The organism is Peptostreptococcaceae bacterium, from assembly GCA_016649995.1.
In the GTDB taxonomy this organism is placed as follows: domain Bacteria; phylum Bacillota; class Clostridia; order Peptostreptococcales; family BM714; genus BM714.
This window is the reverse complement of sequence record JAENWJ010000007.1, coordinates 1-56677: the sequence shown is the minus strand read 5'-3', so window position 1 is coordinate 56677 and position 56677 is coordinate 1. Positions and strand designations below refer to the sequence as shown.

Annotated in this window: 61 protein-coding genes, 3 pseudogenes and 1 riboswitch; of the genes and pseudogenes, 15 read left to right on the top strand and 49 right to left on the bottom strand. The window is 39.4% G+C overall.

The annotated features are described in order from the left end of the window. Positions 1-355: 355 nt before the first annotated feature. From JJE29_02805 to JJE29_02755, 11 genes are all read right to left on the bottom strand, one after another. Positions 356-1327, bottom strand: coding sequence for an NrtA/SsuA/CpmA family ABC transporter substrate-binding protein (locus JJE29_02805; protein MBK5251559.1), 972 nt, complete (start codon positions 1325-1327; stop codon positions 356-358). A 73-nt stretch (positions 1328-1400) separates the two neighbouring features. Next, the gene (locus JJE29_02800; protein MBK5251558.1) at positions 1401-2165 is read right to left on the bottom strand and encodes an ABC transporter ATP-binding protein; all 765 of its coding nucleotides are present in this window, start codon (positions 2163-2165) and stop codon (positions 1401-1403) included. Beyond that, positions 2119-2910 (bottom strand): ABC transporter permease, encoded by a 792-nt coding sequence (locus JJE29_02795; GenBank protein ID MBK5251557.1) that lies wholly within the window; start codon positions 2908-2910, stop codon positions 2119-2121. The genes JJE29_02800 and JJE29_02795 overlap by 47 nt, the downstream gene beginning before the upstream one ends. 576 nt (positions 2911-3486) lie before the next feature. Further along, positions 3487-5133: a hydroxylamine reductase gene (gene hcp / locus JJE29_02790; protein MBK5251556.1), complete on the bottom strand. Its 1647-nt coding sequence runs from the start codon at positions 5131-5133 to the stop codon at positions 3487-3489. Between the two features lie 94 nt (positions 5134-5227). Further along, entirely contained in the window at positions 5228-5470 is a 243-nt protein-coding gene (locus JJE29_02785) for a hypothetical protein (protein MBK5251555.1), read from the bottom strand. After that, a complete protein-coding gene (locus JJE29_02780) occupies positions 5463-6476 on the bottom strand; it encodes an ATP-binding cassette domain-containing protein (GenBank protein ID MBK5251554.1) in 1014 nt (337 codons plus the stop codon). The genes JJE29_02785 and JJE29_02780 overlap by 8 nt, the downstream gene beginning before the upstream one ends. 19 nt (positions 6477-6495) lie before the next feature. Next, positions 6496-7197 carry a hypothetical protein gene (locus JJE29_02775; protein MBK5251553.1) on the bottom strand — a complete coding sequence of 234 codons (702 nt, stop codon included), beginning with the start codon at positions 7195-7197 and terminating at the stop codon, positions 6496-6498. Continuing rightward, positions 7194-8441, bottom strand: a complete 1248-nt coding sequence (locus JJE29_02770; protein MBK5251552.1) for an ABC transporter substrate-binding protein — start codon at positions 8439-8441, stop codon at positions 7194-7196. Before JJE29_02770 ends, JJE29_02775 begins: the two co-directional genes overlap by 4 nt. A gap of 165 nt (positions 8442-8606) precedes the next feature. Continuing rightward, entirely contained in the window at positions 8607-9296 is a 690-nt protein-coding gene (locus JJE29_02765; GenBank protein MBK5251551.1) for a Crp/Fnr family transcriptional regulator, read from the bottom strand. Between the two features lie 118 nt (positions 9297-9414). Further along, positions 9415-9609 (bottom strand): YwbE family protein, encoded by a 195-nt coding sequence (locus JJE29_02760; GenBank protein MBK5251550.1) that lies wholly within the window; start codon positions 9607-9609, stop codon positions 9415-9417. Positions 9610-9644: 35 nt separating this feature from the next. Next, entirely contained in the window at positions 9645-10136 is a 492-nt protein-coding gene (locus tag JJE29_02755; GenBank protein MBK5251549.1) for a M48 family metallopeptidase, read from the bottom strand. A gap of 319 nt (positions 10137-10455) precedes the next feature. Between JJE29_02755 and JJE29_02750 the strand changes: the two genes are divergently transcribed. From JJE29_02750 to JJE29_02740, 3 genes are read left to right on the top strand one after another with little or no spacing between them, the layout of a single operon-like run. After that, positions 10456-10776, top strand: a complete 321-nt coding sequence (locus JJE29_02750) for a helix-turn-helix transcriptional regulator (protein MBK5251548.1) — start codon at positions 10456-10458, stop codon at positions 10774-10776. Then, a complete protein-coding gene (locus JJE29_02745; GenBank protein ID MBK5251547.1) occupies positions 10773-11042 on the top strand; it encodes a DUF2812 domain-containing protein in 270 nt (89 codons plus the stop codon). The genes JJE29_02750 and JJE29_02745 overlap by 4 nt, the downstream gene beginning before the upstream one ends. Continuing rightward, entirely contained in the window at positions 11024-11179 is a 156-nt protein-coding gene (locus JJE29_02740) for a hypothetical protein (protein ID MBK5251546.1), read from the top strand. Before JJE29_02745 ends, JJE29_02740 begins: the two co-directional genes overlap by 19 nt. 40 nt (positions 11180-11219) lie before the next feature. Here the strand turns inward: JJE29_02740 and JJE29_02735 are convergent, their stop codons facing one another. The 7 genes from JJE29_02735 to JJE29_02705 form a co-directional block, all read right to left on the bottom strand. Next, positions 11220-13136, bottom strand: coding sequence for an ABC-F family ATP-binding cassette domain-containing protein (locus tag JJE29_02735; protein ID MBK5251545.1), 1917 nt, complete (start codon positions 13134-13136; stop codon positions 11220-11222). 244 nt (positions 13137-13380) lie between these two features. After that, on the bottom strand, positions 13381-14154 hold the full coding sequence (locus JJE29_02730) for a tryptophan-rich sensory protein (GenBank protein ID MBK5251544.1): 774 nt from the start codon (positions 14152-14154) through the stop codon (positions 13381-13383). 50 nt (positions 14155-14204) lie between these two features. Then, positions 14205-14852: a GntR family transcriptional regulator gene (locus JJE29_02725; protein MBK5251543.1), complete on the bottom strand. Its 648-nt coding sequence runs from the start codon at positions 14850-14852 to the stop codon at positions 14205-14207. Between the two features lie 19 nt (positions 14853-14871). Next, complete coding sequence (locus tag JJE29_02720; GenBank protein MBK5251542.1) at positions 14872-15765, bottom strand: pyruvate synthase subunit beta; 894 nt, start codon at positions 15763-15765, stop codon at positions 14872-14874. Continuing rightward, positions 15765-16952 (bottom strand): pyruvate ferredoxin oxidoreductase, encoded by a 1188-nt coding sequence (gene porA, locus JJE29_02715; protein MBK5251541.1) that lies wholly within the window; start codon positions 16950-16952, stop codon positions 15765-15767. The genes JJE29_02720 and porA (JJE29_02715) overlap by 1 nt, the downstream gene beginning before the upstream one ends. Before the next feature lies 1 nt (position 16953). After that, complete coding sequence (locus JJE29_02710) at positions 16954-17253, bottom strand: 4Fe-4S binding protein (protein ID MBK5251540.1); 300 nt, start codon at positions 17251-17253, stop codon at positions 16954-16956. Continuing rightward, on the bottom strand, positions 17253-17795 hold the full coding sequence (locus JJE29_02705; GenBank protein MBK5251539.1) for a 2-oxoacid:acceptor oxidoreductase family protein: 543 nt from the start codon (positions 17793-17795) through the stop codon (positions 17253-17255). Before JJE29_02705 ends, JJE29_02710 begins: the two co-directional genes overlap by 1 nt. Positions 17796-18009: 214 nt before the next feature. Here JJE29_02705 and JJE29_02700 point away from each other — a divergent pair, with 214 nt between their 5' ends. After that, positions 18010-18669: a hypothetical protein gene (locus JJE29_02700; GenBank protein ID MBK5251538.1), complete on the top strand. Its 660-nt coding sequence runs from the start codon at positions 18010-18012 to the stop codon at positions 18667-18669. A gap of 80 nt (positions 18670-18749) precedes the next feature. On the opposite strand, the gene JJE29_02695 is transcribed toward JJE29_02700, so the two are convergent. Together JJE29_02695 and JJE29_02690 are read right to left on the bottom strand one after the other, a co-directional pair. Continuing rightward, positions 18750-18968 carry a hypothetical protein gene (locus JJE29_02695; GenBank protein MBK5251537.1) on the bottom strand — a complete coding sequence of 73 codons (219 nt, stop codon included), beginning with the start codon at positions 18966-18968 and terminating at the stop codon, positions 18750-18752. Further along, complete coding sequence (locus JJE29_02690; GenBank protein MBK5251536.1) at positions 18969-19124, bottom strand: hypothetical protein; 156 nt, start codon at positions 19122-19124, stop codon at positions 18969-18971. A 437-nt stretch (positions 19125-19561) separates the two neighbouring features. On the opposite strand from JJE29_02690, the gene JJE29_02685 reads away from it, so the two are divergent. Further along, positions 19562-20227, top strand: coding sequence for a hypothetical protein (locus JJE29_02685; GenBank protein ID MBK5251535.1), 666 nt, complete (start codon positions 19562-19564; stop codon positions 20225-20227). 138 nt (positions 20228-20365) lie between these two features. Further along, complete coding sequence (locus tag JJE29_02680; GenBank protein ID MBK5251534.1) at positions 20366-21886, top strand: FMN-binding glutamate synthase family protein; 1521 nt, start codon at positions 20366-20368, stop codon at positions 21884-21886. 91 nt (positions 21887-21977) lie between these two features. On the opposite strand, the gene JJE29_02675 is transcribed toward JJE29_02680, so the two are convergent. Together JJE29_02675 and JJE29_02670 are read right to left on the bottom strand one after the other, a co-directional pair. Continuing rightward, positions 21978-23192, bottom strand: coding sequence for a PLP-dependent aminotransferase family protein (locus tag JJE29_02675; GenBank protein ID MBK5251533.1), 1215 nt, complete (start codon positions 23190-23192; stop codon positions 21978-21980). Between the two features lie 85 nt (positions 23193-23277). Continuing rightward, positions 23278-24684 carry a sigma 54-interacting transcriptional regulator gene (locus JJE29_02670; protein MBK5251532.1) on the bottom strand — a complete coding sequence of 469 codons (1407 nt, stop codon included), beginning with the start codon at positions 24682-24684 and terminating at the stop codon, positions 23278-23280. A gap of 155 nt (positions 24685-24839) precedes the next feature. On the opposite strand from JJE29_02670, the gene JJE29_02665 reads away from it, so the two are divergent. The 4 genes from JJE29_02665 to JJE29_02650 are packed head-to-tail and all read left to right on the top strand — an operon-like array spanning position 24840 to position 27862. Continuing rightward, positions 24840-25415, top strand: a complete 576-nt coding sequence (locus tag JJE29_02665; protein MBK5251531.1) for a 2-oxoacid:acceptor oxidoreductase family protein — start codon at positions 24840-24842, stop codon at positions 25413-25415. After that, positions 25415-25732 (top strand): 4Fe-4S binding protein, encoded by a 318-nt coding sequence (locus JJE29_02660; GenBank protein MBK5251530.1) that lies wholly within the window; start codon positions 25415-25417, stop codon positions 25730-25732. The genes JJE29_02665 and JJE29_02660 overlap by 1 nt, the downstream gene beginning before the upstream one ends. Position 25733: 1 nt before the next feature. After that, positions 25734-26915, top strand: a complete 1182-nt coding sequence (gene porA / locus JJE29_02655; protein ID MBK5251529.1) for a pyruvate ferredoxin oxidoreductase — start codon at positions 25734-25736, stop codon at positions 26913-26915. An 11-nt stretch (positions 26916-26926) separates the two neighbouring features. Then, positions 26927-27862, top strand: a complete 936-nt coding sequence (locus tag JJE29_02650) for a pyruvate ferredoxin oxidoreductase (protein MBK5251528.1) — start codon at positions 26927-26929, stop codon at positions 27860-27862. An 86-nt stretch (positions 27863-27948) separates the two neighbouring features. Here JJE29_02650 and JJE29_02645 read toward each other — a convergent pair whose 3' ends face one another. Together JJE29_02645 and JJE29_02640 are read right to left on the bottom strand one after the other, a co-directional pair. Beyond that, the gene (locus tag JJE29_02645) at positions 27949-28173 is read right to left on the bottom strand and encodes a hypothetical protein (protein ID MBK5251527.1); all 225 of its coding nucleotides are present in this window, start codon (positions 28171-28173) and stop codon (positions 27949-27951) included. After that, a complete protein-coding gene (locus JJE29_02640) occupies positions 28173-29363 on the bottom strand; it encodes an SAM-dependent methyltransferase (protein ID MBK5251526.1) in 1191 nt (396 codons plus the stop codon). Before JJE29_02640 ends, JJE29_02645 begins: the two co-directional genes overlap by 1 nt. 213 nt (positions 29364-29576) lie before the next feature. Between JJE29_02640 and JJE29_02635 the strand changes: the two genes are divergently transcribed. Next, the gene (locus tag JJE29_02635) at positions 29577-31133 is read left to right on the top strand and encodes an ABC-F family ATP-binding cassette domain-containing protein (GenBank protein ID MBK5251525.1); all 1557 of its coding nucleotides are present in this window, start codon (positions 29577-29579) and stop codon (positions 31131-31133) included. 118 nt (positions 31134-31251) lie between these two features. Here JJE29_02635 and JJE29_02630 read toward each other — a convergent pair whose 3' ends face one another. After that, positions 31252-31602: a metallopeptidase family protein gene (locus JJE29_02630; GenBank protein MBK5251524.1), complete on the bottom strand. Its 351-nt coding sequence runs from the start codon at positions 31600-31602 to the stop codon at positions 31252-31254. Positions 31603-31658: 56 nt separating this feature from the next. Beyond that, complete coding sequence (locus JJE29_02625; GenBank protein MBK5251523.1) at positions 31659-33518, bottom strand: DUF4153 domain-containing protein; 1860 nt, start codon at positions 33516-33518, stop codon at positions 31659-31661. A 426-nt stretch (positions 33519-33944) separates the two neighbouring features. Here JJE29_02625 and JJE29_02620 point away from each other — a divergent pair, with 426 nt between their 5' ends. After that, on the top strand, positions 33945-34964 hold the full coding sequence (locus JJE29_02620) for an alpha-hydroxy-acid oxidizing protein (GenBank protein MBK5251522.1): 1020 nt from the start codon (positions 33945-33947) through the stop codon (positions 34962-34964). A 62-nt stretch (positions 34965-35026) separates the two neighbouring features. On the opposite strand, the gene JJE29_02615 is transcribed toward JJE29_02620, so the two are convergent. The 9 genes and pseudogenes from JJE29_02615 to JJE29_02575 all read right to left on the bottom strand — a co-directional run bounded on the left by JJE29_02615 (position 35027) and on the right by JJE29_02575 (position 41855). Next, entirely contained in the window at positions 35027-35527 is a 501-nt protein-coding gene (locus JJE29_02615) for a DNA-deoxyinosine glycosylase (protein MBK5251521.1), read from the bottom strand. 54 nt (positions 35528-35581) lie between these two features. Continuing rightward, the gene (gene uvsE / locus JJE29_02610; GenBank protein ID MBK5251520.1) at positions 35582-36841 is read right to left on the bottom strand and encodes a UV DNA damage repair endonuclease UvsE; all 1260 of its coding nucleotides are present in this window, start codon (positions 36839-36841) and stop codon (positions 35582-35584) included. Between the two features lie 165 nt (positions 36842-37006). Beyond that, positions 37007-37870, bottom strand: coding sequence for a metallophosphoesterase (locus JJE29_02605; protein ID MBK5251519.1), 864 nt, complete (start codon positions 37868-37870; stop codon positions 37007-37009). An 82-nt stretch (positions 37871-37952) separates the two neighbouring features. Continuing rightward, complete coding sequence (locus tag JJE29_02600) at positions 37953-39671, bottom strand: M56 family metallopeptidase (protein ID MBK5251518.1); 1719 nt, start codon at positions 39669-39671, stop codon at positions 37953-37955. Then, positions 39668-40036: a BlaI/MecI/CopY family transcriptional regulator gene (locus JJE29_02595; protein ID MBK5251517.1), complete on the bottom strand. Its 369-nt coding sequence runs from the start codon at positions 40034-40036 to the stop codon at positions 39668-39670. Before JJE29_02595 ends, JJE29_02600 begins: the two co-directional genes overlap by 4 nt. 155 nt (positions 40037-40191) lie before the next feature. Next, entirely contained in the window at positions 40192-40563 is a 372-nt protein-coding gene (locus JJE29_02590; protein ID MBK5251516.1) for an extracellular solute-binding protein, read from the bottom strand. Beyond that, positions 40555-40911, bottom strand: a pseudogene (locus tag JJE29_02585) (ATP-binding cassette domain-containing protein). The gene JJE29_02590 and the pseudogene JJE29_02585 overlap by 9 nt, the downstream one beginning before the upstream one ends. A gap of 11 nt (positions 40912-40922) precedes the next feature. After that, positions 40923-41462, bottom strand: a complete 540-nt coding sequence (locus JJE29_02580) for a helix-turn-helix transcriptional regulator (protein ID MBK5251515.1) — start codon at positions 41460-41462, stop codon at positions 40923-40925. 213 nt (positions 41463-41675) lie between these two features. Next, positions 41676-41855, bottom strand: coding sequence for a hypothetical protein (locus JJE29_02575; GenBank protein ID MBK5251514.1), 180 nt, complete (start codon positions 41853-41855; stop codon positions 41676-41678). Positions 41856-42007: 152 nt separating this feature from the next. Here JJE29_02575 and JJE29_02570 point away from each other — a divergent pair, with 152 nt between their 5' ends. Next, positions 42008-43051, top strand: a complete 1044-nt coding sequence (locus tag JJE29_02570; protein MBK5251513.1) for a type 2 isopentenyl-diphosphate Delta-isomerase — start codon at positions 42008-42010, stop codon at positions 43049-43051. 129 nt (positions 43052-43180) lie between these two features. Here JJE29_02570 and rsmH read toward each other — a convergent pair whose 3' ends face one another. Next, positions 43181-44233 carry a 16S rRNA (cytosine(1402)-N(4))-methyltransferase RsmH gene (gene rsmH, locus JJE29_02565; GenBank protein MBK5251512.1) on the bottom strand — a complete coding sequence of 351 codons (1053 nt, stop codon included), beginning with the start codon at positions 44231-44233 and terminating at the stop codon, positions 43181-43183. Positions 44234-44279: 46 nt separating this feature from the next. On the opposite strand from rsmH, the gene JJE29_02560 reads away from it, so the two are divergent. Further along, a complete protein-coding gene (locus tag JJE29_02560; protein MBK5251511.1) occupies positions 44280-44447 on the top strand; it encodes a transposase in 168 nt (55 codons plus the stop codon). A gap of 128 nt (positions 44448-44575) precedes the next feature. On the opposite strand, the gene JJE29_02555 is transcribed toward JJE29_02560, so the two are convergent. The 13 genes and pseudogenes from JJE29_02555 to JJE29_02495 form a co-directional block, all read right to left on the bottom strand. Beyond that, the gene (locus JJE29_02555) at positions 44576-45952 is read right to left on the bottom strand and encodes a pyridoxal-phosphate dependent enzyme (protein ID MBK5251510.1); all 1377 of its coding nucleotides are present in this window, start codon (positions 45950-45952) and stop codon (positions 44576-44578) included. A 542-nt stretch (positions 45953-46494) separates the two neighbouring features. Further along, complete coding sequence (thiE, locus tag JJE29_02550) at positions 46495-47121, bottom strand: thiamine phosphate synthase (GenBank protein ID MBK5251509.1); 627 nt, start codon at positions 47119-47121, stop codon at positions 46495-46497. Continuing rightward, positions 47111-47941 (bottom strand): hydroxyethylthiazole kinase, encoded by an 831-nt coding sequence (gene thiM / locus JJE29_02545; protein MBK5251508.1) that lies wholly within the window; start codon positions 47939-47941, stop codon positions 47111-47113. Before thiM ends, thiE begins: the two co-directional genes overlap by 11 nt. Then, on the bottom strand, positions 47881-49119 hold the full coding sequence (gene cytX / locus JJE29_02540; protein MBK5251507.1) for a putative hydroxymethylpyrimidine transporter CytX: 1239 nt from the start codon (positions 49117-49119) through the stop codon (positions 47881-47883). The genes thiM and cytX overlap by 61 nt, the downstream gene beginning before the upstream one ends. After that, positions 49112-49918, bottom strand: a complete 807-nt coding sequence (thiD, locus tag JJE29_02535; protein MBK5251506.1) for a bifunctional hydroxymethylpyrimidine kinase/phosphomethylpyrimidine kinase — start codon at positions 49916-49918, stop codon at positions 49112-49114. The genes cytX and thiD overlap by 8 nt, the downstream gene beginning before the upstream one ends. Before the next feature lie 4 nt (positions 49919-49922). Then, positions 49923-50420: an energy coupling factor transporter S component ThiW gene (thiW, locus tag JJE29_02530; protein ID MBK5251505.1), complete on the bottom strand. Its 498-nt coding sequence runs from the start codon at positions 50418-50420 to the stop codon at positions 49923-49925. Positions 50421-50508: 88 nt separating this feature from the next. Next, a riboswitch (TPP riboswitch) is annotated at positions 50509-50618 on the bottom strand. A 198-nt stretch (positions 50619-50816) separates the two neighbouring features. After that, positions 50817-51257 carry a type II toxin-antitoxin system death-on-curing family toxin gene (locus JJE29_02525; protein ID MBK5251504.1) on the bottom strand — a complete coding sequence of 147 codons (441 nt, stop codon included), beginning with the start codon at positions 51255-51257 and terminating at the stop codon, positions 50817-50819. Between the two features lies 1 nt (position 51258). Next, on the bottom strand, positions 51259-52278 hold the full coding sequence (locus JJE29_02520; GenBank protein ID MBK5251503.1) for a DNA-binding protein: 1020 nt from the start codon (positions 52276-52278) through the stop codon (positions 51259-51261). 480 nt (positions 52279-52758) lie between these two features. Further along, positions 52759-54351 (bottom strand): DUF3494 domain-containing protein, encoded by a 1593-nt coding sequence (locus tag JJE29_02515; protein MBK5251502.1) that lies wholly within the window; start codon positions 54349-54351, stop codon positions 52759-52761. Between the two features lie 264 nt (positions 54352-54615). After that, the gene (locus JJE29_02510; protein MBK5251501.1) at positions 54616-54750 is read right to left on the bottom strand and encodes a lmo0937 family membrane protein; all 135 of its coding nucleotides are present in this window, start codon (positions 54748-54750) and stop codon (positions 54616-54618) included. 18 nt (positions 54751-54768) lie between these two features. Further along, positions 54769-55110: a YggT family protein gene (locus tag JJE29_02505; protein MBK5251500.1), complete on the bottom strand. Its 342-nt coding sequence runs from the start codon at positions 55108-55110 to the stop codon at positions 54769-54771. A gap of 294 nt (positions 55111-55404) precedes the next feature. After that, positions 55405-55635 (bottom strand): annotated as a pseudogene (locus JJE29_02500) (hypothetical protein). A 34-nt stretch (positions 55636-55669) separates the two neighbouring features. Next, positions 55670-55987, bottom strand: a pseudogene (locus JJE29_02495) (transposase). A 257-nt stretch (positions 55988-56244) separates the two neighbouring features. Between JJE29_02495 and JJE29_02490 the strand changes: the two are divergent. Further along, on the top strand, positions 56245-56677 hold a 433-nt coding region (locus JJE29_02490; GenBank protein MBK5251499.1), incomplete at its 3' end, for a sodium:proton antiporter.

Below are 56677 nucleotides of genomic sequence, written 5' to 3'. Positions count from 1 at the left end.
TCTTTCTTAATAGATTTTAAAAATACGACTAAAAAAGCTATGAAAGTAGATATTTCAAGTCAAGTATTACAATGGATTGATGCTCAACCCAGTTATATCAAAGTATTGCTGGGTGAATTTAAGTGCGAAAGTTGAGTAATTGATTGTTTAAGTAAACAAACGAGTCAGCAATAGCTGACTCGTTCTTTTTTATATAAACTCACAAAACACGTTTTGCTTAAATACCGAATTTAAAAGCATCTATTAATGCTAATTATGCAATTGACATATAAAAAACCCATGGCTGGACAGGGGAGATATCGTCCAGCCATGGGTTGTGTTTCCAATATATAATCTTTATAAAACTTTTTATTCTTTATTTAACGAACGTGTCTACGATAATGTCATTTATATCAATTTCATTTTCAAGCATCCCGTTTTCAATAAGAAATTCCTGTGTTTTTATTAGGTCATCTATATCCTTATCGCTGATTTGCGGATTGAAATCATACCATGCATACATCGTTTTTACAGCCTCGACATCTATGTTTGTTTCTTCAGCTGTAATGGCGAATGTATCCTCAGGATTGTTTTTCATATATTCAAGACTTTTACTATGCACATCCATATATGTATCCACAATTTCCGGATAATTTTCAATCATATTACCACTTGTCGCTATGACAATTGTAGCATCTAGCAGACCTTCTCCGGTTTCTATTACCCTGTTACCGTCTTCAATGGCTATTGTGACTGCAGGACCTGCGACTAGTACTGCATCCGCGTTTCCTGAAGAAAGCGCCGCCATTCCATCACCTATCCCCATGTTTATAAATTCAACATCGTCCATAGTCATACCATTTTCAACCAAAGCAGCTAAAAGCAACTGGTGAAGTATGGTTCCCTTTGGTCCTACTATTTTCTTGCCTCTTAAATCATTTATTCCGACAATCGAATCGTCCTTGGCCATGATAGTAAAAGCTTTTGGCGCCCTGCTATAAATGCCGATAATTTTCACATCAACACCATTTGCCGCCGCTAATATCGCAGAGGTTCCTCCGAGAGCGTTACAGAAGTCTAATGAACCCGACGCGAGTGCTTCGGTCATCTTGGAACCTTGAGTGATTTCCGGGAAAGCCACTTCGATATTCTTTCCGACAAAGGTATCTTCAAAAAGCATTTTATTCTTTTCAATGATTGATGGAACATTAAGCGGCAATTTCACATAGGAAATATTCACTTTTTCCTTTTGCGGCACTTCTGCAACATCTCCCGCTCCGCTTGCGCAGCCCGACATAACAGTCATAACCATAATCAGCAATGCAATAAATAATGATATTTTTTTCATAACACCCTCCATTTTCCCCTGATAATTTCAATTTACACCGATTTTGTCCCTACTGTCCCCCTTTTCACATTTTTTATAGAGCAACTGCAATGCTATCTTTCGAGGCCATGATGGAATTCATTGTTTTTTCTCTAAGCCTCGCAAACTTTGCAGAATATATGTCACGGGGATAGTTTTCCCCAATCACAATCACGTCAAGTATTTTACCCTTGTCTATTACAACAAGTCTTTGACCCATATAGAGAGCTTCGTCGATGTCATGGGTTACGAATACGATTGTTTTTTTACATGTCTTGAAAATATGTATCAGTTCATCTTGCAGAATTCTTCTATTGTATGCGTCAAGGGCCCCCAAAGGCTCATCCATCAGTATTACATCCGGTTCATAGCAAAGGGTTCTACCCAACGCCGTTCTTTGTGCCATTCCGCCTGATATTTGGCTTGGATATGCATCTTGAAACTCCTCCAAATCCAATATCTTAAGATATCGGTTTACTATTTCTTCTACCTTTATCTTGTCTTTTTCACATTCCAACGAGAATGCCATATTCTGCTTAACCGTCAGCCACGGCATAAGACGCGGTTCCTGAAAAACTATAGATATTTTAAGACACTTGTCGCTTTTGCTCCCATTTTCCATATAGGAAACTTCCCCGCCAGTTTTTTCTTCAAGACCGCATAGAATTCTCAGCAACGTTGTCTTTCCGCATCCACTTTTTCCAATGATGGTAGTAAAACTTTCCTTTTCAATATTCAAGTCAATACCTTCAAATACAGGTATTGCTCTATTTCTAAGCATAAAAGTCTTTGATAAGTTCCTTATTTTTATCCCTGTCATGGTTTATGTCCTCCCATTTTAAAAATCTGTCTGTAGCCTTGAAGAAAATGTAATCGATACCGTAGCCCAATGCTCCAATTACTATTATTCCAACAAAAATGATATCGATCCGAGACAATTGCTCTGCTTCTATTATCATATAGCCAATACCCGAAGAAGCCGCAATAAGTTCAGCTCCCATTAGTGACCTCCAGCTGTATCCAAGCCCCAGCTGCATGCCTGATAAAATAGAAGGAAGCGCCTGTGGAAGAATTATTTTTACGAGCGTTTGCCACTTCGTGAATCCGTAGGTTTTTCCCACTTCAACAAGTCCATTGTCACATCCGGCAATTCCACTTACTGTGTTTATGAAAATGGGGAAGAATGTCGCCAATATAATTACCGCAATCTTAGAGATTTCTCCTATTCCAAACCATAGTATGAGTAGCGGTATCATTGCTATCGGGGGAATATGCCTTACAAATTCCAAAGATGGCGATAGATATTCGTATGTTTTTTTGTTCAAGCCAACCAATATGGCCAAAGGAAATGCGATTGAAAATGTTAAAACAAAACCCGCAAGAACCCTAAAAAGACTTATGCCCAGATGCTTTGCGAGTATCCCTTTTTTTGTAAGCGAAATTCCCGTTTCAAGTACCCTCATCGGGTGCGGTACTATGTATGAATTGAACCACCCTAGTTCGGAGCCTACCGCCCACAATAGTATTAGGGCAAGTGGAAAAACAAAGCCTCTATATTTTTTCATCGTTTCTTTCCCCTTCTGCCTGTAATAAAAACACAAATATAAAAGCCTCCCAAAAGGAAGGCTGCATGGTCGATTGACACATAGGCATTTTTTTCTGCCTTATGCGAAACGATATGTCCTACTCCCTTTCCGAATCAGAATTTTCTTTTTCGTAAGGTCATATTTTTATTTGTCCAAATCCACAAAGAAAAAACTCGGTGATTTTGGAACTTTCAACTTCGTTAACATATTATCAACTTTTAGGCAAAATGTCAACTCACCTTAACTCTGTTTTTTCATCCTCAATAATTATATAAGCTCCTATCATTTGTTCCTCAAAAGCCACGACTCAGGGCAACACTCGGCACCTTTTCCCTTTTAGGCCAATCCTTTTCAAAACAAATAATCGGGCTTAAATATGAGTTTTATCTGAATGATCCTTCACAAGTACCCGAAGAAAAACTCAAAACACGCATAATGATTTTGCTTGCATAGCCAATTCCAATAAAGTTTTGTTTACTGTTAAAAAAGGGACGATTCGAGAAAAATATTCTCGAATCGTCCCTTTTAAAATTACTTTACAATCCTTAACAATTATTATCCCAAGAACTGCTCCATGTCTTCATCTACACTGCCTATTCCGTTTATTCCAAAGGTCTCAACAAGCACTTTTGCAACATTCGGTGAAAGGAAAGCTGGAAGAGTCGGTCCAAGCTTGATATTCTTGACTCCAAGGGATAGAAGAGCAAGCAACACTATTACCGCCTTCTGCTCATACCATGCAATATTGTAGGCAATCGGCAATTCATTAATATCATTCAGTTCGAAGATTTCTTTAAGCTTAAGTGCGATTACAGCCAATGAGTAGGAGTCGTTGCACTGTCCTGCATCAAGAACTCTCGGAATTCCACCGATATCTCCAAGCTTCAATTTGTTGTAGCGGAATTTTGCGCAACCCGCAGTTAATATTATTGTGTCCTTCGGTAATTTCTCGGCGAAATCAGTGTAGTAGTCTCGCGACTTCATTCTGCCATCGCAACCGGCCATTACGAAAAACTTCTTGATTGCTCCGGACTTCACAGCTTCAACAACCTTGTCAGCCAATGCGAAGACTTGCGCATGCGCGAATCCGCCAACGATTGTTCCGTTTTCGATTTCGATTGGTGGATCCAATGTTTTTGCCTGCTCGATTATCTCGGAAAAATCTTTCATTCCGTTTTCGTCCGGCACAATGTGCGTGCATCCCGGATATCCGGCTGATCCAGTTGTATAAATTCTTTCTATTTGATCAGCTTTTGGTGGAACAATACAGTTCGTTGTGAACAAAATCGGTCCATTAAAGGTTGTAAATTCTTCCTTCTGCTTCCACCACGCATTTCCGTAGTTTCCAAAGAAATGGTCATACTTCTTGAATGCCGGATAGTAGTTGGCAGGCAACATTTCACCGTGAGTATACACATCTACTCCCGTACCTTTCGTCTGTTCCAAAAGTTGCTCCATGTCTTTCAAGTCATGGCCGGTGATAAGAATTCCCGGATTTTTTCCTACGCCTATGTTTACTTCTGTTATCTCAGGGTTGCCATATGCGCTCGTGTTGGCATCATCCAAAAGAGCCATTACATCTACGCCAAATTTGCCTGTTTCAAGTGTCAATGCAACCAATTCGTCAACACTCAATGTATCATCCAATGTTGATGTCAAAGCTTTCGTTATGAAAGAATAAACGTTTTTATCTTCCTTGCCCAGATTGGATGCATGCTCGGCATAAGCCGCAATTCCCTTAACCCCGTAAATTATTAATTCTCTGAGAGAACGAACATCTTCATTCTCAGTAGCCAAGACACCCACTTGAACCGAATCCGCCTTAGCCTGCATTGCAGATGCAGAATCAGCCGTCCACCTTGCGGCATCGTGCAAACCCTTGAGTTCGATACCCTTTGCGCTTATTTCTTTCTTCATTTCTTCTCTTAATGCAAGACCTGCTTTTATTTTTACTCTAAACATCTCATCATCAAAATTGGCATTCGTGATTGTCATGAAAAGCCCTTCCATCGTGAAATGGTCGGCAGCATGGAATTTAAGACCTGCTTTTTCCCCTTCTACCTTCACTAAAGCGATTCCTTTAAGTGTATAAATAAGTAAATCCTGAAAATTTGCAACATCTTCCGGTTTGCCACACATACCCTTTATTGTACAACCCGTTCCTTTTGCTGCTTCTTGACATTGATAACAAAACATGCTCATTTTAATTCCTCCTTTTTTTTATAAATGCTATTGATTATACATTCAGCATATCGCAACCTTGAAAGCATTTCAGTATCCTATGTTACAAATCGAACTAATAATCTTTTCCAGCCGCTTTTACATTTTCAGGATCGAAAGCATGACATGGCGTTACCCCATGCACCGATCCGCAATGTGAACACTTGCCCTCAAAAGTACTCATCTCAAATGTCTTATTGCACTCTCCGCATACTACATTAAGCGGCATTGGCATATATTGATTCGAAAAACCCATCATTCTCACTTTGTCTACAGTTTGCTTCCCATTTTCAAAACTCCCGCTACATCCATCATGCATTTTGCATAACCTCTTCCCATTCCATGTTTTCCAATATTTCGCCTTTTCTTAGACTCGTTCTGAGATCATTTACAATTTTATCCATTTTCTCCAACTCCACCAGCATCCCTCTTTCTTCCTTGCTGGTTTCGATGACATTTGAGATTCCTCCATTTTTAATTACTATCCTCTTTCCCGCCATCAAAGCAAGACTTGGATCATGTGTGGCCATTAGAACTATCTTTTCTTCGCTGACAAGAAGATTAAGAGCTTTTTTCCTGTCTATGCCGGCATTTTCTATTTCATCGATTAAAACAATCGGAGAAGTGCTCAGTATGGCAGTATCAGCAATCATAAGCGCTCTGGACTGACCTCCGCTTAAGCTCGTAATAGGCGTATCAAGATTAAAATGCTCGCCCGCCAAATAATTGGCCGCATCTATTATCCTTACAATGATTTCCTCTTCATTTTTAACCATCCTGCTTTGTGCGTGCAGCCCTATGAATTCTCTTACAGACAAATCCATTACAAAATTCATGTTTTGGGATAATTGCGCAACAAGCTTGTTTGAAGATGAAAATCTCCATTTGCTGTCGGGAATTTTTCCGTTGATGGTAATTTTTCTTTCCGTTGGCGTATCTTTGTTGGCAACCCATTCTATATCTGCCAGAAGGCGACTTTTCCCCGAGCCGGTGGCACCGACTATTGAAACTATTTCACTCTTGTTTATTGTAATCGTCTCGAAATTCTCTTTGTTTCCGTCTTTGTCTCTCCCTGCGGCAATTGTCAAAGAATCAACCTTCTCTTCGTCTGTTATACCCAAAAATTCAAGTGTTTCTTCAATATAGACCGTGAAATCCGTTTTTATTTTTTCGATGTCTATTGCCCAATCCTCAATTTCCTCCTCACTAAAGTGACCAAGATATTGCTCTAAAGTGCTGTCTTCATGTCCTTCGATATCCAAATTATTGTTTTCAAAAAACGAAACGGAAAACGGATATTTGTTTTCAATTTCACTTATTTTCATCTTTTCAATATACCTCATATTAGTCATCGCTATCACTCAACTTGATTTTTCTGATATTCCCCATCTGATAATCATCTCCAATTCTTTTTTCTCCAAGACAATACGAACAAAGTGCAGACGGCATCGAGAACCTCAGTTCTTTTCCCTTTACCGTTTCAATATCTTCCTTCTCATCGTAAAGCAATGTGCTGAGTTCAAACGCACCCTGACCTGTCAATCCGTTAATGTGCATCGTTATCGCCTTTGGATTTACCGAATGAACTTTTGAAGCAAACACTTCCCTTTCCGCCTGTGAAACTATGTCGCCCTTCGTTATCACAACAATATCCGCCGTCTTAAGCATTGGCCCGATTTTTTTCGGCGTATTTATACCGCTCAGATTATCTATTACGCATACGGCTTTGATGTCTTTTATATAGGGCGAACATCTGTTGCAAAGTCCCGCACTTTCTGTTATTAGCACATCCAGTTCTTCCTTTCTGCCCCATTGCACTACCTCTTCTATATTGCTCACAAAGTAATGGTCAGGACACAAAGACCCGGATAAGCCTTTCTTAACAGGAACTCCCGCATTTTTATAAAGTATGTCGTCGTCCGTATACAGGCAATCGAATTTGACTACGCCCACCTTCAAACTTCTTTGATGCAAGGCACGAATCGTCTTAAGCACTATCGATGTTTTTCCTGATGACGGAGGTCCCGATACGGTTATCAAATTCATGATTTCACCTCATTGACCGCTTCACTAAAAAGCCTCTCGCATTTTACAAGCATTCTCCCTATATCGTTGTTCTTGATGTACTCCCATCCCAACCACATGTATTTATTCTCATTTGAAATCATATTATCAACCTCCGGATTCACGCTTGGGAATCTTCCATTGTGCGACAATATATCCCCAACCTCTTTTGAAGAGAAAAAATCCACAAATGGTTGCAGTTTTTCTTTTTTATTTCTTTTGCTAAGCATGAATATCGGACTGATTATGGCGCCGTCTTTGGGCCATACGGCTTTCATCGGCCCCCCGTTTTTAGTCATCTTGGTAAAGAAGTAAGGCATTATTGTAACAATGGGCTTTTCCGATTTCTTTATGTGCGACTTTACCATCTCCGAAGGATGCATGCTTCTCAAAAGGCTTCTGCCCAGCTTTTTTACACCTTCTTCTCCGTATCTGTTATTTATATTCAGCAATATGGCATTAAACAAATCAAAATCCCCTATAGGCAGGCTAACCTTGTTTTCGAATTCCTCCCCCAATATTTCTTCCCAGCTTGAAGGCATTTTTCTGCCGCCCAGCTCTTCCGTGTTTATAAGAAATACAGCCGGCACTACCCCTATCATTGAATACTGTCTGTCAGGATCCTTCAAGCTTATACTTTCATTATTGAAATCCTTATTGTAATTCTCATTACCGGTAATGTCTTCAAATACATTTTCAGCCTTGTACTTGCCGATAAGGTCCTTATCGAAGAAAAGGTCAAAACCTGCCGATATGAAGATGTCTGCCAGCACATCGTCGGAATCGGCATTTTCCAAAGATTTCTTGAGCCAATCGACGCCCATTGAGGCGGCCTTCAATTCATATCCTACGGTGGCATTTATTTTATCATCGTTTTCTTTCATCCACTCTTGAAATGCCTCCATAAGCGGAACCCTTACGGGACAAGGCAATACACCCTCAATTCTGACATCGGCATCTTTCGAAGCTCCGTTTGACTCCAATACCTCATCTTGACTATTTTTGCCGGTTTCAATGATATCCACCAACTGGTTTTCGAAAATTTTCGCGTTTATCTTTTTCATCTTCAGTGCCGCTTCCAATGTGATTGATTTTCCAATTGTATTTCTTTGCTTTTCATCTTTTATGTTTTCAAAGCCTATGGAAACAAGCAAATCGATTGCCTCCTCATGCTTTTCTGTAACATCAAACAATGTATCACTCAAATTAAAATATTTATTGTCCATTTTTTCACCTCTTCAATTATTTTCGTTTGCGTTTCCGCGTGATTCTGTGTCATTGTAACATCCGATCGATCTTATTTCCGTATCCTATGTTACGAGAGAAACAATAAAAAGCGACTAATCAGGTGAAATATTCACCTGATTAGTCGCTTTTTATTCTAAATAAATTCAAATATTCATTTTTATAGTCTCGATATCCATTATTTGAAATGTCGCCTTGTAAAAATCAATTATCCCCTCATCCCTCATTTTAATCATTTCCCTCGACAACGAAGGCCTGGAAACGTTCAGATAATCGGCCAATTCCTCCCTGTTGTATGAAATCATGAACCTGTTGCTTCCAGACAGTTTATGCTGCTCCAACAGAAAGGAGCTTATTTTAGTCCGTATGCTTTTCATCGCAAGATACCTGATTTTCTTGTCCAGCCCAAGAGCCTTTTGCGAAACGATTTTTAACATGTTTTGAATCAGAATGTGGTGCCCTATGCACATGTTTCTACAATGTCCGATTATTCTTTCTGGTGTAATGAATAAAACCTTGCAGTCCGTTGCCGCTATAACAGTAACTCCCCATATTTTGCTGTTTGAAAATGCAAATATTTCTCCGAATATGCTATTGGCATTCAGCTTTGTCATAATAACCCTTTCCCCGGCCGCATTGTCTTTTGTAATGGTTACTTCACCCTCGATGACAACGCCGACTCCCGTGAATGGGTCGCCTTCCATAGCTATATATTCTTTTTTTTGATAGGTTTCAATTTTGGGATTGAAACACATCAGCATGCTGTTAAGTTCATCTTTTTCTATATTTTGAAACAGTTCTACATTTTTTAATGAATCCAACCATTCTGTGTACATAAAAACTCCTTTGAATTATATCCTCAAAAGCCATACAGCAACTGCCAAGGCTATCGCAGACCATATGAAAAAGAAAATCACCATTCTGTTTAATGCAACATTTCGATTAAAAATTGTTCTAACCTATAATATCCTTTACTCGTCCCACTATTCCGTCTTCAAGCATTACCTTAATGCCATGAGGATGATTTGGAGATTTTGTGAGCAATCTCTGCACAATGCCGTCTGTCAGTTTTCCCGAACGCTGGTCTTGCTTTTGAACTACTCTTACAGCCATTCCAGGCTTTATGTTCGTACGCTTAGTACCATCCAAAATATCGCACCTCTTTCCTTATTGTTAACACAACACTAAATATCCCTTGTTTTGACCGTTCCCAATATTTCCATCGCCTCTTTATATCCGGGATAGACCTTCCCGACCAGGCGCCAAAACGATCTGTCATGATTCATATGTACAAGATGGCAAAGTTCATGTACAACCACATAGTCAATCACGTCCATCGGATATGCCATAAGCCTCCAGTGAAAGGTCAGATTCCTCTTTGAATTGCAGCTTCCCCATTTCACAAGGCTGTCCTCTATTGCGAATGACCTATATTTCACCTTAAATCCGGGCTGGTAGAATCTCAGTCTTTCCTCAATCAATTTTCGGCTTGCTCTTTTATAGAACAGTTTTATGGCCCCGGCAATATCGGTTTTCTCATCATCTTTGGGCAAAATGCAGATAAATGCCTCTCCATCCCACTCGACTGTAGTTTTCTTTGCCGATGCATCAACCTTTGTGTATAAAGGGTAAGCTTTCCCCAAATAATAGCATTGACTGTTAGTTTGTTTTTTCATCATATCCATCCCGTCGCTAATAAACGCGCATCCAAAATATCGGATTTATCAATAATATTCAACGAATTGAATTTTAAAGTTCTTCTAGAATATATATCATATTTTGATTTCAGACAATGATTTGACGACGATTGTTAATTAATAAAAAAATCGCCTCAAGCTTTAATTAACCGCGAGACGATTTTCTGATGCATGATAAATTCTTTTTTAATTGGAAATCCTTTTAAAATATAAAACATCCCGAATAAATATATACAGTATTGACATGTATCGAGTATTGATATATGGTATATCCATACTCGATATGCGGAGGTAAGCAATGGCGAGAAAACAGCTTCAGAACCTAACCGAACCAATGTATTATATTCTTTTAAGTCTACTCAGTCCCATTCATGGATACGGAATAATGAAGAACATAGAAAAAATGACCGAAGGCAGTGTAAGAGTTGGCCCCGGAACGCTGTATTCCCTCTTGTCCCGATTTGAAAAAGAGGATATTGTTGTTAAAACATTGGCGGAAGAAGGCAAAAAAAACTATGTATTAACTGACAAAGGCATGGAAATTCTAATGAAGGAACATACACGACTGAAAAAACTGGTTTCAGACGGCGATATGACATTGGGGGGATGGAAACAATGAATAGTAATATAAAAAAGCAGCTCTTTTTCACTTCAATAACAGAATACAAAACACTGGAGAAGCGTCTTGAAAAAATGGCAGCAAAGGGATGGATGCTTTCGGAAATCAAAAGAACCTTTCTTGTTTTCAAAAAATCCGAACCCGTAGACTACACATTCAATGTGAGCCTTTTTTACAAATCGACTCCGTTCGATTATCCAAACGACGAGGAATACAAAGACTACCGGGAGCTGTGCGAGGAAAGCGGATGGAATTGTGGAATATGAACAGAGGCTTTTACCTTTCCAATAACAAATCCGAAATAATCATACAGAACGGACTTTACATTTATATACTTGACGGGGATATCGATTTTTCAGAAAAAGATATTATCGAGATTTGCAAAACCAAGTTGTCTCTATAAACAAAAGGGAAGCGGATGATATATATCCGCTTCCCTTTTGTTATTCTTCTCTTCGGTTTATTTGAATCTCCTCATAAAGCTCATTCAAATATGTCCATCTCTCGAATGCTTCTTCCAGTTCGTTTTCCGATTTTTCTTTTTCCTCGGCTAGGGCCTGGAGTCTTTCGAAGTCGCTTGAAGCCTCCTGCATACTGATTTTAATATTTTCTATCTTTTCTTCCAACCCTGCAATAAAATCATCTATTTGATCGAATTCCTTTTTTTCCTTATAAGTGAACTTGAGTGCTTTTTCATTCTTTTTTTCTATTATTGTATTTGTTTTTAATTTTTTTTCTAAAGCAAGATCCGTTTCATTTGAAGGGATTTTCCTTAAAAAGTCGCCATAGTCGGTGTAATTTCCAGCATATTGCTTTATGAAACCATTTCCCTCAAATGAAAATATTCTGTCCACTACCCTATCAAGAAAATATCTGTCATGGGAGATGGCAACAACCGCTCCCGGAAATTCATCCAGATAGCCTTCGAGAACAGTCAGCGTTTGAATGTCAAGGTCATTTGTCGGTTCATCAAGCATAAGAATATTCGGGGCTTCCATTAGTATGCGCAGAAGGTACAGCCGCCTTTTTTCCCCACCGGACAATTTCGAAATAAGAGTCCACTGTTCGCTCGGAGGAAACAAGAATCTTTCAAGCATCTGTGAAGCGCTTGCCAGCCCCTCCCCGGTATCCACATATTCCGCCTTTTGCCTGATGTAATCTATTACCCTCATGCTTTGATCCATATCATCGTTTTCCTGCGAAAAATAGCCTATCTTAACGGTCTCTCCTATAGCAACTGCTCCATCGTCCGGATCAATCATTCCCGTCGCAATTTTCATAAGGGTTGACTTGCCGGCGCCGTTTGGCCCAATTATTCCTATTCTATCGGTTCTCAAAAGCACATAGCTGAAGTCCTTAATAATTTCACCGCATGAAAAACTCTTGCTTACATTTTCAATTTCGATTATCTTTCTGCCAAGGCGTGTAAAAGTTCCCTGCATTTCAACTGTTCCGTTATCAAATGACTTGTTGTCACTTGTCAGATTATCAAATCTTTCAATCCTTGCCTTTTGCTTTGTCGATCGAGCACGGGCTCCCCTTCTTATCCATTCAAGCTCTCTTCGGATAAGATTCTGCCTTTTACTTTCGGACGCCTCTTCGATTTCGTCCCTTTCAATCTTCATTTCAAGATACTTGGTGTAGTTTGCCTGATAGGCGTAAAGCTTTCCTCTGTCAAGTTCGATAATCCTGTTTGCCACCCTATCCAATAGATATCTATCATGGGTAACCATAAGAAGAGCGCCCTTCCTATTATTTATATAGCTCTCAAGCCAGTCTACTGTTTCGTTGTCGATATGATTTGTAGGTTCGTCGAGTATCAATAAATCAGCAGGGGTTATCAGAACGCCTGCCATCGCCACCCTTTTTCGCTGCCCGCCTGAAAGCTTTCCAACATCCGCTTTAAAATCATCAATCCCCAACTTTGTAAGAATTCTTTTTGCCTCGGTCTCTATTGACCAGGCATTCATGCTATCCATTTTCTGCGACAGTAGAATCAATTTCTTTTCAAAATGGCTGTCTCCAGGATTAGCATCAAGCAATTGAAGCGCATCCTCATATTCACGAATCAGTTTCATAACCGGTGTGTTCCCCTTGAAAACCTGCTCAAGTACTGTTGTCCCATCCTTGAATTCGGGGCTTTGCAACAGATACTCTATTTTAATATCGCCACCGCATATTATTCTTCCTTCATCGGCATTTTCCATTCCGGCAATCACCTTGAGGAGGGTCGATTTTCCTGTGCCGTTTATTCCTATAAGGCCTATCTTGTCTCCCTCGTTTATGGCTAATGATATCTTGTCGAAAAGTATTTTCTCACTATAGCTTTTTGTTATTTTTTCCGCAACCAGAACGCTCATGCACTGCTCCTTAGAATAATTATTGTTTGAATCCTCGCTTAACATATTCAATGTGATTTATTTACTCTCCCAGACCTTTCGCATAGCAATTATATTGTTATATGATATAGCGATTGTCAATAACCGTCAAGGCGGACATGCATCGCGCATTAATCAAAGTCGTTCCCTGCAAACATTAATTTTTACATTAAAAGAGAAGCCCATGAAAGGAAATTCTTTTCATGGGCCTTTTGTAACATAGCAATTATCTTCTAACAAATTTATATAGGCTAAGCGAACTTATAAACACAACTCCTATAGTTGCGATTATAAGAATCCACATATACTCCAATCCTCCGGTTTGATATCTCTTCATTATAATTCCTACAAGCGCCCAATCTATGACAAGCGCGTAAGGGATATCCCCGAATCTTGCCAAGCTGAGCCATGCAAGCATTATTGCGGCTCCGATGACAAGAACCGTCCAAAATTCATGGCCTATTCCGAATCCATTCCAATTAATAGTTACAAGCACTGCCGTAACGTTTGCAATCGTCGCCACCGATATCCATCCCAGATATACGCTGAAGGAATGGTATACAGCAACCTTCTCAAGCCCGGTAGAATACTTTCTGTTAGGTCTCAAACGCAACACAATCAATATAAGGCTTGAAAGAATTATAAGCATGAATACTAAAGACAGAGCAATCTGTTTGTAATGCCACGCAAATATCCATCCGATATTTGCAATAGACGACACCGCGAACCAAATCCCTATATCCCCTATGAACCTTCCATTCCGCTTTTTTAGCGCATGAAATTGATACAGCACAAACATGGCAAGCAAGGCATAGATAAGCCCCCATATGGCAAAGGTAAGCCCTGCAGGGACAAACAGGTTAGGAAGATCGTCCGACAGTTCTCCCGTATTGTATCCGTTTATAGGCAATGCGTTTGCCATATAATTCACAGCAATGACTCCCAAAAATAGTAATGCGTTCACAATGGCTAAAATTTTAAGATTATTATTCCTTTTCATTCCATCCCCTCCTTTTTAACTTCTACCCCAAAAATAAAAGGAATCCTCAATTATTGAGGATTCCCGAAAAAATTCTTTGATAGCTGTTCCAAAAATTTCAAGGTATGTCTTTCTGTCGATTTGCGAGCCGATTCTTTATTTCGACTTTTAATAGCATCCGCCATTTCTTTTAGTGACGAGTTGAACCACTCGTAATCATCTATTATATAGTGAATATACTGCAAGAATCTCGCTGTCTTTGTATTTAGCTCATCCAATGTCTCTGAAAGAATCGGGTTGCCTGCTGCTTGCCTGACGATTGCATGAAATCTCTGATCGTCCTGTATGCAAGATTTATAGTCCTTGACTATATCATACTTTGAAAATCTCTCGATGATTTCAAATAACTCGTCTATCTCATCTTGCGATGCTCTCTCGCATGCCAGCTCGGCAGCCAAACCTTCAAGGTTCTTTTTTACCTCGTATGCATATTTGACTTTCATAAGATTGATCTGCGTAACAAAGGTGCCAACCCGCGGAACCATCTCAATCAACCCTATCTGCGACAATTTCAGCAAGGCTTCTCTAACAGGCGTGCGGCTTACTTCGAACTCCTCTATAAGGGCTTTTTCCGAAATAGCCATACCCGGTTCATATTCCATTTCTATTATTCTCTTCTTAAGAATACGAAATATTCCCACATTCGCCTGTTCTGCCATTATCATTTCTCCTATCGGTCTATATGTTCCATTTTCTTCTTATCATTTCCCACTTCTTGTCTCTGTGTTCTTCAATAACTGCAATGTCATCATCCGTCAAATGCTTAAATCTACCCTGAACCTTCAGGTAATCTTTTGCTGATGTGAATTCCTTTGGATTCTTATTCACTTTGAATTCACCGTCTTCATATTCGGCAAGATACCAAAGTCCCGAGTCGACAACGGCTTTAGCCAATGCTACCGTTTGATCAGCCGGATAACCCCATCCTGTAGGACACGGTACAAACACATGAATGAAAGATGTTCCTTTCGTATCCTTTGCCTTTTGCACCTTCATAAGGAAGTCTTCAAGATAACCTACGCTTGCAGTTGCGGCATAAGATATTCCATGAGCCGCTACTATTTCAAACATATTCTTCTTGTGAGTTATAGCTCCATGCAGGTTCTTTCCTGCAGGAGAGGTAGTTGTCTTCGTACCATATGGTGTCAATCCGCTCTTCTGAATACCTGTATTCATATAGGCTTCATTGTCAGTGCACATATATATTATGTCATCATTCCTGTCGATGGCTCCCGACAGGGCCTGAAATCCGATATCTGCAGTTCCACCATCTCCGGCGAATCCTATTGTTTGGGTATTTTCAACGCCAAGAGCCTTAAGCCCAACCGCCATCCCCGAAGCCACTGCGCCTGTTGCCGCAAATGGTGTAATCATGGCATTTGTTGTAAATGCCATGTGTGGATAGATGAATGACACAGCCGCCATGCACCCTGCAGGAAGAGCCGCAAATGTGTTCTCTCCGAGCACCTTCATAGCATGCCTGAGTGCCAAGCTTTCGCCGCATCCACCGCATGCCTTATGGCCGTAAAAATATTCCTTGTTTGTTATTGTACGCGCATTTAGTTTTGCCATTAGTAGTCACACCCCACATTCATATACTGTACACGTTCGAACGAATTTCCGCCAGCTGCCGAAAGCAACCCGTCATAGGCCTTTTTAATATCTTCATGGGTTATGTCTTTTCCGCCGATTCCGCCAATGAAGTTTATTGCTTTGGGAAGTTTTTCCATTGCAACTATTGATGAATTAACATTGGTAAATATAGTTCCCTCGTAGCCAAACGAAATATTCTTGTCCAGAACTCCGAAAGCCTTTACATTTTTAAGCGCATCTACCATCTTGTCCATCGGGAAAGGTCTTAGAACCCTGAGCTTTATGAGGCCTACCTTCTTGCCTGCTTTCCTCATTTCCTCTAGAACCACCCTCGCGGTACCGGTTACGCTGCCTGTTGTAATAAGCGCTACATCGGCATCTTCCATGTAAACTGTTTCCATCATTCCATGATAGTATCTTCCGAAAGCATCTCCAAACTCCTTGTCGATTGCTTCTATATAATTTTCTGATTCAAGCATTTCAAAATGCCTCTTCATATTGAATTCCATGTTTGTATCTTTTCCTGCAGAAATGCACAGGCTTTTGTGGTTTTCCAGCGACATGCTGTTGCATGGCATAGATATGGGCGGCAGAAACTCGTCAACCTTTTCCTGCTCAGGAATCTCAACCATTTCGTATGTGTGTGTCAATACGAAACCGTCAACATTTACCATTACCGGTGTCATTACCTCTTTGGTTTCTGCTATCCTATATGCCTGGATGGTCATGTCAAGAGCCTCCTGGGCATCCTCAACATAGAATTGAATCCATCCTGAATTGAGAAGGAACATTGAGTCCATATGGTCCCCAAAAATGCTCCATGGAGTTGCGATTGATCTATTTGCGTTCATCATTACAATAGGCAGCCTTTGACCACTTGCGTACGGCAATGCTTCCGCCATGTATAAAAGTCCCTGCGAAGATGTCGCTGTAAAGGCTCTTGCGCCTACAGCACTTATGCCTATGGCACAAGACATTGCGCTATGCTCGGATTCAACATGCATGTACTCCGCTTTGAGGGATCCGTCTTCAACTAATTCGGAGAGCCTCTCAACAACAATTGTCTGCGGCGTTATTGGATAGGCAGAAATAACATGAGGCCTAGACAGTCTTACACCTTCCGCTACTGCATCGTCTCCGCAAATAAACTTGATATTTTTCTCCATGTTATTTCACCTCCTTAACCATCGTTATGGCTCCGAATTTGCATTCAGTTGCACATATTCCGCAACCCTTGCAGTAATCGTAATCAATTTCAAGCTTTTCTCCCGATTTATCTATGACTCCATCGGGGCAAACCAAGAAGCATCTAAGACAATTAACGCATTTATCATAATCAATAACCGGTCTGAATGTTCTCCATCCTGCATTTATACTTGTTAAATGGCCACTTGCGCAGGTGGAACCCAATGGATACTCCCTAACCGATTTCGGGGCAGTCCATTCTTCAACTTTTGGTCTATCCATCATTGAGCTCCTTTCACCAATTCATATACTTTTTCTATAAGCTCTTTGTTCTTCTTTGCAACCTTGGGTTTCAGGTTGTCATCTATAGCTTTTTTAGCATCTTCAAGCGTAACAAGACCGCTTACAGCAATAAAAGCGCCCATCATAGCCGTATTTGTTATGGGCAGACCCAAAACATCCAATGCAATTGATGTGGCATCTACCGAAATAACCTTCTGCGGTATCAGCTTTTCATATTTATTCGGTTTATCGGTGTTGATAATTAAAATAGTATCTTCCTTTAATCCATTCAGCACCCCATTTTCCCAAAGCGTTTCATCTAATACAATTACATAATCAGGTGAAATTATTTCGCTGCGATCCGTGATTTTTTCATCTGAAATTCTTGTAAAGCCCGCTACCGGAGCTCCTCGTCTTTCCGGTCCAAATGAAGGAAAAGCCATAGAATACTTGCCGCCATGCACAGAAGCCGCCGCTCCCAAAATACGAGATGCAGTAAAGCTACCTTGACCTCCGCGTCCATGCCATCTGATTTCAATCATTTTCATACCTCCTCAGGTAGTATACTTCTAATATATCAGCGATATATTAGCTCGTCAATCATTACTTGCCTTCAATATTATTATCCTATTGACATTCTTCAAAAAAACTATAGAATTTTATTCATGCATTGATCAAACATGAGCCATAAATTAGTAAAATACTGCTTTCCGAAGATTGAATTAATGTAAATTTTAGTGCCGATTGGAGCTTTTTATGAAATCGTTTATAGTACGTTTTGTTCGCCTGAATTTGGGGCTTTTTGTCTGTTCAATAGGAATTGTATTTATGCTAAAAGCAAACATAGGCTATCCTGCTTGGGATGTATTCCATGCCGGGCTTGCCAATACAATAGGCACAACAATAGGAATAGCATCTATACTGACCGGACTGGTTGTCGGTGTTGCAACTATCATTCTTGGAGAAAAGATAGGAATCGGAACTATATTCAACATGATTGTAATCGGGTTGTTTCTTGACTTAATTCTTCCAATGAATATTATCCCGACAGCAAATAATTTTGCATACGGTTTGGCAATGATGTCAGGCGGCATGCTTATTCTATCCTATGGAAGTTACCACTATATTGCTTCTGCCTTCGGTGCAGGACCAAGGGACAGCCTTATGGTTGCCATTACGCGTAAGACGGGGCTTCCGGTAGGAGTCTGCCGGGGCGCTATCGAAGTAACCACTGCGCTGGCAGGTTGGAAACTTGGTGGAATGTTCGGAGTCGGAACGATAGTTTCGGCATTCGCCATAGGATACTTCATACAGATTACTTTCAAGCTTTTAAAATTCGATCCGACCGAGGTGCAACACGAAACATTCGTTCAAACTTTTGCAAAACTTGGGGCAAGAAAAGAAAAAATACAGTAAAAGATAAATTTCACAGCATAAATAATAAAACTACCGATGTTGAATATCGGTAGTTTTATTATTTATGTTTTTTATATGTATTACCTTTGTGGGGAATCAAAACTGTGGCAATTTATTTTCAACAAAGTATTTTCATCTATCTCACCATAAATCCCCCATACCGCAAACGTACACAGAAGAATGAATATCCCTGCAAGCATTATCCAAAGTTTCGGAGTTACGACCTTTATTGCTTCATCAAGTTTGTCGGGAGATGAAAGCTTATCCAACGAATTCTTTCTATACTCGATTTTTGCCATTTATTCGTTTCCCTTCAATGTCTCTTCATCATAATCAATGAACACGAATTGACCGTCTTCATATTTATACAAGGCATAATTCTTACCCCACAAATCGCCTCTTTCATCAATACTGTATTCGCCCAAAACCCCTTTAAACCCTTTTGTATCATGCAAAGCCTTCGCAATATTCTCCCTTAAAAATAGCTTTTATTCAAGGACTCTTTGGCAATTCCCTTTTATTATACTCCATATTTTGTAATTGTATTTACAAAATTCAATCGATTAATCTGACCGCCGCCAATTTAAAAATCAATCTTCAAATAAATAATAATTATATTTGAACCAACCCATAGCTTCACATTACCGGAAATGTCTACAAGGAGGACTTGTTTAATATTCGAACCAATATGGAAAGCCCTCTTATCAATTCCTCGTCGGTCTTAACCCATCCCATTGACTTATTATTGAATACAGCTACAATTAAGTTGAATACATCATTAAAGCTATATCCAATAATTATTTATTCGATAATCGTCATATATTGACTATAGCCTTCATTCATTAATTAGTCATACAATATTGAAAGGGGTTTTCTTGTGAAATTATTCTATATGCGACTACTCAGGCTTCTGTGGGGGCTTTTTCTGTACTCTCTTGGAATAGTCTTCACTTTAAAGGCAAACATCGGCTACGCTCCATGGGAAGTCTTCCATGTGGGGTTTGCCAATACGGCAGGCATCAGCATAGGAACTGCTTCCATTATTACAGGCTTAGCCGTTGGAATATTGTCCATCATGCTCGGGGAAAAACTTGGACTGGGCACTATTCTCAACATGGTTCTTATAGGCGTATTCCTCGATGTCATCCTTATGTTCAAATTTATTCCCACGGCAAGCAATTTCGTTTTTGGTTTGATTATGATGTTTGCAGGTATGATGATAATCTCCTTGGCTTCATACTACTATATCGGCTCCGGATTCGGAGCCGGCCCTAGAGACAGCCTCATGGTCGCTCTTACTCGCAAAACGAAACTTTCAGTTGGCATATGCCGCGGAAGCATCGAACTTATAGCAGTTTTTATCGGTTGGCGTTTGGGCGGCATGGTCGGTTTAGGCACAATTATATCGGCCTTTGCAATCGGCTTTTGTATACAAACGACCTTCAAGCTGTTTAAATTCGATCCTGCAATGATTCAACACAACACTCTCGGCCAAACCTGGCGCGCCATTTTTAAATATAAAAACGAAGAGCCTTTAAAAACCGACATCGAAATCTAAACGATGCCGTCCCGGCATTCTTGCTTATATGAAACCATTTGTTACAATATGACAGTAAAGAGCATTTGCCCCATTGGATTATTTTAGTCCTATTACATTAAAATCCACATAAAACCATACTGCAAAGGGGGATGTAAAATGACTTATTCACCAGCATTGTCATCGGCTTTCAATGATACAAAGAATCGAAGCAACAAACTTTCGCCTCAATCAGGAATGTGTTCTCTATGCACAGAGGAATGTACAACAACCTGTGAACTCGGATTGGCTGCGGTTTTAGGCATGCGCACCGTCTACCCTACCACTACAGGAACAAACCAAGTCGGTTCGGAAAAAGACTATCCTTTAGATTATTCAAATTTCAATATCAACGGACGAGTTTTCGGAGCTACAGGCGTTAATCCTACATATGAAGAAGCAAATATTTTCAATGTCAATATTGAGCAGGAATTCGGCAAAGTAAATCGCGTTAAGTTGGCGATGCCTGTCATCCTTCCGGCTCTCATTAAGCTCAATTGGAAAGATTATTTTGCAGGAGCGGCAATGGCCGGCGTTTGCTGTGTCATAGGTGAAGATGCAAGAAATAAAGACCCGGAACTCAAGATAGAAAATGGCAAAATAACGCATTTCCCATGGCTAAAAGAAATTCTATCATCCTTCAACAAATACTACCGAGGATATGGACAGATAATTTTGCAGTGTAATGTCGAAGACAATATGCTTGGACTCCCCGAGTATGCTATAAAAGAACAGGGAGCAGAGGCAATAGAAATAAAATTCGGTCAGGGAGCCAAAGGAACCCAACCGATTGTCCGTCTTAAAAATATGGAAGACGCAATCAAAAAGCAGGAAACAGGCAATCTTGTTCATCCCGATCCAATCGACCCAGAGGTCATAAAAGCCTACAAAGAAGGCGTATGCCCAAACTTCTATGTATATGCCAGGCTCCCTCTTTGGACAGAAGAGTATCTGGTACCAAGAGTTGCAGAGCTACGGGAAATGGGCGCAAAGAATGTTTACTTTAAAATGGCCGGTTACGATCCTTCAGATCTTGAAAAATCGATACGCCTGGGGAGCAAGGCAGGGGTTGACATGATTACCTTTGACGGAGCTGGCGGCGGCAGCGGCTACAGTCCATGCAAGATGATGAACGAATGGGCATATCCCACAGTCGTCATGGAGGAAGCAATTTGCACCATAGTCAAGAAACTTAAAAAGGAAGGGCTATGGATTCCGGCAATAACTATAACAGGCGGATTCGCTTCCGAAGATCAGGTTTTCAAGGCTATAGCATATGGTGACGGTGATGTGACCGCTATAGGAATATGCCGTGCGGCAATGGCGGCTGCGATGAACAGTAAAAAAGTAGGGGAAATGATAAATGAAGGCAATGTTCCAAAAATATTCAGCAAATACGGTTCTTCAATCGAAGAAATATTCGGCGACCTCGCCGAATTACGAGCAATATATGGCAAAGAAGCAAACAATTTCTCGCCCGGTGCAATCGGAGTTTTCTCCTATCTTAACAAGATTGCTTTCGGCGTTAAGCATTTCGCAGCACTCAATAGAAAATTTGATATAAGCTATTTGGACAGAACCGATTTAATTCCATTAACAAGGGATGCAAAGGATTTGATAAAGGGTAAATGGCTCGAGTAAACAGCAAAAAAGATTCATCGGGAAATCCCCGGTGAATCTTTTTTTACTATATCGCTAATAATAGTCTTCACAAATATTATTCCACGCTTATTTAATTCTCTTTAAGCTTTCCGCAAATATACTTCCCAAGCTTTTCCGCCCCAATTCTTATTTTCTCGGGCGGAACTCCTCCGAAACTAATTCTCATGCAGTTATTTCCTTTTCCGTTCCCTTCAACAAAAAACCCTTCTCCCGCAACGAAAGCCACTTTGACATCCGGATTGTTCACGGTTTCGACCAGCAATTCCGTGGTATTTATGCCTTCCGGCAACTCAACCCATGTAAACAACCCTCCATCAGGAAAGACTCTTTTTGTGCCAACGGGAAAGAACTTGTCTATGCACTCTATCATCGTATCTCTTCTTTCCCTGTACAAGTCGCATATCTTTTTATGATGCTCGGGGTAATACCCTCTCTTGAAGAATTCGGCACATAATATTTGAGGAATCATAGACGTATGAGAATTCGTAGCCGTTTTTGCTGCAAAAAGTTTTTTAGTTATCTCATCGTTTGCAAATATGTAGCCGAGCCTACTTCCAGGCGAAAAAATCTTTGAGAAACTGTTCACAAGAACAGTATGCCCGGTTTTGTCGAAGGCCTTTATGGGCAACAAATCCGTTCCACTGTATCTTATATCCCTATAGGGATCGTCTTCAAGAATAATTACATCATATTGGCTTCCGAGTTCAGCAATTTTTTTTCTTCTTTCGAGAGACAGGGTTCTGCCCGTAGGATTATGGAAGGTTGGAATAACATAGATCATTTTAGGATTGTATCTTCTGATTTTTTCTTCCAAGTCCTCCGTAACCATTCCATCTTCGTCCATTTCGACTCCAATACACTTAGCTTCAAACATGTCGAAAATTTCTACGGAATGAACAAAGGACGGCGATTCTACCAATATGACATCCCCCGGTTCTATGTATAACTGGCAGAGCAAATTCATGGCTTCCAACCCGCCGTTTATTATAATAATGTTTTCGATGCTAGCGTCTACACCCTTTGGTTTCAGAAGCTCGTTTACAATGACTTTTCTCAAGTCTTCCGCTCCCATTACATTGCCATATTGAAGGGCTTCCACCCCTCTTTTGTCAATCCTCATAACATCGTTTGTGATTTCGCGTACGATATCTATCGGCAAAGCCTCCACCGCCGGCGCTCCGCCTCCGAATGATATCAAATTTGGATCATTCATGGCTCCAAACAATTTTCTAATGACAGTCGCTGATTCTTCCATTGTCGACATTCGTTTTGCAAATTCCGGCATTATAATACCCTCCATATTAATCGATTTATATTTCTTCCACTTATTCACATCTATCTATACTATACTACAAAAATATGTCCAACTATTAAAATGGTGATTCGTTTTTTCCGGAATCCTTTTTTTTCTTCATAAAATACGCAACTTGGTAATACTCTATATTATGTCCGATTTTTTTGAGTTCCTTTGAAATTCTTCGTGCGCCCATTCCTTCTGTCTTATAATTGTCAATAAGCCTTTCAACAGTCTTATCTATTTTCCCAGTATTATCCCCCTCTTCCCTGTCTATCAATTCAAACGGCAGGTCCTTAAGCCTTACTGTAGTTGTTATATCGTTTGCAAGATCTATATCGTCAATTAAAGGCGATGCAGAGTCGATGCTATAATTTATGACATCTCTCATCTGTCTAATATTCCTCGGATAGTGGGCATTAAGAAGAATTTCTCTAACTTCGGGCGGAATTACAACTTTATAGTTGATTTCATGAAGATTTTTTACCGCTTCCTGATACCTCTCGACAAAATAGTCCAACAATTGGCTTTTTTCCCGATACTTCCTTTCTTCAAGCGATGGAATATAAATTTCATATTGCGCAAGCCTTTGGTAGAGCTCCGGAAGCAATTCCATTTTAAGATTTCTTGTAGAGGCCGCTATTACAATCACATTAACCCTGTGTTCTCTCGATCCGCCCACGCGGCGTACTTTTCCCGTTTCAATTGCCTTTAGCAACAAGTTTTGATAGTGTTCAAGAGCATGTGCCTCATCCAAAAACAAAATACCTCCATTTGCCTGCTCAAAAAGGCCTTTTTTTCTTTTCGAACCTGTATATGCTCCTTCTTCGCTTCCGAATATTTCAACGGCTGCGATATCCGAATTTGTGAATTGAGCACAGTTTATCTCAATATACGGAGCATCTTGGCTTATTACGCCTATGTCCTTGGCATAATTATAGATCATACTTGCAACCATGGTTTTCCCTGTTCCCGATTCTCCAATTATTATCGAATGCCGGGGCCCTCCCAGTGATCCTACCGTCCTTCTGGCCTGCTTTATTACATCACTAAGGCTTCCATCTTTGCCTATAATTGACTGAACACTATTTACGACTGAGTTAAGCTCCAACTGCAATTCCAAATATTTAATTTTCTTGTTCAGCTCATCGATTTCCTTAACGCTCCGAAATATTGAGAAAGCGCCTGCAAATTCGCCTTGCAAATAGTAAGGATAAGAATTTACCACATACCTTTTACTTTTTACATAATGGATTCGCTTTTCTAAAATAGGCTGGCGATCTTTTAAAACCTTAAGGAGAACAGCCATCGGATAGTAGCGAGAAATATGCTTGCCGACCATTTCTTCTATAGAGTATCCTGCATAGTCAGCCGATACCTTGTTTACATAAAGCAAAATTCCTTCCCTGTCAACAACGTTAATTCCATCATTCGACTTGTTCATGACGCTATCCGCAATTTCGATCGACAATTTTCTATACATTATAATCCTCCAATATTCTAACATTTCATTGTTATTATAACATTTATTCTAACAAATTAAACTTTGCTATTCAACGACATCCTTGGAAATACACCAATGTAAGTTTGGCATCATTTTTGCATATATAATTAATAAATTTAAAGGAGGTATACCGAATGTCAAATCTTACAGAAATACGTTGGCATGGAAGAGGCGGTCAAGGTGCAAAAACCGCTTCTCTCTTGTTGGCGGATGCAGCATTCATCACAGGCAATTTTGTTCAAGGCTTTCCTGAATACGGTCCGGAAAGAATGGGGGCTCCAATTACAGCCTACAACAGAATCAGTGATGTTCCCCTTAGAGTACATTCCAATATTTACGAACCGGATTTTGTTGTTGTCGTTGACGAAACATTGCTTATGACGGTCGATGTTACAGCCGGTTTAAAATCCGAAGGAGCTATTATCATCAATACTCCAAAATCTGTAGAAGAAATAAAATCTAAAATCAAAAATTTCGATGGACGTATTTACACTATTGATGCACGAAAGATTTCCGAAGAAACTCTTGGCCGAAACTTTCCAAACACACCAATGCTAGGTGCAGTTGTAAAGGTAAGTGGGATTATGAAAGAAACTACCTTCCTCAAAGCAATGGAGGGTTCATTCAATCATAAATTTGCTACAAAGCCTGAAGTCATAAGCGGCAACATGGCCGCACTCAAGACAGCAATGCAGGAGGTGGCTAAATAATGAGCAAAAATAATCCCGTAAATATCAATGAAAGCATCAGCTGGAAAGATATCACCCCAGGAGGCACGATTGCACAATCTGGCAACGCTCATTTTTTTAAAACAGGTGATTGGAGAACTATGATTCCAATTTTCAAAGCAGACAAGTGCAAACAATGCCTACTTTGTGTTCCCGTATGTCCAGATTCAGCTATCCCAGTCGAAAACAAAAAACGATTAGATTTTGACTACGATCATTGCAAGGGTTGCGGAATATGTGCAAAAGCATGTCCTTTTGATGCTATCGATTTTATCAAAGACGAGAAGAAGGAGGGATAACATGGGAATTAGAGATAGATTGTCCGGTAACGAAGCAATTGCAACTGCAATGAAGCAGATTAACCCAGATGTTATGGCTGCCTTTCCAATAACGCCATCAACTGAAATACCACAATATTTTTCACAATTTGTAGCAAATGGATTAGTTGATACTGAATTTGTACCTGTAGAATCGGAACACAGTGCCATTAGCGCATGCATGGGTTCACAGGCTGCAGGCGCAAGAACTGTAACTGCAACTTCATCAGCAGGCTTGGCTTTGATGCACGAAATTTTATATGTGGCGGCATCCGCCAGATTACCCATCACCCTCGCCTGTGTCAACAGAGCCCTGACTGGACCAATCAACATAAATTGCGACCACGGCGACTCAATGGGTGCTAGAGATTCAGGATGGATTCAAATTTATTCAGAAAACAATCAAGAAGCATACGATAATTTCATTCAAGCTTTTAGAATTGGCGAGCACCCGGATGTACAACTGCCCGTAATGGTCTGCCAGGACGGTTTTATCACATCTCATGGTGTTGAAAATATCGAATTGATTGAGGATAAAGAAGTCAAAGATTTTGTTGGCGAATATGAACCACAACAATATATGCTGAACTCCAAAGAGCCTATTGCCATAGGTCCCTACGATAGTCCAGCATATTACATCGAGCACAAGCGAAACCAATTGGAATCCATGAAAAATGCAAAAGCAATAATTTCAGCCATTGGAAAAGAATTTGGCGAAATGACAGGTAGACCCTATGAGTTCTTTGAAGCTTACAAACTTGATGATGCTGAAGTTGCCATTATCGTTCTCAGCTCTGCTGCCGGAACTACGAAAGATGCAATTGATACAATGAGAGCAGCCGGCAAAAAAGTTGGCCTACTAAAACTACGAGTATTCAGACCTTTTCCGGATGCGGAAATTGCTGCGGCTTTAAAAAATGTCAAGGTTATCGCTGTAATGGATCGTCATGACGGTTTTTCCACTATCGGCGGACCTGTATTTGCTGAAGTCCGCACAGCACTTTATGATCTTCCTAATCCGCCAAAGACAATCAGCTATATTTATGGTCTGGGTGGACGTGATGTTAGAACTATTCACATCGAATCCATATTCAATGAACTGCTTGCTATAAAAGATGGTAAAAATCAGGGCGAGGCTTATCGTTACCTCGGCGTCCGAGAATAGGAGTGGATAATATGGCATATCAATTTAAAGAAGTAATGAACAAACCCGAACGACTGACAGGTGGCCATAGAATGTGTGCCGGTTGTGGCGCTCCTTTGGCCGTCAGAGCTGTACTGCGTGCATTAAAGGAAGATGATAAAGCTGTCATTGGATCAGCAACAAGTTGTCTTGAGGTTTCAACCTTCACCTACCCGTATGTTGCATGGAAAGACTCTTTTATCCATAATGCATTCGAAAACGCTGCAGCTACTATTTCCGGTGCAGAAGCGGCATATAACGCCCTTCGTCGCAAAAACAAAATTGACGAAACATATAAATTCATCACTTTCGGTGGAGACGGTGGAACCTATGATATCGGTTTCCAATCGTTGTCAGGTGCGATGGAACGTGGTCATGATATGGTATATGTATGCTATGACAACAATGCCTATATGAACACAGGCATACAACGTTCTTCTGCAACTCCAAAGTATGCGGATACAACAACTACTCCAGCAGGTACCGTTGTACCTGGCAAGCAACAATTCAGAAAAGATTTATCTCAAATCATGGTTGCTCACGAAATCCCTTACGTTGCCCAAACAACATTCATGGGCAACTTCAAAGATATCCACGAAAAAGCCGAGAAAGCAATCTATACTAAAGGACCCGCTTTCTTAAACGTATTAGCACCTTGTCCCAGAGGTTGGAGATATGAACCTGAAGAATTAATGGAAATTTGCAAGCTTGCAGTAGATACATGTTTCTGGCCACTTTTCGAAGTAGTCAACGGCGAATGGAAGCTAACTTACAAACCGAAAAACAAACTTCCAATAGAAGAATATTTAAAACCTCAAGGACGATTCAAGCATCTTTTCAAACCGGGCAACGAGCACTTGATTGCAGACATCCAGAAGAAAGTCGACAGAAAATGGGAATCGCTTCTCAAGAAGTGCGGAGAACTATAATAAGGCCAAACAAATAAACACCCCCATACCAAAGGGACCGGCAAACAGCCGGTCCCTTCTTAATTGCATATTTGAATGATCTTATGTCACTCTGAAATGGATTCCTTGTATTTCCTATGGAGTTCCAAGGCTTTTTCCTTGTATTCTTCAGGTATTTCAACATGACCCCAACCCATAGTCATTTTAAATAACCCATCATACACCAAACTTTCATTGCCCGTTACCGAATGGGGAATCCCCTCTTCGGCAAGGATATTGGCAAAAATGTCGGCTTCAAATTCATCTTGAATTTCTATTCGAAACATTTTCATTATTCCATACCTCCTTTGCTCTTTTCCATCTCTGAAACCGTTATCATATTACCATCTTTAAGCAGTTCAAGCAATTTTGGCCTAAGACTGAACTCTTCGTTAATACGCACAACCTCACTCAGCACTTCATCTCGACGCTTTTGGGGCATGTTCGACTTTACTGCTCTTATCATTATGTTCTTTGGCGTGTGTCCATAGTCGATAAATTCGAGCAGCTGAGTTTTATATCCACAATATTCAAGCAAATTCCCCCTTATCGAATCGGTAAAAAGCGCAGCCACCCGCTCCTTTATTAATCCGTAACGGGTCAATATCGAGAACGCATCGCTCTTCATCTGAGAATTAAGTTCATGCTGGCAACAAGGCGCGGAAAATATCATTTCGGCATCCCATTTGATTGCATTGTATAAAGCATAATCCGTTGCTGTGTCGCAGGCATGCAGAGTAATCACCATGTCCACCGGCTCAGGGCTTTTATAACCATTGATATCTCCAACTTCAAAATGCAGCTTGCCGTACCCGTATTTTTTGCTTGTCAAATTGCATTTTTCTATTACGTCTTCCTTCAAGTCGAGCCCGACCATGTTCACTTCTATGCCTTTTATTTCCGTAAAATAGTAATACAAAATGAAGGTCAGATAGGATTTCCCGCATCCGAAATCTATTACATTAAGCTTCTTTGTTTCTCTTCCCCTAATCGCATCGTCTATGATTTCAACAAACCGGTTTATTTGCCTGTACTTGTCCTGCATAGAATTGACTATCTTCCCATCCTTCGTGAATATCCCCATGTCTATCAACGGTTCTATGGTCTTGCCTTCCGCAAGAATATATTTTTTCTTTCTATTGTGCTCAAGAGATAGCGAAGGCGAATCTATTTCTTTTGATTTCCCGAAAAAGACCTTTCCTTTTTTCGATATCTTGATATTGTATTTATAGTTTTCGTCCCAAGCGTTAAGCTCTCTATATTCACTTGAAAGCAATCTGGCGCAATAACTCGCAATCGATTCATGTTCAATGTTTTCATGAAACACCTGTTTCTGTGTATACTTTTCCACTTGGTAATAGCCTTTCTTGAGACCTATTACTATTTTCCTGTATTGTGCCGTCTTTTGGGCAGGACTGCTTATAACCATCTTGTATGGTAAATTTGATACTATATTTAAAATGTATGTTGACAATGTATTCATATTTTACTCTCCCATTTCACATTTTGTCCATGCAAAGCTACGTTTTTAAATATATTCAATCAAGCATCCGTCTAAATTAATTATGCCATACTTTTCTTAAATAATTAATTAATTTCTTCTTTTCATCAATTCTAAATTGCTTTGACAGTTCTGCATAAAATGGATAATATATAAAAGTACAAAAAAATAGCTTTATTGTTAAAGGAGATTCAAATGAGTGTATTGACAGCAGACAATGTTTCCCACGGTTTCGGTGCAAGAAAAATTCTTGGAGAAGCTTCCTTCAGACTCCAAAAGGGCGAACATGTAGGACTTATAGGCGCCAACGGCGAAGGAAAATCCACCTTCCTCAATATAATAACAGGCAAAGTCACCCCGGATGAAGGCAGGATAGAGTGGTCAAAAAGAGCGACCGTAGGATATCTCGACCAGCATTCTGTCCTCAAGAAGGGCAAAACCATAAGAAACGTGCTTGAGGAAGCCTTCCAAGGCATGTTCGACATGGAAGCTGAAATGCTTTCCATTTACGAAAAAATGGGAGCTGCCGATCCAAAAGAACTTAAAATATTGATGGAAGATGTGGGAGAGATACAAAACTTCCTTGAACATAGCGGCTTTTATATGCTTAACGCTAAAATAGAAGAGGTTGCCAACGGATTGGGACTTGGTGACGTTGGATTAGAGAAAGAAGTATCTGCTCTAAGCGGAGGCCAGCGGACAAAGGTACTGCTGACAAAGTTGCTACTCCAAAACCCCACGATAATGCTTCTTGACGAACCTACAAACTTCCTCGACTTTGAGCATATAGAATGGCTAAAGAGGTATTTGCAGGAATACGACAACAGCTTCCTTTTGATATCCCATGATGTAGCCTTTCTAAATGAGGTAGTCAATGTGATCTATCATGTTGAAAATGGAAGTCTTACAAGATACTCTGGAAATTATGAACAATTCGAGAAAATGCATGCCGCAAGAAAAGAACAACAACTAAAGGCCTATGCACGCCAAAAGCAGGAAATAAACAAGCTGGAGGATTTCATCGTCAGGAACAAGGCACGTGTCGCGACAAGAGGGATTGCAAACAGCCGGCAGAAAAGGCTTGACAAGATTGAAATAATTGACAAACCCAGGGAAAAAATAAAGCCATCCTTCTCATTCAAAGAAGCTCGCACACCCGGCAGATTTATTTTTGAAGCCAAGAATCTAGTTCTGGGATATGATGAACCACTTACAAAACCTGTCGATGTCGTATTGGAGAGAAACAAGAAAATCGCCATCACCGGTGTAAACGGTCTGGGTAAATCAACCCTGCTAAAGACGATGCTTGGAATTATCAAGCCATTCTCGGGCAAAATATATCCAGGAGAATTTCTATCACCCGGATATTTCGAGCAAGAATCAAACCTCGCAAATTCAAATACAGCGCTCGAAGAAATATGGAAAGAATACCCTTCCATGGAAAACAGAGGGGTACGTTCTGCACTTGCAGGCTGCGGACTAAATAATGAACATATAACAAGCCAAATGAGAGTTCTAAGCGGCGGAGAAAACGCGAAAGTCAGATTATGCAAGCTTATGCTCAAGAACATAAATTGGCTCGTTTTGGATGAACCCACAAACCATCTTGACAGCCAAGCCAAAGAAGAATTAAAAAAAGCGCTGATCAAATTCAAGGGTACCATTTTAATTGTCTCCCACGAACCCAGCTTCTACAGCGACTGGGTCACCGACATTTGGAATGTCGAAAACTGGACAACCAAGATAGTTTGATATTCATTGATAGTTTGATATTCATTCAATTAAAATAAGCAAAGGACTGCATGCACGCATGCAGTCCTTTGCCAAAGATTTCAAAATTCTTTTATTTCATGTCGATCCGCTTTTACATCTAAATTTTTCTCAAATAATTCTCTAAATACCGTGCATCTTCAATTTCAAGTCCTCTTTCACCCGCAAGTGATTCAAGGTGATGGGTAAATTCATGTTTCAGTGTATGAATCAACCTGCCTCTCAAGGCTTCCTTTTCGAGCCGACCGTACACCTTCATGAAAGATCCATAGTATATGACTATATACCTGCCCATGTTTCCGCCTCTATGATACTCTCCCAATATGAAAAGATCATTCTTCCTTCCTACCGGATTATGTTTCGTTTCCGGAAAAAGCAGAATCCCACCATTCAATTCCTTGAAAAGTTCCTGTGGAAACCCGACTGTTACTTCATCCAGAATAGATTCCATTTCTTCCAAAGATACCACTCAATCGCCTCCTCCGGAAATACTATTTCATAAATCTTTTACTTTTCATTGAAATATACTGCATCTAAATCAATCCAATAATTGATAATGTCATCTTGTGGATCTACATTTGCCTCAACATGTCTGAAAACCAAAAGCACTTCTGCCTCAGGGGTTTCAATACTCATGCTCATATCCTTTAACGGAGTTTCTTGCTTCTCTCTGCTCCCAATTGGATATTCTTCCAATATGCGGTCTAAATAATCATTCATGTCTTCATTGATAATTGTCGCACCATCCAATGTTATTTCAAGCGATGGAATCTCGCTGTCTCTTCCCATTCTCCAATAGAATCTATACACGCCTCTTTCGCCATTTAAACTGACTGATTCCTCTTCTCCATCATAGAGACTAATATCATTAAATGCCCATTTGTAATCTTCTATATCTATGGGTTCGCGGGTCAAGAAAAGTGATGTTCCCATATATGTTCCCTTCCCACTATAATAATTGTCATTCTCAGGCCAAATCTGCTTAAATCCCAATTTCTCCTCAAAAACATTTTTCTCGGCAAGTCGCTCATCAAACCATCCCGGTAAATCCGCATCATCTGCACTGGCAATAAAGATTACCGAATCCGTAATGGATTCCATAACAGACTGTTTCGGCTCATCATTTGCAGGAACAATCTGTCCCTCCTTAAACATCCCCTCGTTTTCAAGCAAGCCCTCCAATCGGTTGGCCTGCATATTTACAGGCAAAACATTGTATCCCGCTACAGGTAAAACTGAAACTATAATCACGGCACATATGACGAAAACGATTGCTCTATGTGCTTTTCCCTTCATTAAAAGCAAAAAAACCGAAGCAGAAGCAGCGACTATCCATGTCAATATAAAATAGTATTCGATTGTTTTAAGACCAAACCTGCCAAGCTGATCCATGATTGCCCATGCCTCGAAAGCGAGAATAACAATTGCCGCAATCGGGTAAACCTTTCGATAGAATTTGGTCAATCCCGATTTTCCATGCGTCACCATCACATGGAGCCATATCCCCCCAAACGCATAGGCTGTAGCAATGCTCGAGAGCTCTTCAAATGGAGGCCAGTCGCCCGTAATAATAGTACGCCCCGACCAAGCAATAAGAACCGCAGTCATAGCTATTATTATTGGAACCATTATGAATTCAAACAGAATTTCAACAAAGCGCGGTTGCTTTTGGGCAATATTGCGGTGTTCATCGGTTTTCCCTTTGCGAAAATCAGGGAAATATCCCACAAAAATTGTGAAAGCCAAGAAACCGGCTATTGTAGCAATATACATATATACCTTTTCACTCATATCATTGTAAAGCAAGGCTTGAATGGCGCCTGCTACACCGGAAGCTCCGCCCATTATTACTATTCCATAAATCGCCGCTATGAAAAAGGCCTTGTGGGTCATAAAAAACGATTGAGCAAAATCAGATTCTTCTTTTGGAAAGCCTGCAAGAACTATAAAAGCCAAAAAGCTCACAATCAATGCGGCTAAAACCCGCACCGAAGCAATTTCTGAAACCCTTAAAAACCGCGTCGTTTCGGTTGCAGCATCTCCAGCTCCGAATAAATAAAGCGTGGCAAACGCACCCGCAACAACCAAAAGTCCAAGCAGATTTGCAGTCTTGAAAGACTTTGCATTATTGCTGCGGCTCTGAGCAAACGTTATTGACGCCAACCCGAATATGGCTCCAAGCGCAAATGCCCAGTGAAGGCAGTTGAATAGGAAATTATATGCCTCCTGTTCGGGCCAATCAAGCTGTATCCTTACCATTGTAACAATTGCAAAAGCCAAAGCGCTTGCAATTGATGCCGGAAATGTTTGGAAGGCCTCTATCGAGCCTTTGTAGATTCTCATAATGGATTTTGTGAAAGCATTCATTTTGCCACCCCCTAATTTAAATACGATTAATTTGAATAAAACCTATGATTCAAGCATATCACACGTGCAAATACTTTTTTATTTTCAAACCGCTTGTTTCCAATAACTACTCAAGATGCAAAGCGTTATGCAACCTATTCACTTATTAAAATACCCTATTGGTTTTACGGGAATCAAAATACACTCAAAACAGCATTAGACTACTATAATCAGGCATCAACTTTATTATTTGTTTGCCTTCTTTATTATCCCATACTTAATTATTATACTCCATCAAAAGCAGTTTCTCTGCCTCTTTTATTGACAATCCGCAATGCAATGATAAGATTATATTACGCTCAAATTAAACATACCTTTTGTCAGTCAATACACACATCTTTACTGTAATGAACATAACAATAAACAAGCTATTTCAAAGGAGTATATATGAACAGGGAAAAAGCATTGGAAAACATGAAGGGCTTCTGCAATGTATGCCCGATTTGCGATGGTAGGGCTTGTGCCGGCCAAGTTCCAGGCATGGGCGGTGTTGGAAGCGGATCATCATTCATCACGAATGTAAGCGACCTCAAAGAATATAAAATCAATATGAAGGTAATGTCCTGTGAAACCGAACCCGATCCATCAATTGAATTATTCGGTTTCAACCTATCTTTCCCACTGCTTGCCGCTCCATTAGGCGGAGCATCGTTCAACATGAGCAAAACTGTTGCCGAGTATGAGTACGCCAAAGCTATAGTAGACGGGTGCAAATCGAAAGGAATAATCGGGTGTACCGGTGATGGTCCGCAAGATTATGTTTTAAAAGCAGGATTAAAAGCTATAAGAGATGCCGATGGGGAAGGCATTCCCTTTATAAAACCATGGGAAGACGAATTATTGCTGGAAAGGCTCGAAAAAGCAAAGGCTATTGGATGCGAGTATATAGGAATGGACATAGATTCTATTGGCCTTATAAATGTTAAGGTAAACGGAGGCAGCATGCCAACCCGCAATGCAGTCCAATACAAAGAATTGATAAAAAGACTTCCTTTTAAAGTGATTATCAAAGGCATAATGGATCCCGATGAAGCTGATAAGTGCGTAGATATGGGAGTTGCAGGAATAATTGTTTCAAACCACGGAGGCAGAATACTCGACCACTCGAGAAGCACCGTTTCAGCCTTGCCCGGAATTGTCAACGCAGTAAATGGAAGAGTTCCTGTTCTTGTTGACGGAGGTGTTCGTTCAGGTTTCGACATGCTGAAGATGATGGCACTCGGCGCAGATGCAGTTCTTATAGGAAGACCCTTTACCACAAACGCCATGGGCGACTTGAAAAACGGAGTGGGAGAATATATAGAAAAGATAAAATACCAGTTCGTACAGTCTATGCTGCTTTCAGGCTGTTCAAACCTGCAGGATCTTAAGGAAAAAGGCAGTTCGTTGCTTTACAAATCAAAATAATTCAGGATACATTGTTGCCTCTACAACATATCTTTCTGTTGTCCCGTATTTTTTCAAGTTGCTCAATTTTCATTCCCCCTCACAATCCCCGAGTTTTTCCATTGGCCAAATTTTCTTTCGTATGAAATGGCATTGGCAGGACTTGTTGAATATAACGCAATAATCTCAACATCCGGAAGATATGGTTCAAATCGTTTTTTGTATATGTCTCTTGCTTTTCCGCCATTTAGTACAACCTTAATTATCGATGGATGCTCCTTTATGAAACCGATTACATCGTTATATTCAGCGTTCTTAATATCCTTGTCCAGACTCCCTTTCCGTTCACAGGAAAAAACGACGTCCCAAACTGCGATGCCTTTTTCAATCAATCTGAGCTTACGCAGTTCGTAGTCGTCATTGCGCTCAAATCCGAATAAATCGCCCATTATTTTCCAAAATTGATTTCTTCCATGCCCATAATACTCTTCATGTTCAAGAGATTTTACACTCGGCATTGTCCCCAATATTAAAACTCGGGGATTTTCTCCTACAATGGGATCAAAAGCTTTTATTCTACTCATGTGGCACCTCAATATCAGCATAATTTTTGTTCGATTTTAAAGAAGTCTTCGATATTATTGCAATATAAAATAATATGACTCCAATAAATAATTTTTGTTATATTTGATCGCCATTTTAAGCAAACTTCCTTTGAGCATTCTTAGCGGAATTTTGCTATCACGATAATTTTGAATTTTATCCATGATTTTAGTTTTTTCGGATTCTGATGAATCTTTTTTAAAATAGCCGAATACATGCATGGCAGCGTTTATCGCCTTCCCAACATCCTCCGACTGTTCCATGGCAGTTTCCAAAATATTGTAAAACTGAACAGCAGGGTATTCTTGTTTGTTTTTTAGAAGTTCTCTAATTTTATTATAGCTTGAAGGGGATTTTTCTAAAACATTATACTTGTATTTACTCCATTCCGATTCAAGTACTTTTATTTTTTTATCCATCGAAATACTATTTATACATTTGATAGCAGAAAGATTTTTGTCCTTTACTTCAAGCATTATGTCTATGTCAGACCTTTCTATGCTTGCAGTAAAAGCTAAAAAATCACCTACGTTTATACTGTTTGAATGTGCTCCCTGCCTTTTGTCTTTTGCCTGTTGCGAGTAATGAATCTTTTGGTTTCCATCCTTTTCCTGCCAAGTAGGCCTACATTCGTTTATCCAAAATTTTTCTGTTTTTAAAGGATCAGACGGATTCGACGAATTATGCAGATTATCAAAAACAACAGGAGCTCCAATTCTCTTCCCTATTTCAAGCACTTCGCTTATATTATATGATTTGTCATCGTTTTCAATTATAAGCCTTCGCTTTACACGGTTTGACAACATATGATAATTTTCAACAAACCTTTCTATAGAAGACTTTTTTTCGTTGTATACCCCGCCTATATGCAGAACTATCTTATTCTCAGGTCCAGCCTTCAAACTATCCAAAACACGAGAATGATATTCCAAATCATCAATGGCTCTTTCCACAACACTCTTATCTTTAGAATTCAATACCGTATACTGGCCAGGGTGCATTGAAATCCTGATATTGTTGTCTCGAATTTTATTCCCAATATGCAGAAACTCTTCATCGTAAATTTCCCACCATTTAAGACTGTTAACAGGACTGGAGCCAAAGGGAATAAAATCCGAACTTATCCTGAACAGCTTGATTCCATTCATGATGTTATAGTCGATAATGTTTTCAAGCGACTTAAGATTGTCAGCAATAAGTTCCTTAAGCCGGCTTTGGCTAGCATTTTTTTTATTGCAGCGTTTCATTGAAGTATCCTTAACGCCAACCGTCAAGCATGCATATCCAATGTTCATCGATGTGCCTCCTTTTGCGGATTCTTTTATTCCAAGGATTCTGATTTAACATCATATTTGAATTGTTTAATGATGATTTGCTTAGTTACATTGTATCAAAACGTCAATCAAATCCCATACCTTCTTGAATTAAATGAAAACATTACCTGCCCTTTATCTCACGAACTATCCTTCAACACTTTTTAGCGTGACCTCAACTATTTCAGGAGGATTGTTTATTCTAATTGGAATTATACTGTTTCCCAACCCTCTGCTAACAAACATCGTTGACGTCCCTTTTACGTAGCACCCGCTCGTATATCCCGGAAAAAGGCCTTGGTCCGGAGCAAACAAACCGCCTATAAACGGTATTCTAAATTGACCGCCATGTGCATGACCCGCAAAAATCAAATCCATTCTATTCTCATGATATATATCAAAAAACTCCGGGTGATGTGCAAGCAATATACTAAAGACATCATTGCGCCGCAACATCTTCAACTGGGTGTCCAATTCATCAGTTTTTGAACCGTCCAATGAACTTGATGAAAACAGATCGGGATTTGGCGAGCCGATTATTTGTATCACATCGCTGCCCTTTTTAAGTTCAATTGAATCATCATCCATGACTCTAACGCCGGCATCAATAAGTTGATTAGTTATTTCAGAATATTTTCCGAACCACGCCTCGTGGTTCCCTGAAACATAATAAACGGGAGAAATTTTAACCGCGCCTTCGATAAAGCACATGGCTGTTTCTAAATCGAACCTTCGTCTGTCAATTAAGTCTCCGGTAACTACTATTATATCCGGCGACAAGCTTTCCATTTTTTCCAACAGCCTTATTTGGTCTTTCCCAAACATTTTATTGTGCAAATCTGAAATTTGAACTATCTTGAAACCGTCAAATTCCACAGGCACATTTGCGCTAGAATAATCGGAGTTTGAAACAACGATGCTATTGTTCTGCCACATGCAAAACGCAATTATCAAAGGGATGGAAACGAAGGTCGATTTTAATCGTTTGGATTTATTGTATGGTTTTTTCATTTAATTTACCCCTTATACCATAATGATGCATTTCATATATTCTTCGGATTTACAAGCTCGCAATTGCATATTACCGATTGACTTAATTATCTTCTTTTTGGGAAACAAGATTCATGTAGGCATCATACCATTCCTGTCCGGTATTGAAATTATCCTCGAATTCTTCTCCGTAAACCGCCATTATATCACAACAGGCGGAAGCCATAATATGTCCTTTAAGTCCCGTTTCATTTCCCTTGTCAAACTCCGAGAAACAATAATCAATAGCATGACGGCCAATGAAGACAATCTCCCTGTATTCTATATGATGTTCATCAATGTATGCCTGTGGGTTTGAATTTCCCATAGGAGAAGACATTATTATCTCAAGCAGTTCTTCAATTCTGTTTCCAACATCAGATTGACCAATTTCCCAATAGTTAATTGCATCATCGTAGCAATCCATTATTTGCCCACGCACATACTTTTGCGTATATATTGCGTCTTCATAAAGTCCGGATGGAAACTTTTCTTTTATAGAAGGACCATAACCTGCTCCATCCATTGGCATCCAGTATTCCTTTAGCAAATACTCTTCTTTTTCATTTACATCAAAGCTTATTGCAACCGGCATATGGCTGCCTCCGGTTTCCTCAAACCATCCGCCCGAATAATCAAACTCCATATTCATTGCCATAGCGAACACAGTAACGGTATCCACAATGTTTCCATCCGCCGGACCGCCTGCTTCCGTTCCAAGAATGACATGGGACTCGGCGGCGAAATCGGAATCACGATTTGTATTTTGTTCATTGATTGCCTTTGAAATAGCAATATCCATTGTATTAATATCGTTTATGTTGTTGGTATCATCCGATACTTTCTGAGGTGTCTTAGGATTTGTCATCAAGCTAAAGGCAATTGCCGAACAAACTATCACCGCTGCAACAATCACCCAAAACGATGGTTTTTTGTATCTCAGAACATTCTTTACCCGTCCCTTAGTCTCACCCTCTCCGAATGCAAGCGGAGTAGCACCAAGAATTCTCCTACCTGTCGCAAGAGCTAGCAATGAAGATGAATATTCACTTTTGACTTCGCTCCCAAGCCTTTTGATTACTGCCTCGTCGCAGGACATCTCCATATCCTTTCCGCTAAGAAAAAATACAACCCAAACGAGCGGATTGAACCAATGAATACATAGCACTAAAAAACTTAAGATTCTAACCACATGATCCAATCTCTTGATATGTGTTTGCTCATGCAAAAGTATGTATTCTTTTTCATATATTCCAAGCGATGCCGGCAAATATATCTTCGGGCGAATAAGTCCAAGCACAAACGGTGTTTCAATGCTTTTGCAAACGTATATGTTTCCTTTTTCGTTAACGGCATTTTTTAGACGGTTTTTCAACTTTGCATAAGAAATCAGACCATATAGCAAAATTACGGCAATACCTATTATCCAAATGCTTTCACCAATAAGAGTCCATATTTGCAAAGGATTTACGCTTGCCTGCGGAGTACCCTCAGGCAGATACGCATTTACAGCATTGTCTATGCTTGTTATACCCATGTTTATTTGAGGTACCTTGGCATAAATAATGTCCTTTGAAACCGATTCTGAATTTATTGGAATTATGCTCAACATGCTTTCAACAGAAAACGGGCAAATCAGGCGGAACAACGCCGCACTCCAAAGCGCATAAGCGAATATTTTGGGTACTCTTTTCAGAAAAAGCCTAGCTATGATTATAAAAATAATGACAAATCCGCTAGTTATGCTCATGTTGACAATTTTGATAAACAAGCTATCCATTATTCAGCCTCCTCCTTATGAGCATCAATCAAACGCTGCATTTCTTTTATATCTTTATCGCTCAGTTTGTTGCGACGCGTAAACGCGGCAACAAACTGCGGAAGTGAACCCCCAAATGAATTATTGATGAACTGCTCTCCTTGTGCCGTTAAAAATTCATTCTTCCTCATAATAGAATAGACCGTTCCGTTATTATTTACAAATATATTTCGGTCGCAAAGACGCTTAAGCATAGTGTATGTAGTTGTACGCTTCCAATCAAACTCCTTTGCGCATAGCTCAGTAAGCTCACGCGAGCTTACCGGTTCATTCTGCCAAATAATGTCGGCAAATTTCCGTTCCTTAACGCCTAATTTATATTTTTCCAATATAATAACCTCCTGTCGTATGTTGTTAGACTACAATCAGTCTAATACAATTAGACAAATGTGTCAATGCAGTTTTACTTTGTCTATAATTCATTTGGCAAAACAAAATAAAGCTGCCCCAAAGGACAGCTTTATCATCTCGTATAAATCAAATTCTAATTCAATGACGCTTTCAATTCATTCCATTTTTCATTATAGTATTCCGTCATCTCTGCTCCCAAATTAACGAACACCTCACAATTATCCAATATTTCTTTTGATGGATATGCCGCGGGATCATTCTTAACCTCGTCCGAAAGCATTTCCTTGGCCTCTTTATGCGGAGTGGAGTAGCCTATATAATCCGCGTTGTTAAATGCTGTTTCAGGATCGCACATGAAGTTTATGAAAGCTTCAGCCGCTTCCCGGTTTTTACTCGATTTTGGTATTACCATTGAATCAAACCAAAGATTAGTTCCTTCCTTGGGAATGGCAAAAGAAAGATCTTCATTTTCATCGGCTGTAAATATTGCTTCAAAATCACTCATGGTTAATGCTTCTTCCTGGTCATGGGTGACATAAATAAATGTAATTCCAGGCTTCTGTTGCAAAGTTTTCAGCTGAGGAAACAAGGCATATCTTTAAAAAACGGTATTTATGTTTCTTTTATATGGAGGAATATCCGCGATATCTTTACCTCCATGAAAAACTCGCCCATCATCGGGTTTTTCAAAACCGCCAAGAATACGAAGCATAGTAGTCTTGCCGCATCCGCTAGGTCCAAGCAGGGTAAGAAATTCGTTTTTTCTAATGCTAAGACTTATGTTGTCTAAAACCACATGAGCTTCAAATGATTTGCTTATATTATTGAGTCTTATCAAAACTTTTTCCTTCATCACTCAACCCCCTAGAAGCTTGGCGGAGAACTCACCCATATAATTTTAGCCTCGCCGCTACCGATATTTTCGATATGATGCTGTTTTGTTGCCGCAAAGTAAAACGATTCGCCTTTTCGCGCTTTATAAATTTCGTTTCCTTTGAATATTAAAACTGTTCCTTTTATTACATATCCGAACTCTTCCCCTTGATGTGGATTGTCCAAGGATGTTTTGCCTCCTGCAGCCAAAGTTAAAAGCATGGGTTCCATTTCATTCTTCTGGGCATTTGGAACAATCCATTCGATTATGTTTCCAAGTTCTTCGTCCTCTTTGACAAAATAATCATTCTTGTGAAAAACTACCTGGGTATCTTTAAAATCGCTAAAAAACCCTTTAAGATCCGTTCCAAGGCACTGCAATATATCAATCAATGTAGCAATCGACGGAGACGTCAAGTCTCTTTCAAGCTGACTTATAAAACCTTTCGACAATTCCACTCTGCCCGCAAGTTCCTCTTGTGTTAAATTATGCTTCAATCTCAATTCTTTAATTTTTTCTCCAATTTTCATCTCGCTTCTCCATGTAAGTCAAATATCAAGTATTTTGTTTACTATTTATAAACTCCAATCATAATATATCGTTTCTTCTTGTATGTCAATATGTATTAACCCACCATCTTTTCAAATATTCCATGATTAACTAAAAATCATTTCTAAGCTTTCATGCAGTTTGTCACTTGTTCAATAAATCTAAGCCCCAAATCGTGTAGAATTGACAGTTTCTTAACCGGAGTATACCCTAATGCTCTTTATCGATGCATATGAAGCCACACATGCGCAATAAGGCAAATGCTTATGTATCATTTCTAGCAAGTGCTTCATTTTTTCAAATCCTATCGTCAATGGATCCGCGCCTGTCAAGAATACTTTTTCGGTGTACGCATAACCATTAATTAAATGCATTTCTATATCCGAAAATGGGACTTCGCTATATTCATAGTCTTTGTACATTGAACAAAATACGCAATATTTGACTGCCACATATTGACACGGGTTTTATAATTGCAGATAATATTAATGTATCGATTAAAATCTCAAGAAAAAGGAGATCCCCCTTGCATAATGCAAATATAGACCCCAAAATGGAAACCGCAAAATCAAGAAAAAAACAGCATATCGAGAACTTCTTAAAGAGCAAAAGCAAATCAGTAAATTATTTTGACGACATAGTTTTAGAGAACAATTCCATACCCGAGCTGAATTTTGCTGAAATTGATACAAGCTGTGTCTTTCTAAATAAAAAAACGGATTACCCCATTATGATAAATGCAATTACCGGAGGATTCGTTGGCGCTCTGGAAATCAACAAAAATCTTGCATCTTTGGCTAAAGAATTCAACCTCCCCATTGCAGTAGGATCCCAGTCGCTTGGAATCAAAGGATACGGACAGGAAACCTACAGGATTGTACGCGACATCATGGAAAACGGTACAGTCATTTCAAATGTTTCAGCAAATACAAGTCCTGAAATGGTCAGAACTGCGATAGATATGATAAATGCCGATGCGGTACAGCTTCACTTAAATGCCGCCCAAGAAATGTGCATGAGCGAAGGCGATAGAAATTTCAAGGGAACACTTGAAAACATAAAAAATATCGAAAAGTCTATCTCAGTCCCTGTTATCATCAAAGAAGTGGGTTTCGGCTTATCCGGAAAAGCTGCAAATCAATTATTTGAAATAGGCATAAGATACATAGACATTGGAGGAAAAGGCGGAACAAACTTCATCGAAATAGAAGATATGAGAAACAATGATACTGATTTCTCCGATCTTTATGATTGGGGGCTTCCAACACCTATGAGCCTGATTCAATGCGTTAAAGCATCTCCGGAAATGAATATCATTTCCAGCGGTGGAATTTTCAAAGCCGAAGATGCGGTCAAATCATTATGCCTTGGAGGTAAAATGGCCGCCATATCAGGTGTTTTACTAAGGGAACTTCTTTTAAACGGATATGTCGCAAGCGAAAAATTTTTAGATGGATTTCTTCATAAGATACAAATAATAATGCTATTGACCGGTTGCAAAACGATATCGGAATTGAAAAATGTCAATGCATACATAAAAGGCGATCTTCGAGATTTAATCCATCAATAAAAGCTGCAAAAAGCCGTGATTAAATTAATCACGGCCAAAATTCTTTCATTTCATAACACTGCATGTCCGAGCATTCCACTTGCTAGATGAATATACTTTGGAGCAGAATTGCTTTCAAATTAAAATTCATTATGCTTTTATCGCCCAACGCATTTTTGTGGAACTCGCACGACTATTAATATGGCATTCTTCCGCTGATGGTCTTATAATATCAGTAGCAATTTCCCGGTAGATACCTTCACGGAATAACCGTTTGAACGATTTTTTAACAAGACGGTCTTCGCCCGAATGAAAAGAAAGTATCGCAACCCGTCCACCCTCAGCAAGAGTTCCTGGTAGTTTTTTCAAAAATTCATTTAGTGCTTCGAATTCATCATTTACATCAATTCTCAATGCTTGAAAAGATCTTTGGCAAGATTTTTTGACTTCGTTTTTTCTCTTGTCTGCCGGAATAAAATTCAATGCATCAAATATTATTTGTTGCAGGTGAGTAGTTGTTGCAATGTCCGTTCCTTTTTTAATTTCAGACACAATAGCATGAGCTATTGCTTCGGCATTTGGTTCATCAGCATTTTCTATCAACATGCCTTCTAGCTCATCTTGCGAAATATTTTTCAAACGCTCAGCAGCGGATATGCCTTTTCTAGGATTCAATCTCAAGTCCAATGGTCCATCCTTCTTATATGAAAATCCTCTTTCAGGATTATCAATTTGCATTGATGAAACCCCCAAATCCGCTAACACAAAATTTAGTGGTCCTGATTCTATTGTTATTTCATCTATTTTGGAAAAGTTCAATTGCTTAATAGTTAAAATTTCTGCGCCATAACCCAAATTCTCTAAACGCTCCCTTGTACGCGGCAATTCAATTGGATCTATATCGAGTGCATACAGATGCCCTTTCAATTCCAAGCATTTAAGCATCTCTGATGCATGGCCACCGTAACCAAGTGTAGCATCCAATCCTATTTGTCCCGGTTTGATTTGCAAAAATTCCAATATTTCTTTTACACAAATCGAAATATGCATGCCTGCAGGGGTGCTGCCCTTTTCAATGACCCTTGCCACAGTATCAGCATATTTATCTGGTTGATGCTCTTTGTATTTTTCTTTAAACGACTTAGGATGTGTCCCTTTATACCGAACACGGCGCTTATGCTTTTTTTCTTCTTGATTATCCATTGAAATCCCCCACTACAATTATTTTCGGTCTCAATATATCGCTCCATTGTTATATTATACCTCACAAATCTGTTCGGAATGTGGCTATAGAGATGGTAAAAAATCTCTAGATATCCGAGAGTGGGTTTGCCCAAACTGTGGTTCTATTCTAGATCGGGACATCAATGCCAGCGTCAATATACGCAGCGAGGGTCTTCGGTTGTTATCAGCATAAGCCTCAAACAGAACCGTCGGGACGACGGGGATAGCTTAGTTAATAAGAGAAACCGCTGATATCATACAAAGTTTTGACATCAAGTAAGCTCTGTTCCTAGGAATCTCGTGACTTTAGCCATGGGAGGTTCAATATCCTCTCTCTTTATAAATCATCCTGTTATAAACGTGTTCAAAACCATATTTTTCATACACTTTCTTTGCACCTTTATTATCTAAGTCAACATGCAATGACAAATTACCTTCAGTTAAATCAATAGCTCTTTGTATTAATTCACTACCAATACCCCGTCCTTTTATCTTATCCGAAGTTCCAATATAAGTTAGGTGGTATTTCGGAAGAAAAGCATCAAATCCTGTGTTGACAATCACACAAATACCTTCATATTCACCATCTCTTGAAGCTAATAGTATAAACCCTTTATCCAGCGCATTTTCAACTGCTTCTTTAGTTTCTAGCGTAGAGTCTCGGTATTCAGCAAGCCAATTTGTGGTCATATTAATCAATTTTTCAACTCCTATACCCATTGATGCCTCATACTGTTCTACCCTCGCAATAGTTTTTGCATCATTTAAAATAATTATATGTTTTCCTTCTTTAATCTTTCCAGCCTCCACCTGTTTTATGAACGCTGCTAGGGCATATGATTCTTTATAATCAGTACTTATTGTTTCAGTCTTCTTTAACAACTTAGAAGCTTTTTTTAATTCTTGTTCATTAATAGCGATGACTACGCCATTAGTCTCTGTTACAGCTTCATGGGTATCCGTTATAAGCTTCTCATCCATTTGAAACGATTCTTTTGGCATGTGATCAGTACTGAGTTCTTCTAAGTCCTCCGGCAAATATTCTTTATTGTTTGATTCTAAATATTTTTTATACACACTTTTATTCTCTGCCCAAGTTCCACAATAGACAGTTGGAAATGCTGACAAATTATCATTCATCCAGTTCTTTAAAAAAATGTTATATAAACTAGTCATTGTATAGCCATAGCCAAGTTGAATTGTAACTGTATCTAATTTATATTTAACTTTAACTAATATTTCACTAATCAAATTTTCTAATACCATTTGACTTATATGAGTATTGCTGTACCCTTCTGCTGCTATAAAACCACCCGTTTCATCTGACAACTCTTTTATAAATTCAATTTTATTAGGATTTTTTGAATATCTAAAATCCATCAAATATTTATCCTCAAATTTAGTTGTCTTCCATCTTTCATTCTTAAACATTGGAACAATTGCTTTTAGATTGTATAGTTCCGCAAAATATATTATTGATCTTATATAGGTTAGAGACCCATAAGCTATAATCTGACTTTTATTTTGCGCCATCGCATTCTTGACCAACACTTCTGCGATTCTATCGTTCTTATGCCCTGTTGGGTTTTGTCCTTCCAACTTTAAATATATTTCTCCAACATTCAATATCTTTTCTAGATTTCGTGCACGTATTAATGGCGTTCTACCACTCTTTAACATAATTCCTCCTTTAAACATAAAAAAAACACTCCAACTCCATTAAGAGTTTAAGTGTCTAAGTTTCACTTAAATAGTTCACAATATACCATTTTTAAAATAGTATAGCGTATTTCCATATGGTCCTACGCAAACCCCAATTCTTATAAATTTTTCATATCTGCTTTCTCTACGAATGAATGACTAATTAATTTCTAGATATGCATATATCAACTCATCCCTCAGATAATCACAGTATTACTTCACTAATCTATAATTTAATCATAACACATTTTTAGTATAATTCCAAAATACTCAAGAGTAGTAAATGCAATAAGTTGCTTTCTGTTCTATGAAACAAAAATTACTACACGCTATGGAACTATAAAATCATTGATGAATAGGCAGATTTCACCTTTGTATGTTGCAAACCGTTCGATTAAAGATCTTATTTTACCTTTTTTCTGACGACCTCGTTTACCTTTGGGTTTATCCTGTATCGGATTCGTTTTCAATGCTTCTTCAATGATGCCATCATATTTTAGATCGAAATACTTCAGGTAAATCGGCGAAGGCCTTTTGAGTTACAATATGCTTTTTAAATCGGAAGTGGCTTTTTTTATATCCGTTTCTTTGAGTATTGCTGAAACAACTGCGATGCCATTAACTCCGGAAGCCATGACGTCTCTGACGTTGTCAAGGCCGATGCCGCCGATGCCTACAATGGGAATATTGACGGCATCTTTGATTGCGCGAAGTGTGTCGAGGCTCACGGTCTCGGCATCTTTCTTGGTTTCGGTAGGAAATAATGCACCCACTCCCAGATAATCCGCGCCTTCTTTTTCGAAGGCAAGGGCTTCAGCTAAACAATTGGCGGAAGCTCCGATAATCATGCTATCGCCTAAGAAAAGTCTGGCATTGGAAACGGATAAGTCATCGGGCCCGAGGTGAACCCCGGCGGCACCCACGGCCTTGGCTATGGAAATGTTGTCATTGATGATGAGGGGGATGCCGTAACTGTCCGTGAGTTGTCTCACCTTAAGAGCCAAATCTAAGAAGGCCTCCTCCGGAAGATCCTTTTCCCTTAACTGGACGAGTGTCGCGCCTCCTTCAATAGCTTCACGTATGCTGCCAAGGAGGTCCCTGCCCTGCAGGAGACCTCTATCAGTGACCAAATACAATGAATAATTTGTTGTGTTCTTATAACTCATGGATGCGTCCCTCCTTAATTAATATATCTTTGTTTGTGAGCTGAATATGATCGAAAAATCTCACTTTGAAGGAGCCGATGCCTTCCCCCACAGACAGACTTCTGCCTGCAGATTCTCCAGCTATACCCATGGATAGCATTCCGCTGACGGCCGCCAACAAAAAGTCTTCTGTGACGCCGCAGAAGGCTGCGATAAGGGAAGCGGACATGCACCCGGTGCCGGTGATGGCTGAAAGCATGGAATGACCATTTTCTATGGAATAGCTTCGTATTCCATCTGTTATAATATCTTCTTTCCCTGTCATTGCGATGACGCACTTGTGTTTTTGGGCAGCCGCCTTTGCGACTTCAATTCCATTCATCTTATCAGGAAGAGAATCAACACCATTTAGGCTGTATTCGTAACTCGCCAGATGTCGGATCTCGGCCTGGTTACCCTTGATTACCGAAAAAACCATGGTTCCGAGCAAGTTTTCAAGGGTCTCTTTTCTTAATTTTGTAAGTCCCCCCCCGACAGGATCTAAAACTACGGGAATCCTTAATTCGTTTGCTTTTTTACCTGCGAGAATCATGGACTTAAGTTTTCTGGGTTCAGGCATTCCTGTGTTGATGACTAGTGCCGATGCCATGGAGACGACTTCTTCTACTTCTGAAGGATCGTCGGCCATAATGGGGGAGCCTCCCATGGCTAGGACTATGTTGGCACTGTCATTTATGGTTACTGGATTGGTTATATGATGAATCAATGGATTCTTTTCTCTTAGGATTTGCAGGAGGTTTCCAGCTTCTTCGAGTATTTCCAATTTGCCATCCACCTCCATCCCAAGGTGTAAATGGTGCCGGTTACTATCATGACCGGCAGGGTGGCGCCGAAGGCAAAATCATATTCGATGAATCGATAATACATGAAAATGCCGAACACCCAAACTATAGTAGCTCCCCAATTCACCAAAAGATCCTTTTGGAGCTGTCTGCTTTTCCTAATGATGAAGTAGTCAGTTAACAGAATGGCAAACATAGGTGCAAATACTGACCCTAAAGCATATAGGAAGTTTTCATATGACTCAATAGGAAAGACCAGTGCGATTAGCGTACCGATTAATCCCATAGCCAAGGCGACTTTTTTTTCGTCCAATTTCGGGAGCAGATTGAGAAAGGTAACGCCAGCAGAATAAGCATCGAGGAAGGTGGTCGTTATAGTGGAAAGGACAACTACTCCGAGGGCTGCAAATCCTAGGTTCGCTGCAAGCATCATTGCTCCCGGATCTGGGTTCTTGGCTACAATAGCCGCTCCAAGGCCGATTATGTACATCCATGAACTTCCTACAAAATAGCCTATGAAGCTGCCGGATATGCCGCCTTTTTTGCTTTTGGCGAATCGCGTGTAATCTGCAATCAATGGAAGCCATGAAAGAGGCATGATTATACTCAGTTCAAGAGCTGTTCCGAAGGACATTTCACCAGAAACAGTATTTGTTAGCAGGTGAGCATCTCCAAATACGACATAACTGAGTACGATGGTGAGCAAGAAGAGCAGGCCCGCGGCTATGATGTTGATTTTTTTCCAGCCGTTCTTGCCCATGACAATCCAAAGGCAGATGAGTCCACCGATGATTATGCTCCAAAAGGAAGTATTGTCGAAGTCCCAGAGTGCTTTTGAAATAAGGTTGACGGAACGTGCGCCAGAAATTATCATGACAGCCGTCCACCCGATTAATTGCAGGACATTGAATATTGAAAACAGGTAAGAGCCGTATAATCCGAAAGATATTCGGGTGGACATAATGGAAGGAAGTCTTTCTTCGGTTCCGATGATGCCGCCTAGGGCAAGAATGCCAGTCCCTATAAGGTGTCCTGAAAGAATGGCTATGACTCCGGTCTTAAAACCCATGGGAGCCAAAAGACCACCCGTCATGATTTCGGCGATGGATATGGAAGCCCCAAACCAAAGACCTAAAAAGCTTAAAAAAGAAAGATTGTTTTTGTTTGCATCATTCATTATTCATACCTGCCTTTTCATATAATTCGTAGAAGTGATGGGTAGGCCCTACGCCCTTTCCAATGGACAGGGAGTGCTCGATGGCTATAGTTATATATGCTTTTGCCTTTACTACCGCTTCTTCGATACCGAAACCCGTCGCCAGATTGGAAGCAATGGCTGAGGACAGGGTACATCCCGTACCATGAGTATTCTTGGTGACGATTCTCCGGCTGCTTAGACGCTTGAAATTGGCGCCGTCCCAAAAAATATCCGTTGCATCATCAATGCGGTGCCCCCCTTTTATGAGGACGTTTTGAGGACCCATGTCGTGTATGCGCCGGGCGGCTGATTCCATATCCTTAAGGCTGCCGATTTTCATGCCGGTTAGAACTTCCGCCTCGGGGATATTGGGGGTGATGATTATTGCCAGGGGCAGCAGAATCCGAATCAAGGCTTCCGTCGCTTCAGGCTGAAGCAAATTGCAGCCGCTCTTGGATATCATCACAGGATCCAAGACAATGGATTTCGGATTGTAAATTTTCAAAGTGGACCCGATGATATTTATGGTTTCTGTTTGGGATACCATGCCGATTTTCAAGGCATCTACAGCGATGTCATCGAAAATAGCTTCGATCTGTTTCTGGATGATTTCAGGTGTGATATCCTGCACAGCTAAAACACCCTGGGTATTTTGGGCTGTGACAGCTGTGATGACACTCATTCCAAATATTCCGTGGGCGGAAAAGGTTTTTAAATCAGCCTGTATACCGGCGCCACCGCTGCTGTCAGAACCGGCAATTGTCAATGCTTTTTTCATGGGGTCATCTCCGATTAATAATTGTTTTCATGGATTTGTTTTTTTCCATTACGCTCAGCAATACATAGCCAATCAAGCTGCCGCCGATAGTGCTTGCCAGAAACGGAATAATGAAGAAGAAAGCTGTGAATTCCTTGCCTAAGAGGAATCTTGAAATCGGAAAGGCTAAAATGCCGCCTATGATACCGGTTCCGAAGATTTCCCCGGCAAGGGCCCAGATCTTCTTTCCATATTTTTGAAAAAGCAATCCAGAAAGAAGAGCGCCAATCATGCTGCCCGGAAAGGCCAGAAGCGACCCTGTACCTAAAATGTTTCGCAGCAGTGAGATTACGAAGGCATTTGCAACACCGTACCATGGCCCCAGCAACACGGCTGAGAGGACGTTGATAGTGTGCTGCACAGGAAAACATTTTGCAATCCCCACCGGTATGTAGATCATGTGCCCGGCGACGGTTCCTAGGGCGATGAGCAGTGCTGAAGTCGTGAGTTTTCTTGTTTCCATAAATAATCTCTCCCTTGAAATTTTCCGTACGGGGAAAAGGAAAAATAAAAAAGCATAAATCCCCATTCATAAGGATTTATGCTTTTTTCGCATAAAAATGTAACTTCCCTACGCTGGCATTATCCAGATCAGGTAAAGGGTCAAAGACTTTAACAGGTCTTTATCTCAGCTGGCCTCCCAGCTCCCCCAGTACGGATTGTGGTATTCAATTCGTGATAATACTAACACATGATAACGGTTTGGTCAACACACTTTTCAACTATAATCCCTCCTTTTCCAAGATCATTTTAATCCATTTCTTTGTACTTTCAGCTTCAATACAGGCATATGTAAAGTCTTTGTACTTATCTTCTTTTTTTAGGAAATCAAAATTGTAGTACATGTTATCCCCCTTTTTTAATCTTTTATAACATTGTATATTTCAAGTTTAATTTCTTCATTTATATCATATTCACCATTAAGTAATAATTTAATTATTTTATAAAGTAACTCTTTATCTATTTTTCCTGCTGCAACATGATAGCTGATATTCTCCATCTTAGCAATAAAATCCTTTGCTATAAACATGTATCCGTTCCTGAGTAGAAATTCTGTAGACAATGTAATAGCTATTCTCTTATTGCCATCAGCAAAACAATGAAATTGACAGGCACAAAAAAATAAATGGGTTAACTTGTCAACAAATTCAGGGTAATAATCATCATTCTGTATGTGATTCAGCACGCTATCTAATTTATTACTATCAATACACTGAATCATACCCCCTCCACTATTTTCAATTGTCTTTCTATGAATATGTAATGCTTCTTCTATAGTTATATAAGCGTAAGAATTCATATTATTCACGCTCCTTTAACCTTTTAAGAACATCGGCATTATCTTTCATTAACTTCTCAATTTCGTCTCCCTCAGATCCCAAGAAACGCTCATATTCTTTGTCTTCTAAAGGCTTAATGTATTCCTCTAACTGCATATGAAAAGCATCCCTAAGAGCAAGATCTCTACTTGCCATCTTACTTCTTCCGCTTGTAACTAATGGTTTCCAATGAGGCAAACTTTCAAACTGATAGAATAAATCATCTACTTCCCAACTTGTAAGTTGTCTATCTATTGCTTGATACTTCTGTTTTAATAATTCAGCCAATCCACATTCATAAGAAGCAACTAGATCTAAAATTTCAGAATAAAATGTATCCCTTACTTTATCTTTACTCTTTAACTTTAATATTTCACGATATTCTTTAGCTTTTTCTTTAAAGATACTTTGATAAATCATATCCGTATATCTAGCATATTTAAAACTACCCATATCAACATAATCTCTAAGTGCATCCGTAAATTCTCTACGATAATCGTCTTCTTGCAAAAAAGAACCTAAAAAATTACGGTCTCTTTGATTAATGTATTTTGTTGCACCACCTGTTTTCTGATTAATAATATCAATAACCACTTCTAACATCATCTGACGCAATACACGAGCATTTTCACTTTCAACAAGTAACATTCCAATATTCAAAAATGCTCTGAAGTCATAAATTGCAAGCTGTGGCGTACTCTTCGCGACAGTAATGTCGTGAACCTTTTGCTCAACTATCACTTTTAAAAAATCTTTTAATCTCTTACCTTTTAATAGCTCATATCCATTGCTTTTTAACTCATCAGAAAACTTTGTTGTATATCTTACAATAGTTCTAATATCTACATTATAGAATTCAGCTATCATCTCTTTGGTAAAGATTATTTTTCCTTCAAAAATAATGCCTTTAATATCCGCTGTTTTTTGAATTTCATTTAAAGCAATTGCATTATTAAGTATATTTTGTCTATCAATATCTGAATTTGTTAAATCTCTTGCCATTCCTATTCACCTCTCTTCATTGTCTTATAATGTTATCATTATACGTGCTTTATGACAATTTATATTAATTTTTAGGTGGAATATCTCTCCATTTGCAATTCGATTTTCTTCTTGAAATTTTTTCTTAAAATATGCATATTTAAACTAAACAATCTTCTTTCTATGAAAATTTTTAAATGAGTCCCGTTTCAGTATGATTATAGTAACAACTATTAGAATTGATATCGAAACTACATTAATAACTTTACCCCTGTTGATTCACAAAAATCAAAAAGAACCGTCCCCAGTGATTTAACCCAGTGATTTACCCAGTGATTTACCCAGTGATTTTTCTTCTGCTCTTCATCTAAAAATTCATTTAGTTCCCTCAGCTCAGATAAAAAAACAGTCCCGCAGGCGAGTTGTTTCAACTCTGCCCACGGGACTCTCACCTGTATTCCATGCAAGTTTGTTCTAATTGCTTATTCAAATACTTATTGTCTAAGGTTCAACAACCGTAGACTGATCTAAAGTGACTGCAGTTTGCGCCAACAGTCGTCCATTAACTGATGCATTGGTATCCAAAGAGATATTTGTCATACTAAGTACGATTCCCTCTAAATGTGCACCGGTACCAATCGAAACAGATTCAGCTGCCTGCCAGAAAATATTCTTAGCCTGCACTCCATCTGCCAGGATGATTCTGGTACCACTGGCTTGAGTAATTCCTTGGCCAATTTGTAAAATAAACACATCATCAGGTCCACCGCTAAGTGTTACATCTGAATTGATCAGAACCCCTGTACCCCACTTGTATACACCCGCTGTAAGTGTTTTGCCACTCAAGTCGCCACTATAAAGCTCTGTATAATCAGCAGCTCTTCCAGCAGCATCGGTATAAGCCGCTTCCATGTTGCTGATGGCTGTTGTAAGGTTTGAAGGTGTTGGAGCTGTATAGTCTACTGCAAATGCCTTGCCAGTAAGCTGACTGGAAATCGAAAACTGGTTTGATGCATCCACAGTCAGTGAAAAACCAGTGATGGCTGTCGAATCAATTGGGCTAACTCCGATATTGCCTGTTATGTCAGAATTCGGCACGGAGGAAATTCCTGCTTTTGATAAAACCACGTAGTCGCCTGCTATACCAAGCTCTACAGGATTACCCACTGATGTAACCACTGATGTAACCGGTGGTGTAACCGGTGGTGTAACCGTCTCTTCTTCATTCACCGTCGCGAGGGTCGTTACCATTATAGTCCCATCCTCTGCCGACGAACCGGTTATTTCTGCAGTTCCTACGCCTACAGGTGTGACTATGCCATCCTCGACAGTTGCCACATCTGTATCACTTGAAGTCCAGTTAATATCTTCGTTAGTTGCATTGTCAAATATGATTGTATCTGTTTCTCCGCCCACTGTCAGTGTCATTGTTTTCTGATCCACACTAGGAGTTTCTACACTTACATTTTCAGTCTCTATGGTCAGTTCTTGATAATTCAAGAGGTTATTCAAAGCTACTACAGCTTCTGCCCGTGTAATCTGCTTCTCGGGCTTGAAACTGCCGTCTGGGTAACCAATCATGACTTTTGCTTCAAACATAGCGATAATGGCCTCTTTACTCCAATCAGCAACTGCTGATGCATCGGTATAAGCCAATGTGCTTCCTACCGGTGTCAGTGATTCAAGTCGGTTAAGAATAATTGCTGCTTCCTGACGGGAAATTTCTATTTCCGGATGAATGCCGCCATCTGGATACCCCTCTATATACCCTGCTGCTTTTGCTTTCGCAATGACAGGCGCATACCAGGCATCGGCTATAACATCCGTATATGTGTCTTCAGATTCGGCTGTGAAATCAAACGCATTATTCACAAACGAAAAAAACTCGCTACGAGTAATTTCATTGTCCGGCTTGAATGTCCCATCAGGATATCCTTTCGCCATTCCTGAATCTATAGCAGATTGTATTGTATTACTAGCCCAATGTGACCCATAATCACTCGTTGTTACTGCACCGAAAACCGGTACGGACACAGATAAAACCATTACACAACTTAAAATCAGCATAAATGGTTTTTTGAAAAATTTCGTCATTTTGTTGCCCTCCTCTTAATCATTTTTCCCGTGCATAGAAGCTCTAATGCTTCCACTCATAAAAAACTGATATGGTAAATCTAATATTATTAATAACCAACCTTGCTAACGTAAATAAAGAACGCAGTTCCACTATTACACAGGAACTTTACAAATCATTGATAATCTAATATGATTTATGATTTCTGTCAAATCTATATTTGTATGCCGTATTACTTACTACATTATTGAAGTATATGCTTATTCTGAAATCAAAATATTTCTTTACCTTATTATTTTTAGTAATATGCTAATAATGGCAATTACAATAAGTATGTGAATAAATCCACCCATTGTGTGTGCTGTAACTATGCCCAATAACCATAAAACTACTAATATAATCGCAATAGTTTCTAACATTACAATCACCTTCTCTTTTTAAGAATTATTTATATCCTTTTGTTTGCCTTTTAATTCAATCATTTTTATTATGCCCCATACAAGTACTACATATGAAACCATGGCAATCAATAATTTTGGTTCTAAAACAGCTTGGGTTTCTGCACCATCTGCTACTGCATTTCTAAATATGCCATCAAATGGCGCCAAAAATAGACTTGTTATTGCATAGATTATTTTAACAAATACACTTTGCGGATTTGCACCAAGTATTTTAAAAATAAGTCTAAAAGTAAAAAGTGTTTCTAAAACACCGAGTATATAATAGACGATTTTTCTCGCTTTTATATTACCTTGTGTTACTTCAGGTTTTTTATCCATGATTTTGTACCTCCTAGGTACTAGATAGTACGTTTATTTGTATATTATTTAGGGGGTGATAAACAAACTATATATCTATCACAGCATGTCTTCACTCCCTCTTTTATATAATATATTTTATACATGTTAGTAACAACCTAATGATACACCTAAAGTTGTTTCTTGTCAATATTTCCACATGTGCCGTAAATCTATTGTTGTGAACTTCCAGGAAATTTCCGACTAAAAGCAAACAACCCTATATGAATAAACCATTAGAGCTGTTTTTGTTGACCTTAATTTGAATTCCCCATCTTACTCTTCTTGACTGTCATCATCATTAATGAATCTAAGAATCTCACTATATGATTTACCCCTTTTCATAATCGCTGTTACAAGTTCATCTTTTTTTAGTGCGTCTCTTTTATCCATCAGGTCTTCATGTTTTGCGACTGCTACATCGTACTTCTGCTTTGTTTTAACTACATCCATCTGAGCTTTCTAAATCTTTGATTCGAGAGCTTCTATTCCTATAGTCCTTGCCATATCGCTCCGCCTCCTAATCATTTTTGTTGGAATCTTACTTAAGCTGTTCACTTATTTCAGTCGCTCTATATTTTACATATGCTGCATCCATTCCGAATGCCTTCAATATTTTTTTCGGCATTGCTATCACTGCATGATCAAGACGGTATCTATTATCAAGTTGCCTTACCATCTCTATCTTTTCAAGCTCCTTCAACGCAGCTGGTACAGTCATATAGTTCGGTTTTTTATCAAGTTTTTTCATTTCATCTTTAAGACAAATATATATTTTACTTCTAATAATAAGAGCAATGAACTTAATAAAGATTTTCGCCGAAGCTGATTCATCAGAATAAACTCTAAGACTCTTGTTTCATGATTTCCAAAACTACCTACATTCATCTCATGTTTTATTCCATAAATCGTCTACTACATCCAAAAATGTAATAGGGCTTCCACTAAAAGGGACGCGCACAAGCGTTTCAACCCGCGCGTTTATAAATCAAGAAGATTAGCCAATGGATATGTGGTACAATATTATAGCTTGTGTACCGGATCTGATATTGCAACTGGTGTCACTTTCAATGAAGCAACTGTACTCGCAGGATAGAAGAAGGAGAATTTTTTATTATGAAGAAAAAGACCTCCACTAAAAAAGAAAATTTATCTACACCACCATTATGGTTAGCACTTATCCCAATAATTGTTACAATCATTATTCTTGGGTATTCAGTTTTTATACTAGACGCTCAACCTCATTTTTCACTATTTTTGGGTGGTGCTACCGCTGGATTATGTGCCTATCTTTATGGATTTTCCTGGATAACAATCAGAGACGGATTTAAAAACGCAATTGCTCGTACGATTCCATCGCTGATTATCCTTCTTATAATAGGAATGTTAGTCGGAGTCTGGATAGCTAGTGGCATTGTTCCTGCTATAATGTATTTTGGCCTTAAACTTTTAGTGGCTCGATGGTTTTTACCACTAATTCTGTTACTTTCTAGTGTAATGGCTCTACTTACAGGTAGTTCCTGGGCCACTATAGGTACAATTGGTGTAG

Bases quoted from the DNA above. Each gene is read 5' to 3' on its own strand.
- uvsE (MBK5251520.1), bottom strand. From the start codon at position 36,841: ATGAACATTGGATATGCATGCTTGACGGTTGGCGTTAAGGATACTTCA.
- thiE (MBK5251509.1), bottom strand. From the start codon at position 47,121: ATGAGTTATAAGAACACAACAAATTATTCATTGTATTTGGTCACTGAT.
- JJE29_02805 (MBK5251559.1), bottom strand. From the start codon at position 1,327: ATGAAAAAAATATCATTATTTATTGCATTGCTGATTATGGTTATGACT.
- JJE29_02620 (MBK5251522.1), top strand. From the start codon at position 33,945: ATGAACAGGGAAAAAGCATTGGAAAACATGAAGGGCTTCTGCAATGTA.
- JJE29_02700 (MBK5251538.1), top strand. From the start codon at position 18,010: ATGAAATCGTTTATAGTACGTTTTGTTCGCCTGAATTTGGGGCTTTTT.
- JJE29_02775 (MBK5251553.1), bottom strand. From the start codon at position 7,197: ATGAATTTGATAACCGTATCGGGACCTCCGTCATCAGGAAAAACATCG.
- JJE29_02580 (MBK5251515.1), bottom strand. From the start codon at position 41,462: ATGAAAATTGGAGAAAAAATTAAAGAATTGAGATTGAAGCATAATTTA.
- JJE29_02730 (MBK5251544.1), bottom strand. From the start codon at position 14,154: ATGAAAAGGAATAATAATCTTAAAATTTTAGCCATTGTGAACGCATTA.
- JJE29_02770 (MBK5251552.1), bottom strand. From the start codon at position 8,441: ATGGACAATAAATATTTTAATTTGAGTGATACATTGTTTGATGTTACA.
- JJE29_02505 (MBK5251500.1), bottom strand. From the start codon at position 55,110: ATGGATAAAAAACCTGAAGTAACACAAGGTAATATAAAAGCGAGAAAA.
- JJE29_02640 (MBK5251526.1), bottom strand. From the start codon at position 29,363: ATGAATACATTGTCAACATACATTTTAAATATAGTATCAAATTTACCA.
- JJE29_02680 (MBK5251534.1), top strand. From the start codon at position 20,366: ATGACTTATTCACCAGCATTGTCATCGGCTTTCAATGATACAAAGAAT.
- hcp (MBK5251556.1), bottom strand. From the start codon at position 5,133: ATGAGCATGTTTTGTTATCAATGTCAAGAAGCAGCAAAAGGAACGGGT.
- porA (MBK5251529.1), top strand. From the start codon at position 25,734: ATGGGAATTAGAGATAGATTGTCCGGTAACGAAGCAATTGCAACTGCA.
- JJE29_02745 (MBK5251547.1), top strand. From the start codon at position 10,773: ATGAATAGTAATATAAAAAAGCAGCTCTTTTTCACTTCAATAACAGAA.
- JJE29_02670 (MBK5251532.1), bottom strand. From the start codon at position 24,684: ATGTATAGAAAATTGTCGATCGAAATTGCGGATAGCGTCATGAACAAG.
- JJE29_02525 (MBK5251504.1), bottom strand. From the start codon at position 51,257: ATGAATTCTTACGCTTATATAACTATAGAAGAAGCATTACATATTCAT.
- cytX (MBK5251507.1), bottom strand. From the start codon at position 49,119: ATGAATGATGCAAACAAAAACAATCTTTCTTTTTTAAGCTTTTTAGGT.
- JJE29_02645 (MBK5251527.1), bottom strand. From the start codon at position 28,173: ATGAAAATGTTTCGAATAGAAATTCAAGATGAATTTGAAGCCGACATT.
- JJE29_02590 (MBK5251516.1), bottom strand. From the start codon at position 40,563: ATGAGTGATTTTGAAGCAATATTTACAGCCGATGAAAATGAAGATCTT.
- JJE29_02740 (MBK5251546.1), top strand. From the start codon at position 11,024: ATGGAATTGTGGAATATGAACAGAGGCTTTTACCTTTCCAATAACAAA.
- JJE29_02800 (MBK5251558.1), bottom strand. From the start codon at position 2,165: ATGACAGGGATAAAAATAAGGAACTTATCAAAGACTTTTATGCTTAGA.
- JJE29_02695 (MBK5251537.1), bottom strand. From the start codon at position 18,968: ATGGCAAAAATCGAGTATAGAAAGAATTCGTTGGATAAGCTTTCATCT.
- rsmH (MBK5251512.1), bottom strand. From the start codon at position 44,233: ATGGATAATCAAGAAGAAAAAAAGCATAAGCGCCGTGTTCGGTATAAA.
- JJE29_02575 (MBK5251514.1), bottom strand. From the start codon at position 41,855: ATGCATTTAATTAATGGTTATGCGTACACCGAAAAAGTATTCTTGACA.
- JJE29_02515 (MBK5251502.1), bottom strand. From the start codon at position 54,351: ATGACGAAATTTTTCAAAAAACCATTTATGCTGATTTTAAGTTGTGTA.
- JJE29_02675 (MBK5251533.1), bottom strand. From the start codon at position 23,192: ATGCCGGAATTTGCAAAACGAATGTCGACAATGGAAGAATCAGCGACT.
- porA (MBK5251541.1), bottom strand. From the start codon at position 16,952: ATGGAGAAAAATATCAAGTTTATTTGCGGAGACGATGCAGTAGCGGAA.
- JJE29_02755 (MBK5251549.1), bottom strand. From the start codon at position 10,136: ATGAAAAAACAAACTAACAGTCAATGCTATTATTTGGGGAAAGCTTAC.
- JJE29_02630 (MBK5251524.1), bottom strand. From the start codon at position 31,602: ATGGAATCTATTCTGGATGAAGTAACAGTCGGGTTTCCACAGGAACTT.
- JJE29_02720 (MBK5251542.1), bottom strand. From the start codon at position 15,765: ATGGCAAAACTAAATGCGCGTACAATAACAAACAAGGAATATTTTTAC.
- JJE29_02765 (MBK5251551.1), bottom strand. From the start codon at position 9,296: ATGTACACAGAATGGTTGGATTCATTAAAAAATGTAGAACTGTTTCAA.
- JJE29_02635 (MBK5251525.1), top strand. From the start codon at position 29,577: ATGAGTGTATTGACAGCAGACAATGTTTCCCACGGTTTCGGTGCAAGA.
- JJE29_02660 (MBK5251530.1), top strand. From the start codon at position 25,415: ATGAGCAAAAATAATCCCGTAAATATCAATGAAAGCATCAGCTGGAAA.
- JJE29_02510 (MBK5251501.1), bottom strand. From the start codon at position 54,750: ATGTTAGAAACTATTGCGATTATATTAGTAGTTTTATGGTTATTGGGC.
- thiW (MBK5251505.1), bottom strand. From the start codon at position 50,420: ATGGAAACAAGAAAACTCACGACTTCAGCACTGCTCATCGCCCTAGGA.
- JJE29_02735 (MBK5251545.1), bottom strand. From the start codon at position 13,136: ATGAGCGTTCTGGTTGCGGAAAAAATAACAAAAAGCTATAGTGAGAAA.
- JJE29_02795 (MBK5251557.1), bottom strand. From the start codon at position 2,910: ATGAAAAAATATAGAGGCTTTGTTTTTCCACTTGCCCTAATACTATTG.
- JJE29_02615 (MBK5251521.1), bottom strand. From the start codon at position 35,527: ATGAGTAGAATAAAAGCTTTTGATCCCATTGTAGGAGAAAATCCCCGA.
- JJE29_02685 (MBK5251535.1), top strand. From the start codon at position 19,562: ATGCGACTACTCAGGCTTCTGTGGGGGCTTTTTCTGTACTCTCTTGGA.
- thiD (MBK5251506.1), bottom strand. From the start codon at position 49,918: ATGAAAAAAGCATTGACAATTGCCGGTTCTGACAGCAGCGGTGGCGCC.
- JJE29_02725 (MBK5251543.1), bottom strand. From the start codon at position 14,852: ATGGCAGAACAGGCGAATGTGGGAATATTTCGTATTCTTAAGAAGAGA.
- JJE29_02750 (MBK5251548.1), top strand. From the start codon at position 10,456: ATGGCGAGAAAACAGCTTCAGAACCTAACCGAACCAATGTATTATATT.
- JJE29_02520 (MBK5251503.1), bottom strand. From the start codon at position 52,278: ATGGCAAGAGATTTAACAAATTCAGATATTGATAGACAAAATATACTT.
- JJE29_02785 (MBK5251555.1), bottom strand. From the start codon at position 5,470: ATGCATGATGGATGTAGCGGGAGTTTTGAAAATGGGAAGCAAACTGTA.
- JJE29_02650 (MBK5251528.1), top strand. From the start codon at position 26,927: ATGGCATATCAATTTAAAGAAGTAATGAACAAACCCGAACGACTGACA.
- JJE29_02605 (MBK5251519.1), bottom strand. From the start codon at position 37,870: ATGAAAAAACCATACAATAAATCCAAACGATTAAAATCGACCTTCGTT.
- JJE29_02625 (MBK5251523.1), bottom strand. From the start codon at position 33,518: ATGAATGCTTTCACAAAATCCATTATGAGAATCTACAAAGGCTCGATA.
- JJE29_02705 (MBK5251539.1), bottom strand. From the start codon at position 17,795: ATGATTGAAATCAGATGGCATGGACGCGGAGGTCAAGGTAGCTTTACT.
- JJE29_02665 (MBK5251531.1), top strand. From the start codon at position 24,840: ATGTCAAATCTTACAGAAATACGTTGGCATGGAAGAGGCGGTCAAGGT.
- JJE29_02555 (MBK5251510.1), bottom strand. From the start codon at position 45,952: ATGTTTAAAGGAGGAATTATGTTAAAGAGTGGTAGAACGCCATTAATA.
- thiM (MBK5251508.1), bottom strand. From the start codon at position 47,941: ATGGAGGTGGATGGCAAATTGGAAATACTCGAAGAAGCTGGAAACCTC.
- JJE29_02710 (MBK5251540.1), bottom strand. From the start codon at position 17,253: ATGGATAGACCAAAAGTTGAAGAATGGACTGCCCCGAAATCGGTTAGG.
- JJE29_02780 (MBK5251554.1), bottom strand. From the start codon at position 6,476: ATGAAAATAAGTGAAATTGAAAACAAATATCCGTTTTCCGTTTCGTTT.